Below are 57671 nucleotides of genomic sequence, written 5' to 3'. Positions count from 1 at the left end.
AGAACTGGTGTGGTTGAGCGACCCATGATACCGGGGGATGTCCGGTTCCGTGGAACAGGACACCCTCCGGCACTTCAGGATGCAGTCCTCACCAGCCGGCCGGCAGCGGGCGACCCTCCGCGAACCCGGCGGCCGACTGCACACCGAGAACGGCCCGCTCGTGCAGTTCCGCCAGCGTCCGCGCGCCCGCGTACGTGCAGGTGCTGCGCACCCCGGAACAGATGTGGTCGATCAGGTCCTCGACGCCGGGACGCTCCGGGTCCAAGCGCATCCGGGAACTCGAAATACCCTCCTCGAACAGCCCTTTCCGGGCCCGGTCGAAGGCGGTGTCGGTGGCGGTGCGCGCCGCGACCGCGCGCTTGGAGGCCATCCCGAAGCTCTCCTTGTACGCGTTGCCGGACTGGTCCACGCGCAGGTCGCCGGGCGACTCGTAGGTGCCGGCGAACCACGATCCGATCATCACGTTCGCCGCGCCCGCGGCCAGGGCGAGCGACACGTCGCGGGGGTGACGGACGCCTCCGTCCGCCCACACGTGCGCACCCATCGCGCGGGCCTGCGCGGCGCATTCCTCGACGGCGGAGAACTGCGGCCTGCCCACCCCCGTCATCATCCGGGTGGTGCACATCGCGCCCGGCCCGACCCCGACCTTCACGATGTCGGCGCCCGCGTCGATCAGGTCCCGGGTGCCGGCGGCGGACACGACGTTGCCTGCGACCAGCGGCACCCCGAGATCGGCCTTCTTCAGTGCGCCGAGGACGTCGATCATCTTCTGCTGGTGGCCGTGCGCGGTGTCGACGACCAGCAGGTCGGCCCCGGCATCGACGAGGGCGCGCGCCTTCGCGGCGACGTCGCCGTTGACGCCGACGGCCGCGGCCACCCGCAGCTTCCCGTTGCCGTCGACGGCGGGCTGGTAGATGCCGTCCCGGATGGCGCCGGTGCGGGTGAGGACACCGGCGAGGGTGCCGTCCGGGTGCACGATCACGGCGAGGGAGTCGTGCGTGCCGTCGAGGAGTTCGAACACCTCCCGCGGCGACGCGGAGTCGGGGGCGGTGACGAAGTCGGTCAGCGCCACCGCGCGCAGCCGCGCGAACCGGTCGACGTCCGCGCAGGAGGCCTCGGTGACGACACCGACGGGGCGGTCGTCCTCGACGACGACGACGGCGCCGTGCGCCCGCTTCGGCAGCAGCGCCAGCGCGTCGGACACGGCGGCGTCGGGGCCGAGGGTGACCGGGGTGTCGGCGACCAGGTGCCTGCTCTTGACGAAGGCCACGGTCTCCGCGACGGCACGGGCGGGAAGGTCCTGCGGGAGGACCACCAGACCACCACGGCGGGCGACGGTTTCGGCCATGCGGCGCCCGGACACCGCCGTCATGTTCGCGACGACGATCGGGATGGTGGTGCCCGAACCGTCGGCGGTGGCCAGGTCGACGTCGAATCGCGACGTGACCTCGGTGCGGTTGGGCACCAGGAACACGTCGTCGTACGTCAGGTCATAGGGAGGGCGATGCCCGTCGAGGAACTGCACATTTCAGGACGATACCGGGGAAATTGCGGCGATGCCGGATGTCCGCTGAGCCTGCGACCTGGACAGTCCGATCGTGGCCACCAGCATCACCGCGACCGAGCAGCCGACCACCACCAGTCCGGGTCCTGCGACCCGCAGGCGTTCGTCGAGGACGGTCATGCCGAGGAACACGGCGGCGAGCGGTTCGGCGATGGTCAGCGCGGGCAGCGACGCGGACAGCGGCCCCACCTGGAAGCCGCGTTGCTGCAGATACACCCCGGCCAGCCCGGCGGCGACCAGCGCCCACGCCTGCCAGCTGCTCAGCACCGCCCACAACCCGCGGGGGACGAGTTCGACGACGTACTTGGTGAACGCGACCGCCACCCCATACAGGATGCCGCCCGCCCCGCCGAGCAGCAGGGCCCGCCACCCGGGGTCGATCTTCGTCATCCCCGCCGYGGCCGCGGCCGCCACCACGGCGAGCAGGATGCCGAGGGGCACCACCCATTCCCGGAACGGGGCGTCGATGTTCCCCTCGGTGGGGTCGCCGATCACCAGGAAGATCGCGAGCGCCACGGCCAGCGCGACGGCGAGGGCCCACGTGGTGCGGCTGAGCCGGTACCCGGAGAACTTCGCCGACAGCGGCAACGCGAACAGCAGCGCCGTCACCAGCAGCGGCTGCACCACGAGCACCGACCCCAGCGCCAGCGCCACCGCCTGCATCACGTAGCCGCCGCCGTCCCCGACGATGCCGGCCCACCAGCGGGGACTGCGCAGCAGGGTGGCCAGGAACGCGGCGTCCTCGGGGACCTCGGACGCGGCACTCTGCTGCGCGACCGACGCGCACGCGAACAGCAGCGCCGCGATCAGCGCGCACACGACCGACGCGAACGGCAGGGACATGCCTCTCAGTGTGCCCCGCGGTTGCGGTGTCCGTGGGGAGTTGACGCAGGTCCGGGTTTCCGGCCGCGGCGCGCACCCGACCGGGCCGCTCCGCCGTCGCCGGGCCTGCCGCGGCGGGCGGCGCGACCCGCGGGGTCGTGCGCCTGCCTGCCCTTCTTCGGGGTGTCCTGCGCCTGCGCCCGGGTGTCCGGTGCGGGGACGGCCTTCCCGGTGGGACGGCGGGCCCCGGTGAGCTCGGCCAGCACCCGGTCACCCGGCCGCACCGGGGTGCCGGTGACGTCGAGACCGGCCTTGCGGGTCAGCTTCTCGACCGCGGCCCGCTCGTCCTCGGTGACAAGGGTGACCACCACCCCGGACTCGCCCGCGCGGGCGGTGCGCCCCGCCCGGTGCAGGTAGTCCTTGGCCTCGGTGGGCGGATCGACGTGCACGACGAGCGTGATGCCGTCCACGTGGATGCCGCGGGCCGCCACGTCGGTGGCCACCAGGACCGGGGTGGTGCCGTCGGCGAACGACTCCAGGGTGCGGGTGCGGTTGTTCTGCGCCTTGCCGCCGTGCAGGGCCCCGGCCGCGATGCCGGCGGCGTGCAGTTCCTGCGCCACCCGGTCCACACCGTACTTGGTGCGCACGAACATCAACGTCCGCCCCGACCGTGAACCGATATGTGCCACAACGGAATACTTGTCCTGCCGGTCGACGTACAGCAGGTGGTGCCGCATCGTCGGCACCGCCGCCGCGACCGGCGCCGTCGAATGCGTCACCGGGTCGTGCAGGTACCGGCGCACGAGGGTGTCGACCTCCCCGTCGAGGGTCGCCGAGAACAGCAGCCGCTGCCCCCCGGCCGGCGTCTTGTCGAGGATTGCCGTGACCTGCGGCAGGAACCCCAGGTCCGCCATGTGGTCGGCCTCGTCGAGGGCCAGCACCGTCACGTCGTCGAGGGACACCGAGCCCTGCGACAGGTGGTCGGCGAGGCGCCCCGGCGTCGCGATCAGCAGGTCGACACCCCGCGACAGCGTCTCGACCTGCCGTTTGATCGGAACCCCGCCGACGACGTTCGCCACCCGCAACCCCACCGACAGGGCCGGCTCGTCCAGTGCGCGTTCGATCTGCACAGCCAGCTCGCGGGTGGGCACCAGCACGACGCCGCGCGGGTACCCGCGCCTGCTGGCGGCGCCCTTGAGCCGCACGAGCATCGGCAACCCGAACGCGAGGGTCTTTCCCGACCCGGTCGGCGCCCGGCCCAGCACGTCCCGGCCCGTGAGGACGTCGGGAATGGTGGCCGCCTGGATCGGGAACGGCGCGGCGATGCCGCCGCGGTCGAGGGCGTGGGTCATCACCGCGGGGAGACCGAGCGCGAGGAACGTCTCACCCACCGGTGCGGGCGAGGAGAACTCGTCGTCGGGCATATCGAGAAGGCTACCGCCTCGAGCGCGGGGCCTCCGACGCCTCGGCCGTGACGTACACGGGGTACGTCACGGCCGGGGACGGTCGATCGGGGAGGGTCAGGCCTGCACTTCGCTGCGGTCACCGCTCCAGAGGGTGTGGAACTTGCCCTCGGCGTCGACCCGCTCGTAGGTGTGGGCGCCGAAGAAGTCCCGCTGCCCCTGCGTCAGGGCGGCGGGCAGCCGCTCGGCGCGCAGGGCGTCGTAGTAGGACAGCGAGGACGCGAACGCCGGCACCGGGATCCCCAGCAGGGTGGCGGTGGACACCACGCGGCGCCAGCTGTCGATGGCCGTCTCGATGGCGTCCCGGAAGTACGGGGCCAGGATCAGGCTCGGCAGCTTCGGGTTCTCGTCGTACGCGTCCTTGATGCGATTGAGGAACCGGGCGCGGATGATGCAGCCGCCACGCCAGATCGTCGCGAGGTCGGCGGGGTGCAGGTTCCAGTCGTATTCGGCGCTGCCTGCCGCGATCTGGTCGAATCCCTGCGCGTAGGCCACGACCTTCGACGCGTACAGGGCCTGCCGGATGTCCTCGGTGAACTGGGCGGCGTCGGCGGGCTTGTCGGCCAGCTGACCGGACGCGAGACCGACCGCGGCCTTGCGCTGCTCGCGGGCACCGGACAGGGCACGGGCGAACACGGCCTCGGCGATGCCGGTGACGGGGACACCGAGGTCGAGGGCGGACTTGACGGTCCATCGGCCGGTGCCCTTCTGCTCCGCGGCGTCGACGATCACGTCGACGAGGGCCTTGCCGGTCTTCGCGTCCTTCTGCCGCAGCACCTCGGCGGTGATCTCGACGAGGTAGCTTTCGAGGTCGCCCGCGTTCCACTCGGTGAACACGTCGGCGACCTGGTCGGCGTCGTAGCCGAGGGCGTCGCGGAACAGGTTGTACGCCTCGCCGATCAGCTGCATGTCGGCGTACTCGATGCCGTTGTGGACCATCTTCACGAAGTGCCCGGACCCGTCGGGGCCGATGTGCGTGCAGCAGGGGGTGCCGTCGACCTGCGCGGCGATCGACTCGAGCAGCGGGCCCAGGGCCTGGTAGGACTCCTTCGGTCCGCCCGGCATGATCGACGGGCCGTTCAGCGCGCCCTCCTCGCCGCCGGAGATGCCGGCACCGACGAAGTGCAGGCCACGGTCCCGGAGGGAAGCCTCGCGCCGGATCGTGTCCGTGTACAGGGCGTTGCCGCCGTCGATGATGATGTCACCGGGCTCCATCGCCGAGGCGAGTTCCTCGATGACGGCGTCGGTGGGGTCGCCGGCCTTGACCATGATCAGCACGCGGCGCGGCTTCTGCAGCGCTGCCACGAACTCCTCGATCGTCTCCGTGCGGACGAAGTCACCTTCGCTGCCGTGCTCCTCGATGAGGGCGTCGGTCTTGGCGATGCTGCGGTTGTGCAGCGCGACCGTGTGACCGTGCCGGGCGAAGTTGCGGGCGATGTTCGAGCCCATGACGGCCAGTCCCGTGACGCCGATCTGCGCGCGGGCACCCTCAGTGTTGTCGATAGTCATGGATACAGCATTCCCTCTCGCTCGGCGGTAGTGAAATCGGCGGCTACGAAAAGCTCGACCGGCTAAGCCAAACACACGAAGGCCGGCCGTCGCACATGCGACGGCCGGCCTTCGTGTCACGGCATCGTTCGATCAGCTGCGGCGCTCACGGCGCGGGCCGTCGAAGCCGTCGTAGGAGCGACGGTCGGTACGGCTGCGGAACCCGCCGCCGGTCGACGCGGGACGCCGCTCCGACGTGGCTGCGGGGCGCCGATCGTCCCGCCGATCGTCCCGGCGGAACCCGCCTGCGGCGCCGCGGTTGTCGCCGAAGTCGCGGCGCGGTGCGCTGCGGTCGAAGCTGCGCTCGCCGGAACCGCGGTGGCTGTCGCCGCGGTCCCCGTAGTCGCGCCGGGGTGCGCTGTCCCCGAAGTCGCGGCGCGGAGCCCGATCGGAGAACGTCCGGTTGTCGCGGTCACCGCGGTACCCACCGCGGTTGTCGCCGTCACGCTGGGGGCGGTCGCCCCGGTAGCCGCCGGACCGGTTGTCGGTCTGGTCGCGGCGCGGGCCGCGCCCTTCGTAACCCCGCCCCTCGTAACTCCGGCCCTCGTTGCCGCGGCCCTCGAAGCTGCGACCACCCGACGGGCGGTCACCGTAGCTGCGCTCACCGGCGTCGCGGCGGGGGCCGCCCCGGTCGGAGGAGCCGCGACCGTCGAAGCCGCGGTTGCCGCGGTACCCGCCGCCGTCGCGGCCGGCGTACCCCCCTTCGCGGCGGGGCCCGCGGTCACCGAACTTGCGGTCGCCGCCGCGCTCGCCGCGGGAGTAGGTGTCGCGCACCGGTTCTCCGCTGGGCGCCTTGGCGCCGGTGATGCTGGCCAGCTTCTCCGAGCCGGGGGTGACGGGCACGGCGGTGGCGTCGACACCCGCCATGCCGGTCAGGCGGCGGAACGTGCGCTTCTGGTTGGGGAGCACGATCGCGACGACGGTGCCCTTCTCGCCTGCGCGGGCCGTCCGGCCTGCGCGGTGCAGGTAGTCCTTGTGGTCGGCGGGCGGATCGACGTGCACGACCAGGTCGATGCCGTCGACGTGGATGCCGCGGGCGGCGACGTCGGTGGCGACGAGCACCGGGGTGCGGCCGTTCTTGAAGCGTTCGAGGACCCGGGTGCGCTGGTTCTGCGCCTTGCCGCCGTGCAGGGCCTCGGCGGCGATGCCCACCGCGCGGAGGCGGTCGGTGATGCCCTCGCAGCCGAGCTTGGTGCGGGCGAACATGATCGTGCGGCCGTCGCGGGCACCGATTTCGGCGAGAACGTTGTCCTTCTGGCCGCGATCGACGAGCAGCACGTAGTGCTCCATCGTGTCGACGCTGGCGCGACCGTCCTCGGTGGAGTGCTGCACGTGGTCGGGCAGGAAYTGGCGGACCAGCGACTGCACCTCACGGTCGAGGGTGGCGGAGAACAGGAGACGCTGGCCGTCGGCCGGGGTCTCGCCGAGGATGGCCCGGACCTCGGGCAGGAAGCCCATGTCGGCCATCTGGTCGGCCTCGTCGAGCGCGGTGATCTCGATGGAGTCGAGGATGCAGGTGCCCTGACGCAGGTGGTCGTTCAGCCGGCCGGGGGTGGCGACGAGGATGTCGACGCCGCGGCGCAGCTGGTCGACCTGCTTGGTGAACGGGGTGCCGCCGACGGCGGGGCGGACGGTCAGTCCCATGGCCCCGGCGTACGAGTTGAGGGAGTCGACCACCTGGAACGCGAGTTCACGGGTGGGGACGAGCACCAGCGCGCGGGGACGCTTGGGTGCGGGCCGGTCCTCGTGCCGGGACAGGCGGGTGAGCATCGGCAGGCCGAATGCGAGGGTCTTGCCCGATCCGGTCTGTGCGCGGCCGAGCACGTTGGTGCCGGCCAGCGCATCGGGGACGGCCAGCGCCTGGATCGGCGACGGGACCGTGATGGAGTTGCGGGCGAGGGCCTGCACCAGGGGTGCGGGCAGGCCGATCTCCGCGAACGTCACGGTGGCGTTCTGATCAGGGGTTTCGGTCTCGGTCTGCTCTAGTGGGGCAGACGTCGTCTGGACAGCGTTGGTCACGCAAATACCTCTCCGGGCATAGGGCGCGTCGCGGAGCGGGGGCTGTCATGCAGCACGCACAAAGGGACGAGCCAGGGCACATGTCACCTGGTCAATCCATTCGCGGAAGTGCGGGGAATTGGGCTGTGTGCCGTTTCAGTGTTGATGGGCCGCAGTGGCGACCGCCGACCAGTGTACGCGACGGGGCACCCGGTTATCGAACCCGGCGGACTGTGAGGTGGGCGACTATACGGCGCTGAACAACCGACTCAGCTCGGTGAGCCAGGGGACGGCGACGGCGATGGTCGGCACCACGAGGATGGCCACGGACGCCGCGTAGGCGGCGAGCGCGACCCGGGTGCCCTGTTCCGTGGACGCCAGGCGCTGCACCCGCAGCAGGGTGCTGGGACCGCCGGCGGCCATGGCACCCTTCGGGGCGACCGACCCCGAGCAGGCGACGAGTGCGCGAGCCAGTGCGGTCGGCCCGGTGGCGCGGACGGCGGAGTCGTCGGCGAGCATCTCCACCAGCAGCTGCACCGATCCAAGCGCGGACTTGCTGCGCACCACGGTGGGGAAGGCGGCGTTGACGGCGGTGAAGGCCTCGAGGACGAGGTCGTGCCGGGCCCGCAGGTGGGACCGCTCGTGGGTGAGGATCGCGGTGATCTCCGCGTCGTCGAGGCTGGTGAACGTGCCCTGGCTCAGCACCACCCTCTGCCGCAGCCCGGGCAGGCAGTAGGCGATGGGCTCGGTGACGTCGAGGACCCGCAGGTCGGGGGTGCGGGCGAGCGGGGACGACGAGTCGCAGCGGTCGAGGAGGTCGACGAGCATGCGGTGCCGGGCGCGCCGACGCCGGGTGCGGACACCGACCTGCACGATCGCGAAGATCAGTTTGGCCCYGACGAGGAGGGTCAGCGCGAACACCACCACGTACAGCAGCCACAGCGGCAGGCCGAGGGCGTCGATCTCGGCGACCGGTGCGGTGGTGGGGCGGCCGTCCGGTCCGGGGACGAGGAGCTGGCTGGCGATCGCGAGTCCCGAACTGAACGCGGACAGGACCGCGGCGAGGGCGATTGCCTGCCACAGCACGAGTGCTGCTCGGGGGGCGTGATGCGGCCATCGGGCTCGACTCAGCAGCGCAGGGACAGGCCCTGCGAGAAGAAGTGCGAGTACTCCGAATACCAGCGCGGTGGTGGCGTCCATGTCCTACTCATCATGCATGACGAACGTCAGCCGGCGCGAACGGTTCCCGACTGATTGTCTCCGGTGGTCCGTTCCTTGGCCTCGAGCGCGGCGAGGGCCTCGCGGAGCGCGTCGGCCTCGTCGGCGCCGACCTGGCCGACGAAGTGCACGAGTGCGGCGGCGCGGCTGCCGGACTTGTCGGCCTGCTGCAGGGCGTCCACCATGAGGCTCGCGACGAGTTCCTCACGCTGGTGCACCGGCAGGTACCGGTGGGCGCGGTCGTCGCGCTGCTGGATGACGAGGTGCTTCTTCGCCAGCCGCTGAAGCACTGTCATGACAGTGGTGTACGCGAGTTCACGGCGTGCCGCCAGTGCCTCGTGCACCTGYCGTACCGTCTGCGGTTCCGAAGTGGACCACAGGTGATCCATCACTGCGCGTTCGAGTTCGCCGAGTCCAGCCATAAATCGATTCTACGGATACGACGACGCAGATACGTACTACTGGTAGTAGTAAAACTGCGTCACGGCGTGTGGTATTGGCCATAGTCCGAACGGGTGGATTACGGTCGGGTTGGCTAGCGGCCGACCCGCCGGGCAAGCTTTCGTTCTCGACATCGCGGAGAGAGTGGGGACCTGGCGGATGAAGACCGACGACAGCGCGGCAACCGGACACGGTATGGCAGCGAGGGTCAAGGGTCGGACGGGGCGGGCCGCGGAACGGGTCTGGGGCGGGGTGCGGGGCGCGCCGGTCAGCATCTCGCTACTGGTTGCGATCTGGATTCTGGCGATCGCCACGTCCAGCGTGATCGGCGGGCCCTCCCACGACCTGTCCCAGCACGTCGCGATCGGGATCCGGGCGTTCCAGAACGGCTGGGTGTGGACGCTGCTCACCGCCGGGCTGTGGGGCGACGACGTCCTGGCGTACCTGTCGACGACCGTGCTGCTCCTGGTGGTGGCCGCGCCGCTGGAACGCCGGATGGGGTCGGCGCGGTTCACCCTGGCCGCGGTCGCCACCCAGGTGCTCGGCGGGTTGCTGGCGCTGTCGGTGGCCGCGGTCGCGAAGGTCGTCGACGCGAACTGGGGTTTCCGGCTGCACGTGGGGATGGCCGTCGGCCCGAGCACCTGGATCGTCGGCGCCGCGATGGTGGCCAGTTCCAACATGGGCACGCTGTGGCGGCGGCGGATCCGCGTCGGAGTCCTCGCGTTCACGATCACCCTGGCGCTGTTCAGCGGGTCGCTGCAGGACGTGGTCCGGCTGGCCGCGGCTGTGGTGGGGCTGGTGATCGGCCGCTGGATCGTCGGCCGCTCCGCCCGCGGCGAGCGGATCGCGGGCACCCAGCGGGAGGGCCGGGTGCTCGTCGCGATCGTGGTGGCGGCCAGCGCGATCGGTCCGATGATCGCCGCGCTGTCCGCGGAGGCGGTCGGGCCGCTCGCCGTGCTGCGCGACCTGTTCCGCGGCGTGCCGTACACGGCCGGCGAGGTCCGCGACCTGTGCGAGGTGTCGGCGGCGGACCCCGAATGCCGGCGCGGGCTGCTCGAACTGCGCCTGTCCGGGGTCGGGCCGACCCTGCTGAGTCTGATGCCGTCCCTGTTCCTGCTCACCCTCAGCGACGGCCTCCGACGGGGCCGTCGCTTCGCGTGGGTGGCGTCGGTGATCGCCCAGGTCGTCCTGCTGGTGCTGTCGCTGCTGAACTTCGCGGTCCGGTTCGTCGACTCCCTCGACGAGGACTCCCTGTTCTACGGTCTCGCCGACCCGAACCTGTACCGGACGCTGGTGCCGTTCCTGACCCCGCTGGCGATCCTGGTCGTGCTGCTCGCGACCCGGCGGTTCTTCGACGTCTCCGCCCCGGCCGGGACGTACCGGCGGCTGGCGGGCGTCCTGGTGGCGCTGGTCGCCGGTCTCGCCGTCCTCTACGTCCTGGGCGGATTGTGGGCGCGGCACGGGTTCGACCCCCGGCCGGGAACGACGACGCTGCTGGCCGACTTCCCGGAGCGGCTGATCCCGCCCGTGTACCTGCAATGGCTCGACCCGCGGCTGCTGCCGGAGAGCATCCCCGCGACGCTGCTGTACGAGTGGACCGGGGTGGTGTTCTGGGTCGCCCTCTGCGCGCTGGTCGCCGCGACATTCCTCAGCCCCGCCATCGGCTCGGACTCGAAGTCCACCGAACGCGCCCGGGCCCTCCTGAAGTCGGGGAGCGGGAGCCCGCTGTCCTGGATGACGACGTGGCGCGGCAACAACTACTGGTTCTCCGCCGACGGCACCAGCTACGTCGCGTACCGGGTCATCGCCGGTGTCGCCCTGACCACCGGCGACCCGGTCGGCCCACCGGACCGGTTGCGGGACACCGTCGAACACTTCGCCGAGTTCGCCGCCGCCAACGGCTGGATTCCGTGCTTCTACTCGGTGACCGGTGAGGTCCGCGACATCACCGACGCTCTCGGCTGGAGCGGCATCCAGGTCGCGGAGGAGACGGTGCTGGATCTGGGGCAGATCGCGTTCACCGGCAAACGGTTCCAGGACGTCCGCACCGCCCTGAACAAGGCGAAGAAATCGGGGATCACCGCCGAATGGGTCAGCTTCCCCAGCGCCCCCCGGGCGATCACCGATCAGATCACCGCGATCTCCGAGGAATGGGTGGCCGACAAGGGCATGCCCGAAATGGGTTTCACACTCGGCGGACTCGACGAGGTCGACGACCCGGAGGTCCGCTGCCTCATCGCCGTCGACGAGGACCGCACCGTCCACGGCATCACGTCCTGGCTGCCGGTGTACCAGGACGGGCGGGTGGTCGGCTGGACCCTCGACTTCATGCGGCGGCGGGCCGAAGGGTTCCGGCCGGCGATGGAGTTCCTCATCGCGTCCGCGGCACTGAAACTGGAGGAGGAAGGGGCCCAGTTCCTGAGCCTGTCCGGCGCCCCGCTCGCGAAGGTCGAGCAACCGGACGGCGACGCCGACGAGCGGGAACGGTCGGAGTCGTCGAGCCTGTCGGCGGTGATGGACAGCGTGCTCGATCTGCTCGGCCGCACCCTGGAACCGGTGTACGGGTTCCGTTCGCTGCTGGCGTTCAAGTCGAAGTTCCAGCCCCGGTACGTGGCCATGCACATGACGTTCGCCGACCCGGCCGCCCTCCCCAGCATCGGCAACGCCGTCGGCAGGGCGTACCTGCCGACGGTGTCGCTGGGGCAGAGTTACCGGCTGGTGCGGACGATGATCGGCGGGCGGCGCTGACGGCCGCTACTTCGCGTCCGGTCCGCCGATCGCGCCGTACACGTGGCGGGTGCCGATCGGCACCACCAGCGGGCGGTCGGACACCGGGTCGGCGATGACCGCGGCCTCCAGGCCGAACACCTCAAGCAGCAGTTCGGCGGAGATGACGTCCTTCGGCGCGCCGGACGCGACGATGGTGCCGTCCCGCATGACGATCAGCTGGTCGCTGTAGCGGATCGCGAGGTTGAGGTCGTGCAGCACCATCACCACCGTGCGGCCCAGTTCCTCGTGCATCCGGTCGACCAGGTCGAGGACCTCGACGGAATGCGCCAGGTCCAGGTAGGTGGTGGGCTCGTCGAGCAGCAGGATGTCGGTTCCCTGCGCGAGGGCCATCGAGATCCACGCCCGCTGACGCTGACCACCGGACAGCTGGTCGACGGGGCGGTCCGCGAGGTCGGACACCCCGGTCAGGGCGAGCGCCTCGGCGACCTCGCCCTCGTCGTCGGAGGACCACTGCCGCAGCCACGACTGGTGCGGGTGCCTGCCGCGGGCCACCAGGTCGGCGACGGTGAGGCCCTCGGGGGCCACCGGCGCCTGCGGGAGCATGCCGAGGGTGCGGGCGACGTCCTTGGTGCGCATCGACCCGATGGCCTTGCCGTCCAGCAGCACCGAACCGTTGCGCGGCTTCAAGAGTCGCCCCAGCGCGCGCAACAGCGTGGACTTGCCGCAGCCGTTCGGCCCGATCACGGTGGTGATCACCCCGGTCCGCACCTCGAGGTTCAGGTGGTCGACGATGACCCGGTCGCCGTACCCGAGGCTCAGGTTGTCGGCGATCAGTCGAGAGTCAGTCTGCACGGTCATGCCGAGACCTTCCGATTGTTGCGAACCAGCAGATAGAGCAGGAATGGGCCACCGAGTGCCGAGGTGACGATACCCACGGGCAGTTCGACGGGCAGGATGGTGCGGGCGACGACGTCGCTGCCCACCACGAGCACGGCGCCGGTCAGCGCCGACGCGATGAGTGGCGGACCGGCGGACCGCACCAGTCGCAGCGCCACCTGCGGCGCGGCGAGCGCGACGAATCCGACCGGGCCTGCCGCGGCGGTGGCGATGCCGGCGAGGGCGACGGACATGAGCAGCAGCCGGGCCTGCGACCACTGCAGCCGCACCCCCAGCGACACGGCGTTGTCGTCGCCGAGACGCAGCGCGCCCATCGTGAACGAGGAGATCACCGCGTAGCCGCCGACGAGGACGACGGCGATCGTGACGGGCCACACCTGACTCCAGGAGGCGCCGTTGAGGGACCCGTTGAGCCACACCTGGGCCCGCGAGGCGTCGTTGATGTCCGCCGAGATCAGCAGCCACCCGGTGACCGCGATGAGCATGGCGTTGACACCGATGCCGATCAGGATCAGCCGGTACCCCTCCACCCCGCCGCGCCACGCGAGCAGATAGATGACCAGGGCGGTGAGGAGTCCGCCGACCAAAGCGGCCAGCGGGATCCCCAGGGTGGCGAGGATGCCGACGAAGCTGCCGCCGCCGCCGAGGACGATCAGCGCGACCGCGGCGGCGCTGGCACCGGACGTGATGCCGAGGATGTCGGGGCTGGCGAGGGCGTTGCGGGCGATCGACTGGGTGATGGCGCCTGCCAGGCCGAGGGCCATGCCGATGAACACCCCGGTCAGCGACCGCGGCAGGCGGAGGTCCATGACGATGAAGTTCTGGGCCTTCGTGCCGCCGCCGAACAGCACCCGCGTGACCTCGGGGATCGACAGCGGGTAGTCGCCGCGGCCGATGTTGAGGCACAGCACCAGGAACAGGGCCGCCAGCAGCGCGACGTTGACGGCGATGCCGAGGGGGCGCAGGACCAGGGAGATCGGTCCGAGGCGGAACGCGGGGCGGGCCGGCACCCGGGCCGCAGGCACGGCGCCGAGGTCGGGGCGCACGTCGTCTCGAGTGCTCACAGGCTTGCCAACTTTCTGCGCCGAACCAACGCGATGAAGAACGGTGCCCCGAATACGGCGAGCACGATTCCCACCTGCAACTCACCGGGCCGGACCACGACCCGTCCGATGACGTCGGCGGTCACGAGCATCACGCCGCCGAGGAGCCCGGCGTAGGGGACCAGCCACCGGTAGTCGGGGCCGGTGATGGCCCGCGCGACGTGGGGGACGACGAGGCCGATGAACGCGATCGGACCGCATGCCGCGGTGGCCGCACCGGTGAGGAGGGTGATCGCGACGATGCCGAGCGCACGGCTGGCCGCGATGTTGGTGCCCAGCGACCGGGCCACGTCCTCGCCGAGGCTGAGGACGTTCAGGCCCGGCGTGCTGACGAGGGCGAGGATCAGCCCGAGGACCAGGAACGGCAGCACCTGCCACAGCACGTCGAAGCCGCGGCCGGCCACCGACCCGACCACCCAGAACCGGTAGGAGTCGAGGCTGGACTGGTCGACGATGATGATCGCGTTGGTCATCGCCTGCAGGAAGAACGCGACGGCGGCGCCGGCCAGCGCCAGACTCAGCGGGCTCGCCGCCCCGTTGCCGATCGACGAGAGCCCGAACACGATCACGCTCGCCGCGAAGGATCCGGCGAACGCGAACCACAGGTATTCGCTGGGGGCGCTGAACCCGAACAGGTACATCGACAGCACGACGAGGAACGCGGCGCCGGCGTTGAGGCCGAGGAGTCCGGCGTCGGCGAGCGGGTTGCGGGTGTGCCCCTGGATGAGGGCGCCCGCGACACCGAGCGCCATTCCGACGACGAGGCCGAGCACGGTGCGCGGGCCGCGGAGCGTCCGCACGATGATGTCGGTCTGCGAGCCGTCCGGATCGAACAGTGCGTGGAAGATCTCCGCGAACGACAGCGGCCGCGCCCCGACCGCGACGCTGGCGAGCAGGACCAGTCCGAGCAGGATCACGAGGACGCCCAGACCGATCAGCCGGCGCCGGCGGATCGCGGCGACGCTGACGTCCCTCTCGCGGACGGCGAATCCCTCGTCGGTGGCGGTGCTTTCCCGGACGACCTCGGTGCCGGTGCGCCGGAACGCCCGTTGCAGCGACCGTTTCGGGCCGATCGCGTCGCCGGTGTGGGTGTCGCGGGTCACGAGGCCGACCCAGCCCTTGCCCGAACTCTGCCCGGTGTTGCCTTCGCGGAATCCGCGGTTCCACAGGGCGAGTCCCAGCGCGATCGCGACGGCGGCGCCGCCGAACACGACCCGGTCGGCCTCCCCGCCGCCGTTGTCGTCGCGGAGGGAGTCGACGATGTACCACCCGAGAACGAGCGGGATGGCCACTATCCCGATGTCGAGCACTCCCGCGAGTGCCCGGAGGTACAGCGGGGCGGGACCGCGCGGAACGTCGCGCTTTCCGTAGGGCTCGTCGGTCGGCAGGTGCGGGATGTCGCTGCCGAACTGTCTCGTCGTCGTCACTGGCGGGGGAAGCTCCTGACGTGTGTGCCTGTGCACGGGATCTGCACTGATTCAACTACTTAGGTTACGGAACCCTATCCCCGATGCCACATCCGGCGGGGCGTCCCGGGTGCCACGGTTCGCGGGGGTGCCCCACATCACACGATGTCAACTCTTGATATTTGGTTAGGCTCACCTATGTTTGGTGGAGTTCCATCCCGACCGATTGGAGTGCACGGTGACTTCGACCCTGTCCGCCCCCGCGACCGCACTGGACGTGTCCTGCACACGACTTCGCGCGCTGAACGCCGAGTATCCGCGCATGTACGCGGTCGCGACGATGGCAGACGAGGGTAAACGCAGGTGGTGGTCGCTCGCCGGCGACCTCGACGGCGACCGGGTGCCCCGGATGTGGGCGCGTTCGCTCGAGGACGTCCCCGACCCGGACGTCGCCGCGATGCAGGTGGCCACCGCGCTGATCCACGCGGTGGTCGGGCGTGTCACGGCCCTCGTCGTGCTGGAGGGGCGGGCCTGGGACCCGGGGCTCGAGAACCTGTGGATCCACATGGACAGTGACGAGGGAATCGACTGGGCGGGCCTCGCCGACGACACCATGCGCGTGCTGCCGGACGACCCCTACGCCGGCGCGCCCCGGACGGTCACCGTGCCGTGCGAGCGGGCACTGCTGCTCTGGACGGTGCATCGCAGTCTCACGTCGCTGCACGCGGTGTTCGACGCGATCGCCCGGCTGACGCCGATCGATGCGTCCCGATTCTGGGGGCTCGTGGGGGAGTCGGTGCTCGGCGCCGCGACGTACGTGCCGATCCTCGCGTGTGGCGGTGAGGCTGCCGCGCAGCGCCGCGGTCAGGGCATCCTGGACGCCTTCGTGGCTGCCGGCGTACCGGTTCGCTCGAAGGGCCGGATCACGCGCCCGCACTGCGGTCGGCTGGGTCAGGCGCGGAAGCGCTTGCTTAATTAGGGAAGCCTTGCCTATACTCATGGCAGACGTCGAGCGGAAACGCCGGCGCCGAGAACCGAACTACCGGACCGCGCAGGCCTCACGCTGAACAAGCGTGAGGCCCGCCGATCCGTTTGCCCCACCTGCTTCCCCCGCCGCCCGTCCCGTCGTGTAGGCAGGAGTGCGGGTGCGCCGCGAGAGCGCACAGCGATCCGATGGAGAGTGCGATGGTGGATTCCGGGCAGCAGCAGGCATCGAACGGCGACGGGCACGGCGACACCGCCGCGCTGGCCGATCAACTGGGCAAGGGATTCGACGCCCTCATCGGACTCGAATACCTCGAACTCGGCCCCGACCGCGTGCGCGCGCAGTGGACGGTCACCACCGACCTGCAGCAACCGGCCGGAATCCAGCACGGCGGCGTGTACTGCTCTGTCATCGAATCGGTCGCCAGCACGGCGGGCACGGTCTGGCTCGGCGGCCGCGGCCACGTCGTCGGCGTCAACAACGTTCCGGCTCGCGAACATCACCGACACCGGACGCCTCGGCAACTGACACACCCCGGACACGGCGGAGGGGACGGACCCGATGGTCCGTCCCCTCCGCCGTGGTCAGCTCAGGTGGATGACCGTGTCACCCGGCGGCCTTGCGCTGCTCGCCGCCGGACGACTTCTCCGCGGTCTCCTTCTCCCGTTCGTGCCGCTCCAACTGCTCCATCGCGTTGCGGGCGAACACCCACTGCTCGGTGGACGCCATCTGCGCGCGTCCGCGACCGAGGAACGTCACCGTCCACGACAGCACCGTCGACAGCCGGCTGCGGAACCCGACCAGGTACATCAGGTGGATCGCCAGCCACGCCACCCAGCCGATGAATCCGCTGATCTCGAGCTTGCCGACCTTCGCCACCGCGCTGAACCGCGAGATGGTGGCCATGCTGCCCTTGTCGAAGTACTTGAACGGCGGCCGGTCCGCCGGCGTCTGCCCGCTCAGCCCCGCCTTGATCTGCTTGGCCGCGTACTTGCCGCCCTGCATCGCGACCTGCGCCAGACCCGGCAGCTTGTCCAGCGACATCATGTCGCCGATCACGAACACGTCCGGGTGCCCGGGCACCGACAGGTCCGGGTTGACCAGGACGCGTCCGGCGCGGTCGATCTCGGCGTCGGACTGGTCCGCGATCTGCTTGCCCAGCGGGCTCGCCTGCACACCGGCCGACCACACCTTGCACTGCGACTCGATCCGGCGCTGCGTGCCGTCCTTGTCCTTGACGACGAGGCCGTCCACGTCGACGTCGACGACCATCGCGCCGAGCTGGATCTCGATTCCGAGTTTCTCCAGCTGCTGGCGGGCCTTGCGGCTCAGCTTGCCGCCGTAGACGGGCAGGACGTCGTCCGCGCCGTCCAGCAGGATCACCCGGGCCTCGCGGGGGTCGATGTTGCGGAACGCCCCCGACAGGGTGCGCCGCGACAGTTCCGCGATCTGGCCGGCGAGCTCGACACCGGTCGGGCCTGCCCCGACGACGACGAACGTCAGCAGCCGGGCCCGCTCGGCGGGATCGCTCGACAACTCGGCCTGCTCGAACGCGCCGAGAATCCGGCCGCGCAACTCCAGTGCGTCGTCGATCGTCTTCATGCCGGGCGCGAACTCGGAGAAGTGATCGTTGCCGAAGTACGACTGTCCCGCGCCGGCGGCGACGATCAGGCTGTCGTACGGGGTGACGGTGGTCCGGTCCAGGAACCGGGAGGTGATCGTCTTCGCCTCGAGATCGATCTTCTCGACATCGCCGAGCAGCACCTGCGTGTTCTTCTGCTTCCGCAGCACGAGCCGGGTGGCGGGGGCGATGTCGCCGACGGAGAGAATGCCGGTCGCCACCTGGTACAGCAACGGCTGGAACAGGTGGTGAGTGGTGCGCGCGATCATGGTGATGTCGACATCGGCATTCTTCAGCGCCTGTGTGCCGAACAACCCACCGAAGCCGGATCCAATGACCACGACGCGATGGCGGCGTGACTCAACCGACTGGATACTCATTCCGTGCTCCTCGAAAAATAGGCGACTCCTGTCACGGTAGTCGCCTTGTCCTCGAGCGTCTCAGTAAGGCGTGCTTCCCTGCGCCCGCGGCCGGAATCGATCCAGAAGACCCGCCGCCCCCGCCACGTACGAAGGCGGGCAGCCCCTCCGTGAGGGACTGCCCGCCTTCCGGTGCTCGACGCGGCTATTCCGCCCGGCCGATCCGCTTCCTGCCCGAGGGGGTTCCGGTGGAGTCCGGGGGGATGAAATCCGATTTGATCGAGAACACGAACAGGGCCGTCACCCCGACCACGACGACAAGAATGGTGAGGACTACGACCACGTAGCCGAAACCGACACCAATTGCTGTCAAGTCCATCAGACCTACCTCCTCAGTCGCTGCTCACGCTACTGCGGAGGGTAGCCGCTATCGCCGCGTCGGCGGGGAAGAACGATTACAGTGCCCCCTCGAAGGCGCCGCCCGGCGCCGTGGCCGGTTCCGCGACCGTCACGTGAGGTGATCGAACTCCCCGGTCACCCAGGCGCAGTGCCGGGTCGCCGAATACTCGAGCGCCTCCCGGCCGTCGTGGTCGATGACGTTGTCGAAGTTGCCGATGATGCGGTCGAACTCCAGGTGCGACAACTGGTCCGCGATGCGCCGCACCACCGCCGCGGACAGCGGCAGCCGGTTGGGGTACGACCGCAGGAACGACACGGTGCGGCGGTCCGGGTTGGGGAACACGCCGTCGCCGGTGAGCAGCACACCCCGGCCGTCGCCGCCGCCGCGCCAGTGCGCGACGGCGCTGCCCGGGAAGTGCCCGCCGATCTGGTGCAGGGTCAGCCCCGGCGCCACCTCGTGGGTGCCGGACCAGAACACGATCGGCCCGTCGGAACGCGCCAGCCAGGAGCGGTCCGCCTCCGCCACCAGGATGGGCACCTCACCGAGCGCCGTCGACCACTGCGTCTGGACACCGAACATGTGCGGGTGACTGCCCGCGACGGCGATGACCGGGCCGTGCGCGGCGACGGCGTCGACGGCCGCAGCGTCGACGAATCCGATCGGATCCCACAGCAGCGACCCGGCGGGGGTGCTGATCACCAGGGACTGCTGACCGATCGCGGTCTTCGGGTCCACGTACAGGCCGTGCAGTCCCGGCTCGACTTCGTGTTCGACGGCGCGGTACCCCGCGCCTGCCAGCGCCTCGACGGTGGTCCACTCCTGCCCGCCGAGCGGAATGTACTGGCGTTCGTCGGCGCAGATCGCGCACTCGTCGGGGAGCGGGGTGTTCGGGTCCTGTTCGACGCCGCACGTGGCACAGAGATGAAATAACACCCCTCGATGATGCATCCTCACGGCACGCCGAGGAGCCGCAATCCGGCGGCCGCGGCGGCAGCGGACAGGACGATGACGACGAAAGGCGCCTTCCGCCAGGCGAGTAGGCCCGCGACGACGACCCCGGTGGGACGCGCCACTCCGGCGAGGTCGTGGCCCTCGGTGAGCGCCGCCGTGCCCACCAGGGCGGTGAGCAGGACCACGGCGGCCGACGCCATGGTCCGCTCCACCCAGGGCCGGGTCGCGATCCGCGGCCGCAGCACCGGCCCGGCGAATCGGAACGCGAACGTGCCCGCCGCGAGCACCCCGACCGACCCGATCAACACGAGGTGCCCGGTCACCGCAGCACCGTCCGCCGCACACCCGCGAGCAGACCCACCAGCGCTGCGAGCACCGGAAGCCCGGCGGGCAGGACCGGCGTGGCCGCCAGGGCGACGACGGAACCGATCAGCGCAGGCACCCGCACGTCCCGATCACGCAGCGCCGGCAGCACCAGGGCCAGCAGCACCGCCGGGAACATCGCGTCCAGACCGAGCGCGGCGGGGTCGCCGATCGCGTTGCCCGCCAGCGCGCCGAGCAGCGCCCCGAGCGGCCAGCACACCGCGATCCCCACACCGCACGCCCAGTACGCGGCGCGCCTGCGGTCCGGGTCCGTCTCTCCGAGCGCGAACACCACCGACTCGTCGTTCATCAGGTGACTGCCCGCGACGCGCCGGAGCCCCCGCCCGAGCACGTCACCGACCGCCAGACCGAACGGCAGGTGCCGCGCGTTCACCAGCAGTCCGGCGATCGTCGCCGCGATCGGGCTGCCGCCGGCCGCGACGATGCCGACGAACAGGAACTCCGCGGAACCGGCGAGGACCAGCACCGACAATGCGACGGGCAGCCATGCGCCGAGCCCCGAGCCGACCGCGATCGCGCCGTACGACATGCCGACCAGTCCGTCGGCCAGGCACACGAGCGCGATGTTCCGGAGGTCCCGCGAGCCGAGTGTTCGCTTCATCGAACGCATGACTTATATACTGAACAGGTGGCGTATTGTTCGTCAAGTCGAACGAGACGACCGAAATAATGAACAGCCTCGGGAAGGGAATCATGGACGGGCAATCCCCGCTGGGATACATCGGCCCCTCGCTGCGCCGCGAGCGCGAACGGTCGGGCATGTCCCTGACTGAGGTCGCCCGCCGTGCCGGGGTTGCGAAATCCACTCTGTCCCAACTGGAATCGGGAGGCGGGAACCCGAGCGTCGAAACCCTGTGGGCCCTGTGTGTGGCGCTGGATGTGCCGATGTCGCAACTCCTCGATCCGCCCCGCCCGCGCGTCCAGGTCATCCGGGCCGACGAGGGACCGGAACTGACCTCCGACCGGGCCGACTACCGCGCCACCCTCGTCGCGTCCTGCCCGCCGTCCGCGCGCCGGGACCTCTACCGCCTCGCCGTCGAACCGGGACCGGCCCGCGAATCCGAACCGCACATGCCCGGCGTGGTCGAGCACGTCATCCTCAGCGCCGGGCGCGCACTCGTCGGCCTCGCGAGCGCCCCCGTCGAGCTCGGGCCCGGTGACTACATCGCCTACCCGGGCGATGTTGCACACGTGTTCGAGGCGCTGGAGCCGGGGACCCGCGCCGTGCTGGTGTCCGAGCACAACTGACGGCACCCGGGGCAACTTCGTCGTGCACAGTGTTTCCTCGTGCACAGTGTTTTTCGTGCACAGTGTCGATTCGGGGGGCCGGCGTTCGTATAGGAGGTGGCGGCCGGCCACAGCACATCCCGAGGAGCCGACCTTCCGATCCGAGGAGGAACCCGACATGACCCAGTACCTGTTGAGCGTGTACCAGCCCGACGGTCCCGCTCCCGAACCCGACGTCCTCGCGAAGATCGCCGACGACCTCGACGCCCTCAACCAGGAGATGGTGTCCGCAGGCGCCTGGGTGTTCAGCGGGGGACTGTGCGCCCCGACGACCGCGACCGTGATGCGGGCCCGCGGCGGCGACGTGCTCGTCACCGACGGCCCCTACACCGAAGGCAAGGAGTATCTCGGCGGATTCACCATCGTCGAGGCCCCGGACCTGGACGTCGCGCTCGGGTGGGGTCGCAAGCTCACCCGGGCGACGACGCTGCCCATCGAGGTCCGGCCGTTCGCCCACCACGCCGGGGCCGGAAGCCACTGACGTGATCGGCACCGCCGACATCGAACACGTGTTCCGCACCGAACACGGTCGCGCGGTCGCCGTCCTGGTCGGCGTGTTCGGCGACATCGATCTCGCCGAAGATGCCGTCCAGGACGCCTTCGCCGAGGCGGTGCAGCGCTGGCCGTCGGCCGGGCTGCCACCGAGCCCCGCAGGGTGGATCATCACCACCGCCCGGCACCGCACGATCGACCGACTCCGGCGCGAGGCGTCCCGGCACGACCGGCACGCGCAGGCCGCGCTGCTGCTCGCCCGCGACGAACCGACGGAGGAGGGCGCCGTGCACGACGACCGGCTACGCCTGATCTTCACCTGCTGCCACCCGGCGCTGGCACCCACCGCCCAGGTCGCACTGACCCTGCGCCTCCTCGGCGGACTCGGCACCGCGGAGATCGCCCGCGCCTTCTTGGTGCCCGAGCCGACCATGGCGCAGCGCCTCGTCCGGGCCAAGCGGAAGATCCGGGACGCCCGGATCCCGTACCGGGTGCCGGACGAGACCGATCTCCCGGACCGTCTCCGCACCGTCCTGGCTGTCGTCTACCTGATATTCAACGAGGGGTACACGGCGAGTTCGGGGGACCGGCTGACGCGGGCGGATCTGTGCGCCGAGGCCCTCCGACTCGGCCGGGTCCTGGCCGCCCTGATGCCCCGCGAACCGGAGGTCACCGGGCTGCTCGCGTTGATGCTGCTGATCGAATCGCGGCGCGCCGCCCGCACCGACGCCGACGGGCGACTCGTGCTCCTGCCCGACCAGGACCGCAGTCGGTGGGATCGCGACCTCGTCACCGAGGGACAGTCTCTGGTGCGGGACTGCCTGCGACGCAACAAACCGGGCCCGTATCAGATCCAGGCCGCGATCAACGCCGTCCACAGCGACGCCGAGACGGCCGCCGACACCGACTGGTGGCAGATCCTGCAGCTGTACGACCAGCTGATGTCGCTGGCGCCGAGCCCGGTGGTGGCGTTGAACCGGGCCGTCGCCGTGGCGGAGGTACGGGGTCCGGCGGAGGGGCTGGCGCTCGTCGACCAGCTCGACCTCGACGACTATCACCTGTACCACGCGGTGCGGGCCGACCTTCTCCGCCGCCTCGGGCGCCCCGTCGAGGCCGCCCGCGCCTACGACGCGGCACACGACCGCACCGAGAACGCGGCCGAGCGGGAATTCCTTCGGACACAGCGCGATTCGATCGGATGACGCGCGCGCTCAGAGACCCAGCCCCGGCGGCAGGCACAACGATCCGAAACACGTCTGCGTTCGCACGGTGACGGGGAGCGGTTCCGCCGTCGCAGGCTTCGCGTACGCGGCCTCCGGAAGCGGCGCCGAACCCCACACCTCGTCACCGGGACCGGCGTTCTCGCTGCAGATCCAGTGGATCAGATAGTCGCCGTCGGGTACCGCCTCGAACACGAACTCCCGCGGTCCCGGCCCGATCACCACATTCGATCGGTGAAACACCGCCACGGACTCGGGGTTCACGATGTCGTCCGCCGCCCGCAGTCCGCCGAGTCCGCACACGATGTCCGCACCGGTGTCGTTGGTGAGCGTCGTCGTGACGGTGCTCCCGGCAACCGCGGCGGCCAGGGTCACGTCCGGCGGGTCCGCGGCGGCGGGCGCGGCCAGGAACAGGGCGAGTGGGCCTGCGGCGATCAGCGCGACCGCGACCCGGGGCACGAGTGTCATCAGCGGAACCTTCGTTCTCGGCGGTCTCACTCCGGACGTCACCGTATTGATACCCGCCGCGGAGGCCGGTAAACGGCGCGAAGGGACGGACATCGAATCCCGCTCGCCGGACCGGTGCCGCGGCCTACGATTGAATTTCGAGGCCCTGCGGCCGAAGCCCCCCCTCGACGTCGCCCAGCCGAACCACCCTTCGGACTCCGACAGTCGGTCTCGCCAGGAGCGAGCACGCCGGCGCGTGAAGCATCGGAGGGATGACATGAGCGGAACACCCGCACTGAAGAAGGCGCTGAGCCAGCGGCAGCTGACGATGATTGCTATCGGCGGCGTGATCGGCGCAGGCCTGTTCGTCGGCTCGGGCGTCGTCATCGGCGACACCGGGCCGGGAGCCTTCATCACCTACGCTCTTGCCGGGGTCCTGATCATCATGGTCATGCGGATGCTGGCCGAGATGGCGGTGGCCAATCCGTCGACCGGGTCGTTCGCCGACTATTCGCGCGCCGCGCTGGGTAACTGGGCCGGTTTCTCCGTCGGCTGGTTGTACTGGTACTTCTGGGTGATTGTCGTCGGCTTCGAGGCCATCGCCGGCGCGACGATCATCCAGTACTGGATCGACATCCCGCTGTGGCTGTCCGCGCTTGTTCTGATGATCCTGATGACGGCGACGAACTTGTTCTCCGTGTCGTCGTTCGGCGAGTTCGAATTCTGGTTCGCCGGCATCAAGGTCGCCGCGATCGTGGTGTTCATCGCGCTGGGCGCATTGTTCGTGCTCGGCGTGTGGCCGAACAAGGCACTCGACTTCTCCAACCTGTGGAGCCACGGCGGGTTCCTTCCCTTCGGCGCCATGGCCGTCACCGTCGGCGTCGTCACGGTGATCTTCTCCATGGTCGGCGCCGAGATCGCGACGATTGCGGCCGCGGAGTCGGCGGATCCGGAGCGGGCGGTGACCAAGGCCGCGAACTCGGTGATCGTGCGGATCGCGGTGTTCTTCGTCGGCTCCACGTTCCTGCTGGCCACCATCCTGCCGTGGAACGACGAGGATGCGGCCGCGTCCCCCTTCGTCGCCGCGTTCACCGAAATGGGGATCCCGTACGCCGACCACATCATGAACGCCGTGGTGTTGACGGCCGTGTTGAGCTGTCTCAACTCGGGCATGTACACCGCCTCCCGCATGCTGTTCGTCCTCGCTGCGCGCCGGGAGGCGCCTGCGCAGCTGGTCAGGGTGACGCGTCGAGGGGTGCCCGCTATCGCGATACTCGCGTCCTCGGTCATCGGTTTTCTGTGCGTCATCGCCGCGGCAGTGTCACCGGACACCGTCTTCGCCTTCCTGCTGAACTCCAGCGGTGCGGTCATCCTGTTCGTCTACCTGCTCATCGCCGTCTCGCAGATCGTGCTGCGGTACCGCACCCCGGACTCGGAGTTGCGGGTCAAGATGTGGCTGTTCCCGGTGGTGTCGATCATCACCGCGGCCGCGATCGTGGCGATCCTGGTGCAGATGTATCTGCAAGACGATGTGCGGTCGCAACTGGTGCTGAGCCTGCTGTCGTGGGCCGTCGTCATCGTGCTGTTCCTCGCGAACAAGTGGTTCGTGGGCCGGCGTCCCGTCGTGGAAGGGGTCGCGGCAACGGCACGACCTCACCGCGTGCTGGTGCTGGCGAACCAGACCGTCCAGTCCAAGGAAATGCTCGACGAGCTCCGTCGCATCGACGCGGATCGGGATGCCACCTACTTCGTGGTCGTGYCTGCCAGCCCGATCGAGACCGGAACCGCCGCTACCCACGGCCCGCTCGACGTCGCGGAAGCGACCCGGGAAGTCGCCCGGCAGCGACTCGACGACACGCTGTCGACGCTCCGCTCGGAGGACCTCGACGCGGACGGCGAGGTGGGGGACTACCGGCCGCTGCGCGCACTGGCCGCCGGCGTCGAGTCGTTCCATCCGGATCAGATCGTCATCTCCACGCTGCCACCCGAAGAGTCGGTGTGGCACCGGTTCGACGTCGTGGACCGCGCCCGCGCCGAGCACGATGTGCCGGTGACACACGTGGTGGTCAATCCGATCGGCGCAGGGAAATCCGCTCGATGACGATCATCGCCGGATTCAGCTCGAGCCGTCAGGGGACCGCGCCGCTGCACCTGGCGGCACGGATAGCGCGCTGGACCGGGGAGACGGTCGTCGCCGCGGCGATCGTGGAACAGCCGTGGCCGGGGAAGGACGACCCCATCGACCGCGAATACCTGCGCTACGTCACCGCGGAGGCGTCACGGGCACTCGACGGGGTGGTCGGCGGTCTGCCGGGCGACCTGGACATCCCCACCGTCGTCCACCGATCGACCTCGATTCCCACCGGGCTGATCGAACTCGTCGCCACCCACGACGCCACCCTCGTCGTCGTCGGGTCGTCGTCGTCCGGTCTGCTGGGCCGGGTGGCGCTGGGCAGCGTCACCGAACGGCTCGTGCACACCGCGGCAGTGCCCGTCGCGATCGCGCCGCGCGGCTACCCACCGGCGCCCGGACCGATCCGCAGGCTCACCGCCGCCTACGGCGGCGAAGCCGACGTCAACGGCCTCATCGCCGCCACCGCCGAGATGGCCGCACGGTGGCCGGCGACATTGCGGATCGTGTCGTTCACGGTGCGGCCGGTGTCCAGGTTCGGTGGCGCGATCGAGCAATCGACCGAGGATCTCGTCGTCCAGCAGTGGACGCGCCGGACAACCGACGACATCGCCCGGCAACTCGACGCGGTTCGCGCCCGCATCCCGGTTCCCGACGTGGACGTGGAGATCGGCAGCGGCACCGACTGGCGCGCGGCGGTCGAGGCCGTGTCCTGGGAACCCGACGACATGCTGGTGCTGGGGTCGGGAGCCGCCGGACCCGCCGCGCACGTGTTCCTCGGCTCGGCCGCCTCGAAAATTCTGCGGCACGCTCCCGTGCCCGTGATGATCGTGCCGAGACACGCACCGGCGGCATAACCGTCAGCGCTCGGCCACCACCGCCGCGGACGTGGATGCCCGGCGACGCCGGGACGCGGTGATCCGGCGACCGATCACGCCCTGCCGCGGCGCGAACAGATAGACCAGCGCGAAGGCCGCGCCCTGGGACAGCACCACCATGCCGCCGCTGGCGGTGTCGAGGTGATAGCTCAGGTACAGGCCGATGACGGCGCAGGATGCCGAGACCGCCGGGGCGATGATCAGCATCCGATGGAAACTGTCGGTCAGCAGGTACGCCGTCGCCCCGGGAATGATCAGCATGGCCACGACCAGGATGACGCCGACGGCCTGCAGAGCCACCACCGCCGTCAAGGCCAGCAGCCCCAGCAGCGCCGCCCCGAGCAGCCGCGGGTTCAGGCCGATGGCGTGCGCATGGGTGGGATCGAAGGCGTACAGCGTGAAGTCGCGGCGCTTGACGATCAGTGCGATGAACACGAACGCCCCGAGGATCGCGATCTGGACCAGGTCGGACCGGCTGACGCCCAGCAGGTTGCCGAAGATGATGTGGTTCAGATCGGTCTGGCTGGGGGTGACCGAGACCAGCACCAGTCCGAGGGCGAACAGTGTGGAGAACACGATGCCGATCGCGGCGTCCTCCTTCACCCGGCTGGTGTCGCGGACCAATCCGATCAGTGCCACGGCCAGGAATCCGAAGATCACCGCGCCGATCGCGAACGGGGCGCCGACGATGTAGGCCAGGACCACGCCGGGCAGGACGGCGTGCGAGACCGCATCACCCATCAGCGACCAGCCGATCAGCACCAGCCAGCACGACAGCACCGCACACACCACCGCCGCGATCAGGGTGGTGATCAGCGCGCGGACCATGAAGTCGTAGCGCAGGGGGTCGACGAAGAAATCGATGACGTCCATTGATTCTCAGGTCCTTGTCATCACGTCGAGGCCGAACGCGGCCGCCAGATTCTCCGGTTGCAGCACGACCGCCGGGTCGCCGTGCATCAGCACCGTGCGCAGCAGCAGGATCGCTTCGTCGGCCAGATCGGGTAGCGCATGCAGGTCGTGGGTGGAGACCAGGATCGCCGCGCCCGCGTCGGCGAGTTCACGCAGCAGCGCGGTGATGGTGGCCTCGGAGCGTTTGTCGACCCCGGCGAACGGTTCGTCGAGGAGAAGGATGGTGGCGCCCTGCGCGATTCCCCGGGCAACGAACGTGCGCTTCTTCTGGCCGCCGGACAGTTGCCCGATTTGCCGGTCCGCCAGGTCCGTGAGTTCGACGCGTTCGAGAGCGTGATCGACGGCCTCGCGGTCGGCCTTTCCGGGCCTCCGGGTCGGTCCCATGCGCCCGTACCGGCCGGTCATCACCACGTCCCGCACCGAGAGCGGGAACGTCCAGTCGACGTCCTCGCTCTGCGGGACGTACCCCAGCACCCCGGCCTTGCGCGCCGCGGCCGGCGCCGCGCCGTTGATGCGGACCGCGCCGGCGTCGGGTTTGACCGTGCCCATGATCGTCTTGAACAGGGTGGACTTTCCTGAGCCGTTCATGCCGACGAGTCCGCAGACGCGTCCGGGGCGAAGGGCGAGGGAGACTCGGTCGAGCGCGAGGACGTCGCCGTAGTGGACGGTGACGTCCTCGACCTCGACGGCCGGCTGCGCGGTCACGACCGCTGCCCGTTCAGTGCGGAGGTGAGGGTGTCGGCGTCGTGCCGGATCAGATCGAGATACGTCGGCACGGGCCCGTCCGCCTCGGACAGCGAGTCGACGTACAGGGTGCCACCGAACGCGGCGCCGGACGCTTCGACGACCCGTTGCATCGGCGCATCCGACACCGTGGACTCGCAGAACACCGCCGGAACCCGGTTCTGCTTCACGAACTCGATCGTCGACGCGATCTGCTGGGGAGTGGCCTGCTGCTCGGCATTGACCGGCCAGATGTACTTCTCCGTCAGCCCCGCGTCACGGGCCAGGTACGAGAACGCTCCCTCGCACGTGACCAGCGCCCGTTCGTTGACCGGCAGTGCGCCCAGTTCGGCGACCAACTCGTCCTGCACGGCCTGCAACTGCGCCTTGTACGCGTCGCCGTTGGAGCGGTAGTCGGCGGCATGAGCGGAATCGAGTTCGCTGAACGCGGCGACCATGTTGTCGACGTAGATCTGCACGTTCAGCGGTGACATCCAGGCATGCGGATTCGGTTTCCCCGCGTACGCGTCTTCACCGATGGCGATCGGTTCGACGCCCTCACTGACGACTACGTGCTCGACGTCCACCCCGTCGACGAACTGGCCGAACCAGGCCTCCAGGTTCATGCCGTTGTCGAGGATCAGGTCGGCCTGCGCGGCCTTCTTGATATCGCCCGGGGTGGGCTCGTATCCGTGAATTTCCGCGCCCGCCTTGGTGATCGACTCGACGGTCAGGTGCTCGCCGCCGACATTCGCGGCGATGTCGGCGAGCACGGTGAACGTGGTCAGCACCACCGGTTTGTCGTCGGCGGGCCCGTCGCCCTTGCCGCACCCGGACAGCATCAGCGTCGCGGCCAGCACTGTCAGTACCGCGGCAGCGGTCGCCGGCCGTCGTCGCGCACCCACCTTGAAGGACGTTGTTTTCACGTGGCGAATCATAATGTTTGGCTCGCCGAAACCACAAGTGCGGATCTTCGAGCTGCGTGCCCGGCGGGGCGAGATCGCGTCGTTCACGACGCGCGCCCACGGCGGACGAGACCGTCAGCTCGCCTGCGCGACAGGGGCGTCCGCATCCTCAATACGACGCTCGAGGCTGTGCAGCTGCGCGATCGCATTGCGGGCGGTGATCTGCTGATGCGTGTTGGTCAGTTGCCCGCGCCAGGTGCCGAGGAAGGTCCAGGCCCACGACAACAGGGTGGCGACACGGCTCCGGAACCCGACGACGTAGACCACGTGCACGGCCAGCCACATGATCCACGCAAGGAAGCCGGTCAGCTCGACGCCGCCGATCTGGGCGACCGCGTTGAACCGGGAAATGGTGGCCATCGAGCCCTTGTCGCGGTATCGAAACGGTGGCCGTTCCGGCGCCGGGCGTCCCTTGGCCGCCGCGGCGACCTCGGCGGCGATCCGCTTCGCGGCGTAGCGGCCCCCTTGAATCGCGACCTGGGCGACGCCGGGCAGGCGATCACGCGACATCATGTCGCCGACGACGAACACGTCGGGATGGCCCGGCAGGGTGAGGTCTTCGTCGACGGCGACTCGGCCGGCGCGGTCGAGGGCGGCACCCGACTGGGCGGCGAGCTGCGCGCCGAGTGGGCTCGCCGCCACCCCCGCGGACCAGACCTTGCAGACGGACGCGATGCGGTGCTCGGTGCCCTCCGCATCCCGGACGGTCAGTCCGCCGGCGTCGACGTCGGTCACCGACGCACCCAGTCGCACCTCGACACCGAGCTTTTCGAGGGTTTCCGCCGCCTCCGAACCCAGGTTGTCACCGAATGGCGGCAGTACCGCGGAGGCCGCGTCGAGCAGGATGATCCGCGCGTCGCGGGGGTCGAAGTTGGTGTAGGCCCCGACGAGGGTTCGGTGGGCGAGTTCGGCGATCTGACCGGCCATCTCGACGCCGGTGGGCCCGGCACCGACCACCACGAACGTGAGCAGGCGTGCCCGCTCCTGCGGGTCGGCGGTCACTTCCGCCTGCTCGAACGCGCCGAGGATGCGGCCGCGGAGTTCGAGGGCGTCGTCGATGGACTTCATCCCCGGGGCGTGTTCGGCGAAGTGGTCGTTGCCGAAGTACGACTGCTGTGCCCCGGCGGACACGATGAGGCTGTCGTACCCGGTGACGGTGGCCTGCCCGAGGTGTTCGGACGTCACCGTGCGTTCGGTCAGGTCGATGCCGGTGACCTCACCGAGACGGACGGCGGCGTTCGCTTGGTCCTTGAGGATCATCCGCGTCGACGGGGCGATCTCGCCCTCGGAGAGGATACCGGTCGCCACCTGATACAGGAGAGGCTGGAACAGGTGGTGGGTGGTGCGGTCGATCACCGTGACGTCCACGTCCGCGCGGCGGAGGGCCTTGATCGCGAACAACCCACCGAAGCCGGATCCGATCACCACGACGCGGTGGCGTGCGGGCGGGGACTGGGGGTTGCTCATCATGAGCCTTTCCGATCACGCTGGGAAGCGACGATCTCGGTGTCGGGGCATTTGCAGCCGTGGACCAGGGGAGTGGGACGGTGGTGCGGGCGGTGCTTGTGGTTCGTGAAGGTCTGCCGGAAAATTCGGCTGACAGGCACCAATGGTGAACAATCGGCGCACCGAATCCAAGGTGAAAGAAGAAAATTCTCTAGACTGGGCCGATGAAGAAGAATGTTCCGGGCACGCCGTATGCCGAAGGCCCGCGATCGAATGATGTTCGAGCGGGGGCGCCGATCGACGACATCGACAGGATCCTCCTCGATCAACTCTCGCGGGACGCCCGTACGCCCAACAACGCCCTCGCCGCGCTCGCGGGCATCGCCCCGTCGACCTGCCTGGGTCGGGTGCGCTCCCTGATCGACCGTGGAGTGATCCGCGGCTTCCACGCCGACATTGACCCCGCCACCCTCGGCAGGGATCTGCAGGCGATGATCGCAGTTCGCGTGCAGGCCAATGCAAGACAGCACCTCGGGCAGCTCGCCGAGCAACTCGCCACCCTCGAGGACGTGCTGAACGTGTACTTCATCGCGGGCGCCGACGACTACCTCATCCACGTCGCCACCGGCAGCAGTGAGGAGTTGAGGCGTTTCGTCCTCGACCACCTCAGCGCGCACCCTGCGGTCGCCTCGACCGAGACCATCCTGATCTTCGAACATGTGCGCCCGCGGCTCCGGGCGCCTCAGGTCGAGCAATCTTCAGGCCGCTGAGGGGTGGGCGCGCCTCGGTCAGGCCGCGGTGAGGGCCTTGATGCGGTCGGGCCGGAAACCGGCCCAATGGTCGTCACCGGCCACGACGACGGGCGCCTGCAGGTAACCGAGAGCCCGCACGTAGTCGTGGGCGTCGAGGTCGCGGGTGATGTCGACGACCGTGTAGTCGAGGCCTTCCTTGTCCAGGGCGCGGTAAGTGGCGGTGCATTGCACGCAGGCCGGTTTGGCGTAGATCGTGATGGTCATCGTGCGCTCCGCTCTGTCTGATGTGTGCCGGCGGGGGACCGGAAGCATATGCGTTCCGGTCCCGGTTCGCCCGGCGAGCGGCGACGGCGGAGCCTCGTGGGCGATTCCCAGCGAGGTCGAGACCGGTCAGCTGGCGGGGTCGTACCCGAACGCGCGCACCTCCTGCGCGCACCGGCAGGCAACTGCGAGCTTCGCGGCCCATTCCAGTGCCGCCTCACGGGACGGCAGTTCCAGTACCGCGTAGCCGCCTTCGAGCTGAGTCGTCTGCGGGTACGTGCCCGCGGTCACCGTTCCGTCCCCGTCGACCATGACCGGTGGAACACTTTCGTCGATGCCACCGCCGAACACCCAGACGCCGGCGTCCTTCGCCTCTTGAACCACCGCGTGCGACGCATCGGACACTGCCTGCAGATCCCCGTCGGGAATGACCATGGCACCACTCGGGAACGAGATCAGGTACTTCGTCATCGGGTCGACTCCTTCTTCGCGTCGGAATGGCGGACTCAGGATAGACACGACATTAGGGGACCACGCCGACAAGCGATTTCAGTCGAACGCAAGTTCGATCATCTGCCACGGTGACGGTTCGGCGGTCGGGCGCAGTGGATGACATCCGATGTTGCGATGCCCGCGTGCACCCAGAATGTCGTGACCGCATCATCGACACCGTCCAGGTTCGTCGGCGACGTCGCGACCGGTCTCGGCCAGGTGGAAGAGCTGTTCGGCTCGGTCCATCTGGTGACCTCGGCCATCAGTTCCGCCACCTGCTCATCCCACTGCTCATCCGAGGCGTGATCCGGCCGGACCAGGAAGAGGTCGATGTCACTGTCGATCGTCATCGTTCCGTTTGCCGCCGACCCGAACACGGCGGCATACCGTGCCCTGCTTGCTCAATCGTTGCAGCACCTTCTGTATCCCCTCTTTCGAATGGCGGTGCAGCACCCGGTGCAACTGGCCGGTCGTGAACCTCGCCTCGGATGCGGCGCCCAGTGCAGCGAGCACGTCACCGTCGAGCGTGGGCCTCACTGTTTCAGGTACTCTCCGCCGCCCCGACTGTCGTTGTCTCGGAATCGGTGGATTCTGTAATCGAAAAGTCATACCCAACAGCGTATTTGGTGCTTTGTTCGATCTTCCGGCTGCGGGGTGATGTCGTGGTGCTCGGGTTCGGCGGGGACGTCGTGCATGCCGTTTGCGTGCGGAGTGACCGCCTGGTGGCCGGCGCCGTACGGATCGAGTACCGGCCGGCGGGGCCGCGTCACCGGTGAGCTGCCATTCGGCGAGTCCGGTGTGACGGTCGGCAGGTCGGTCGAAGAAACTCGTGTACCAGGTAACGGCGGCCTCGACGTCGACGACAGAGGCTACTGCGCTGACGTGGCTGGGCTTGATGGTCATTTTCTCCAGTGGACCTGAGTAGTGATCGATCGACCGTCGATTCAACGCCCGGTCCATCCATGTTGTGCGGGCAGTGAGATCGATGTGACGCTCCGTCGGTCCGGGGTGTTCGGCGTGAGGCACGGTGATGCGCGATAGTGGCAGGGGTTCGGACTCGGGCCGCCCACTTCGAGGAGGACTTTGCGGTGTCACTGTCGCTGGCCGTGATGGCGGACCTGGCCGAGGAGCAGGGTCGGGGCACCGTTGAGTTGGTGTCGCCGCGGGTCCTGATGCGGAGTGTGCGCAGAGTGCCGCGCTCGACGGTGTCATCGGACGGCTGTCGGACCGCTGTGGGCGGTGTGGGTTGACACCGGTCGAGTCGGCGCCGTGGCCGCCTGGGGATGTCGACTGCCTTCGAGGCGTGTGGGGTGGCACGGTCCCGGCTCGGTGGGGTCCGCGCGACCACGGTGTCGTTGTCGCTCGGTCAGCTTCGGGCCGCTTCCCCGCCCCCGGTGCCGGACGAGTAACCGAACCCACGCCATATCATCCGCCCGATATCCAGGAGAATGCCGATGCGCAGCTTCGTCCATGTGGTCCTGTTCGCGTGCGCCATTGCAGTCGCGATCGGTGCCTTTCTTCCCGTGGTCGGCGGCATTTCCCCGGGCGACGTCGCGGTGATCGATCTGCGCGACGGCTTCCCTGCCGGAATCACCGTCGAGCAGATCGAGAATCAGGCCGTGACCTTCTACCGGTCGATGACGGTATTGCTGTTGGGGGCTGCGGCCTTGCTGCTGGTCGCCGCGTGGGTGGGTTCATGTGCGGCCGAGTGGGTGGGGGTGATCGGGGGGATCGGCACCCTCGCGGTGTTCGGGTGGCGGCTCAATGACCGTGTCGGCGACTACCTCCGGGACAACTCCGACACCGTGTTCACCGATCGCTGGGGGTTGTATCTCGCTGGTGGTGGCCTGATCGTCGCGCTGGTGGCGTTACTGGTGCCGAAGGAACGACCGGCGGCGGCGTGATCCGGGTGTCTGCCTCGGTTCACAGGGACTGCACCTGGACCGGCGACATCGCCCACTCCACCCGGGTCGGCGGCCGCACACACCGCTCGGATCGGCCTGCCGCGGGGCGAATCCAAGAAGATCCGCGCCTGGCGATCGAGCGGGGCTACGAGCTGTCTTCCCGTGGCCGGATTCCCGCCGAGATCGAGCAGGGGTTCCACCACGCGCACTGACAGGCCTCGCCCGCCTCGTCGGTCGGTCGGTCGGTCGGTCGTGGCACGTTATCGGTAGGTGCGGTCGCTACGCATCGACGACGAGTCGGAACACGCTGCTCGAGACCTTCGAGATCGACCCGGACCGGGCCTTCTCGCGGCAGCATTGGCGCACCGCGGCGATCTGCGTGTCGGTATCGCGGCCCAGACCCGCGAACAGGCAGTGGAGATTGCGCGGCGGCTGCGAACCCTCACCGATCGCGCTGCACTGATGTGGAAAGTGAAACCGCCGAAACCCGACAGCAGGCAGACGCCAGCGGTGTCAGGGCAGAAGGTGCGGTGGCCCGGTGCGTGGCGGCAGGCGCGTCGCAATGCGTGCCGACACACGAGTAAAGCTGCGTGTGATTCAGCGACCACTTCTCTGGCTGGAGTTCGGACCTACGCGGCCGAAGCAGGGTTGGTCAGTGGCCGTCCCGGAGTGCAGCGGACCAGTTCTGATTCATTTCGTCCACATCGACTCCGTCCACATCGACTGGATCTGACAGTCCTTCACCTCGCCGAGCACCGAAGCATGTGCACCGGGTGCTGGTCCGGACGCTGTGTCCTTCACCTCGTCGTGGGCGCGGCCGACTGGGATGGGCGCTACCCCTGCCCGCCTCAGAGACCACGACTGTCGATCTGTCTGAGGGACGGGTGGTGGGGGCTATCGCATCGGGTGCGCTGATAGTCGTGGTCCCCGTGGGCGCGGCCCGGGGGGACCACACGAGGACTGCGAGGGGGCGCCGCTCGTCGTCCGGCAGTGCGTTGGCTCACCACTTTTTCGCTGCCTGGTAGCGCCACTTGCCCACCTGTTCACCGTCGGCGGTGACAGAGTTTGCGGGGACGAGTGCGTCGCCGTGTTCTTCGCGGTAGGCGGCGATTTCGGTGAGCATCCGTCGCCGCTTACCCTCGGCCGGCGGCACGTCAGGTAGCGGCGCGCTGTCCTCGGTCCACACGAAGCCGATCGCATCGAGTTGCGCAATGCGTTGCGGCGGCAGGGTGCCGAGCATGCGGGCCACTCGCTGGCGGTCCTGTCATCGTCCCAGTCGGAAGCCGCATTCGGTAACGTAGTCGGCGGGCATCACGAGTGCGGGGTGACGGCGGCGAAACTCGGCGTAGAGCTGCAGAGGTGAGGCCGCCGACCGGTGTGCTCGCATCGAGATCACATCCCTGGGAAAGCCGTCCCGTGTTGCCCGGTAGTCGTGAAGTCAAAGTATGTCCACCTCTGTGACGATCTGTCACGGAAGTCGACGCGTCTTGGATGGCACCTTGTGCACAGGTCGTGACAACTGGTGGAACCCAGAAGCTGATCGGCAGCGCGAAGGATCATTCCGCGCACGCGCACCGGCCCGCCGGGATCGGTGGCTGCCCCCGGTGCAGGGAAGCGCCCGCCCCGTTCTGGCGTTGGCCTGATCACTCCAGCCTGTGCCCGCGGCGATCTCGGTGCGCCGTCGCCGTCGCCGGTCATGTCGTAGGCACGGGGTCGAGCCGGGAATCGTGCGGATCGGGTCACAGGTTCCAGAGTCGAAGCAGCGCGGCCCGCAGGCTGGCGGAGACGATGCGGTGGTCGGTGCGCAGCCGGGGGCCCGGGTGCCCGAGGTCGGCGAGCAGTACTTCCGCGTCGGTCACCGCGATCGGCTCCAGGTCGATCCGGGTACGCAGGTGGTGTGCCACCGCTGTGCGGGTGTGGGGGATCGCGATCGGGTCGGAGTCCACGACCGCGGGCGGGTAGAGCCATTCGTTGTCGGCTGTGACCTGGAGCAGGACGTCGCCACGCTGGAGCCGGCCGCGGCCGCGGCCGGCGGGGGTGTCGATGCGGAACCATTCGAGCTGGTATTTCGCCGCCGGACCCGCGGACGTACTGTGGAGGCTGGTGTGGGCTGCGCGCTCGTGTTGTTCCGCGGCGCCGGGCTGGTAGTGGGTGATGTGCCACAGGAACATCCGAGTTACCGGGGTGGGGAGGAAGTCGGGTTCGGCGCGGTTGCGGCCGCCGATCCCGGGCAGGGGTACGGCCCGGCCGATCTGCCAGATGGCGGTGGCGTTGTCGAGGAACAGCTGGTCGACCTCGGTGATCTCGTCGATACCGTTGATGAATGTCCGGACGGCGGCCACGATCTCGGGATCATCGGTGATGACCACGGCCTCATCCGAGATCGTGGAGCTGTGGGAGGCGCCTGCGGAGCCGATGACAGCCCACCTACCGGTGGCGATCACGCCTGTGTGCAGGTTAGGCGACGACAGCACCCGCACCCCGGCGGCCACGTAGTGCGCGAGCGCGGCCGGGGAGGTGGCGTGGGCGCGCACCGCGGCCCGCGAGGCGTTCACGACGAGGACGTCTCCGGCGCGCAGCGGCAGCAGGGTGGGGGCGTCCTGGCCGAGGTAGGCGATCGCGGCGTGCCGAGGTCCGCGCGTGCGGATGGCGCGGGTGATGTGCGGCCAAGGGCTCGGCCCGTGGAAGGTGGTCCCCATACCCGGAAAGAGTAGCGGGATGATCACGGTTAGCGTCTTTGCAGCAGTGTCGGCGGCCTTCCTCCCTCACAAGGTCCGAGGCTCCCGTAGTTCTTCGGCGGAGACGGGGCGCGGCGCGGGTCGGGATCTCGGAATTCGCTCGAGGAGTGACATAGAGCGTGTGGGACTGGGCTGTAGATGATGCCGACGTTTGAGCTCGTATACGTTCGACGTGATCACCCGGGTGTCGCCCGTCGCGCCTCTGCATGTCCCCAGCGCCTTGATGCACAAGTCGAGGCGTTTCGTAGCCGGCCGCTCGACGCCGGCCCATACATGTTCGTCGCCGCCGACGCCCCCGCCCTCGAGGTTCACGAGAACGGGCGGGTGGTCAACATGCACACCCTGGTCGCGGTCGGCGTCAACGCCGAGGGCTACCGGGAGATACTCGGTGTGGATGTGACCTCGTCCGAGGACGGTGCCGGCTGGCTGGCGTTCTTCCGCCCGCTCGTGGCACGCGGCCTGTCCGGGGTCGGGTTGGTGACCTCCGACGCCCACGCCGGGCAGGTGGCGGCGATCGGCGCGACCCTGCCCGGTGCCTCGTGGCAGAGGTGCCGAACGCATGCTCGACGAACCTCATGGCGGTGACCGGAGAAGGCGTCGTGGCCGTGGGGGTACCGCCCGCTTGCGGGGGGAGGGTGAAGACACTGCTGCATTCGGTCTACGACCAACTCGACGCCGATTCCGTTCATGCTCAACATGATCGGATCATCAACGCACTGCCGAGAAGCTGCCGAAGGTTGCCGACCACCTCGATGCCGCGCGATCGGACCTGTTGGCGTTCACCGCATTTCCCATGCAGATCTGGAAACAGATCTGGAGCAACAATCCACAGGAGCGTCTCAATAAGGAAATCCGCCGKAGAACCGATGTGGTCGGGACCTTCCCCGGCCGCACCGCGTTGATCCGCCTCGTCGGAGCCGTCCTCGCCGAGCAACACGATGAGTGGATCGAGGGGCTCCGCTATCTCGGTCTCGACGTGCTCGCCCGTTCTCGTGGCGACAACACCACGACCGAACCTGACCAGGAGGTGACACCCGCGGAGCTAACCGCATACCCCCCACGAGGAGTCACGCGATGAACTCGTACACCACGCCTCGGGACTCGACCCGATTCAGCGTGATCCCGCTTGTGTGGAGCGTCCCGATGCGTAGCTGTACCGATCCGCCTCCGGCGGGCGATACACAGCGCAGGAGGTGGTTGCCGTGGATCTTTACTTCTGGTCTCCGTTCTGGCCTGCGGTGCCCAACTTCCTTGCGTGGTGAAACGCCCTTCTTTTCACCAACCGGAGGTGATGACGGTGATTCCGATCCCGCCGTATGGGTTAGACCGATCGGCAAATAGGACTGCTCTCAATAGCATCGCGGGGGCTTCGGCAGCCTCTGCCAGACGCGCGACCAGCAACGGATCCGTCCGGCTACGCGCAGCTCGACGCCTGACAGGGGGTGGACCATGTTTCGAACCGCTTCGATGCCCCGCAGCATGACTACTCTCGCCGGGATCGCACTCGCGGCACTGCTGCTCGCGGCTCCGCCGGCGAGCGCAGCCCCGACCGACACGGTCCTGCCGATCCCCTTCGCGGGACTGACCAATGGACCGACTGGATTCACCAACCCGCCGTCCAGTACGTTCATCTCTGTCCTAACTGACCCAGACGAGCCGGGAATCACTCGATTCCGCTGCGGCGCATACCCCTACTGCGATCTAGTCGTCCACTGGCGGAACCTATCGACCGGCGCGAGTGGCGCTGCGGACCTCTTGTACGGACCTTCTCGGGGGGTCGCCCAGACTGGATCCGGGACGGTGGTTGCTGCCTTCACAGCGGGCGGTATGCCCGGTTACCTGGGCACGCCCACCACGCTGCTACCGGGCGCCGGCGTTTGGCCAGTTCCTTAACCTGGATCCGCTGCTCGAGCGATCTGGACCAGGCATCCGCGGCGATCATTGCCGCTCCATTGACCGGATTCTGAGAATGGGCGTGTCTCACAACGTGTGGAGTCGGGCAGTTTTCTGCATCAAACATGCGTGCACATCTGCGCGTAATAAAGCGTGCGAACTTGCGTGTATCGACTAGGATGGGTTGCAGTGGCGGCCGGCAACACGCGCGGCGGCCAAGGCCAGTGGGGCAAAGGAGTGGGCATGGCGCAGGCCGGAAAACGTGGAGGCCACTCGTCGCGACCGAGTGAGAGAGGCCGAACCTCGAAGCTGCACAACGATGCCCGTGTGTCGGGAGGTAGCCCCGAGGTGGAGCCGTCCATTGCAGGTTTGACGTCGAAGCTCGAGTCCCGCAGGGGTCCGGTGAAGGTGCAGCTGAACACCTGGGTGCTGGCGTCGACGGAGGCCCGGCTGAAGTGGCTGGTGAAGAACCGACAGTTCACGGTCACCAGCGTCGTGGACGTGGCCCTGCAGGAGTTGCTGGACCGCTACGACGTATCGCCGGCCGATCCTGATGGTCGGATCGGGGAGCAGTAGAGCGATGAGCCGTCCGTGGGAGCAGATTGCCCTGTTCGACCTGCACCAGCCCTCCGCCCCGGATCCTGCTACCGACGATACCGACGAGATCGACGCGGAGGAGGCCGCTGTGGCGGAACCGCCGGCACCGACCGTTGCCGTGGAACCGCCGACTGCACCGGCACCCGAGCCGACACCACCGAGCCGGCCGGTGTGGGAGTCGCTGCCGGTGGGTGCGGAGGCGGATGAGCACGCGCTGATCGTGACCGCCGACGGAACGTACACGCCGTCGGGGCGGGAGTTGACCGGTCCGGTCGATTCGGTGGAGAAGCTGGACAAGCTGGTGCGCTGGGCCGCCCTGACGCCGTTGGGTTCGCCGCCGCAGGTGTGGATCGTGGGCCAGGGCGCGTGTGAATCGTTGGGGTGGGTGATCGACCCGGGCAGTGAGGACGACTTCGACGACATGGAGGCACTGCGCACCCGCGCCGCCGCCGACCTGACCGCGGTGCTGCAGGCGACGTTGACGCCGATGCTGAGCGCGGGGTGGGAGTTGCGGGGAGATCCGGGGCATGTGGTGCACCTGTCCCGCAGCATCGGCAAGTTCACCTCGATGGTCGATGTGGTGATTGAGCCGTACGTGTGGACGTACTGGAACAAGGACTTCGGCTGGAACAACCGGGTCGGGGAGATGGGGATCCTCGGCTCACCGACGGCCGGCACGTATCTCCCGGACGATGACCTGCCGGCGGCGCGGGAGTTGGGTCGCCGGTTGGCCTGGTCCGCGAAACACCTCGGCGTGCTTCCGGGGCCGACCCCGGCGCGGACCGGTGCGGCGATCGTCGACAAGATCAAGCGTGAACGCACCCGGTCGGGCAATGGTCTGGTGGTGGCGACGGCGGGCCCGGTGCCGCCGCTGGACGGGGCCCCGCGCGGGGACCTCGAACCCGCGGTGGGGTGGACACGCGTCCCGGAGGCCGATGAACTCGACAACGTCCACCGGTTGGTGTCCATCGACCAGCGGGCCGCCTATCTGGCGTCGGCGGGGATGCTGGAATTCGGGTACGGGCAGCCCGCCCATTTGACCGGCGGGGCGGCGGCCGCTGCGGCGGTGGGGGAGAAGGGGGCCCCGTTCGGGTTGTGGCGGGTCACCCTCCCGGCGGCGCAGACGTTGTCGCTGCCGGAGAGGCTGCCGCCCCCGCACCCGCACATGCTCGCCGATCAGCCGGTGCAGACCTGGGTCACTACGGTCAGCCTGGACGGGTTGTGCGCACCGGTGGCGGATGGGGGGATCGGCGCCGACATCGATGATCTGGATGTCACCGAGGCCTGGGTGTATCCGCAGCAGGGCCGGGTGCTGGACAAGTGGGCGAAGATTTTGCGGGAGGCGCGGAAGGTGTCGGTGGACACCGAGGATGCGGCGACGAAACGATTCCTCGGGTCCTGCTACAAGGGGTATATCGGGCGGATGGTGAACCCGGACATGTGGACCGCGACCCGGATGGCCCATCACCACCAACCTTTGTGGCGGGCGGCGATCATCGCGCATTGCCGGTGGCGGGGCCGGCGGGTGGCGATGCGGATCGGCCGCGAGCGGGGTCGTTGGCCGATCCGGACGGTCACCGATTCCTGGGTGTATCTCCTCGCCGAGGGGGAGGATATCGCCGATCCGAGTGCGGCGTTGGGGAAGATGTCGGTGGAGAAGGACACCCCCCTCACCGACCCACTGCTGGCCGCGTTGGTGTCGGCTCAGGATGTGCACGAGGTGAATCTGGCGATCCGGGCGGCGTTCGCCGACGAGGAGTTCGCCTTCGACGAGGGGGAGGGGGTGCTCTGATGGCCCTGCACTTGCCGAAGCCGCGCACCACGAAACCGGCGCAGCAGGCGGTCGGTCTGGACGGCCTCAAGGTGTCCGTCGCCAACGCCGCGACCAGCGGTGTCGAGAAATCCAAGCAGGTCAAGAGCGGGGGTTTGGCCGGGCTGACCAGCAAGGTCTCGGTCACGCAGCTGCGGAAGGAGCTCGGCAACGAGGGTTTGCGGCAGGCGGCGATCGATGCCGGCCGCACACCCCCATCCGCGCGCACACTGCGCCGGTGGGCGCAACAGGGCCGCATCCCGCACCCGGACATCCTCGAGCGTGCCCAGCGCCGTGCGGCGATCGAACGATTGGGTGGCGTCGATGCGGTGGCCGCGAAGATCGGCCGGTCTCGCTCCGCCGTCTCTCGGTATCGGTCGGGGGAGACGAACGAGTTGCGGGCCGATGCCAGCAAGAAACTCAAAACCGTGAAGGCGCAGGACATCATGAAACGGGCCGGGGTGTTGCGGCCCGACGGAACCCCGAAACGGGCAGTCATCCGGGTCAGGGGCGGTGTCATGGTCCGCAACGGCGCCGACGAGGGCTACGACTACCGGGTCCGCACCCTGGACTTCGCGAACTCCGACACACCCTTCACCAGTGACGAGTCCCGCGAACTCGCCGCCGCGCTGGCCAACGACGATCACGCCCGGGTCGTCGCCTTGCTGGAGCGGCACGCCACCCTCGATTACCCGGAGAACAAGGGCTTCGACAAATACAGCGACCAGTTCGGGTTCCACTTCGACCACATCGATTCCGTCCACATCGACTGGATCTGACCACCGGACGGACCCAATCGCCAGCGGAGAAGTCGTTTCCGCAGGTCAGGTTACGGAAGGCGCTGCTATTGCGGCTAGCGTTTCCTGTGTTCCGCGCAATACGCGCGAACGGCAATATCAGTGCGGCACCGCTGTCCGGTTCAGCGATTCACGCTGCGATAGGCGACGCGCAGCCCTCGCGGGCTATTCGGATGAGGTGGTCAGCAGGGTCGGGGGTCAGTCGTTGAGGGCCGGCGCTGCTGCAGAGCGTCTACTCGACAGTTCGCATTTGTCGTGATCCACTGGCACTTTGCGGGCTGGGGTCACGCCTGGTGTTGCGCAAGCAAGTGAACCAGCTTTTGCCCGAGGGTAGTCTTCATGGCGACACAGACCCTCCGAGGCGTGATTGGCGGCCGCGGATTGCCTAACCTTGAGCAGTGACCAACGGCCAGACGGAATTCACAGGCGGGCAGAATGTTTCCGCCCTGTTCGGCGATAAGGATCAGGGTTCGGGCCATCGATACGACTGGGCGTTGTTCGCTGATTGGTGCGCAGCGTTCCAGGCATCTGCATTGCCCGCAGATCCTCTCGCTCTTGCGAGCTTCCTCGACGAAAATCCTGTACGTGGGCGAGGGTAGACCTCGGCTAGCCTCCGCACGGATTGCGCGGCGCACTTCATGTCCGAGACTGCCTTCCAGAGTCGGACAGAGAATTGGGAAGCCGACATGCCGAAATGCAGAAATATCTCGGCGTTTGGTGCCCCACCGTATGGGATCCACATCTGGGCGAAGCCGACAATTTCCTCGGTTTCCCGCGGGACACGACGACGAGTTCTCTCAGCTGTGACGGCCTGGAGCCTTCGGCGGCGCGCTTGCTTGTACGCGCGAATCTGAGTCGCGAGCGCGGGACCTCTGTCTGTTGGACGCCCATTATCGCCGTTGGATTGATGTAGGGGAGGGATGGTGGTCATCAGTCGTCCTCATGAATGGGATCCGAGAAGTGAACCGCTCACCGGTGTACACGATGCACAAGCGCGGACTGCGAGAGTAGGGACAGCGGGGTGCGCACCAAATTCCTGGCGAACGGCGTGACCGTTTGCCGGCCGTTCATCGACACCTGCGGGCCTGACGAAGCGATCCATCGTCCGTCGGAGCTGTTCGGCCTCGAGTGGCCGTCGTCTATTCCTACCACCGGTCGATGCAGAATGCATTTAGCATTGACTGGGTGACTTGAGGCACTTACGCTTCTATCTGTCCGGGCTGTCTCAGTCCGCTGGCACTTCAAAACCCCACGTCATGGGTTATGCACAAGGAGCTTTGCATGACAGCGATAACCAACTCAGAGTCCGGGCACGTCGGGCGCAGGGTCGATCCCTCGAAGCGCCGGAAGGCAATCGTCGGCGCCTATCAGGGGTTACTGGTCGACTTCATCGACATATACCTCCCCGTGATCGCCCTGGTTCCCGCGATCATCTACTTTCAGCCGGCCGACTTGTCACCGGCGATGAAGTCGACGATCTACTTCGTGACGTTCGCGGCCACACTCCTCGGCCGCCCGATCGGCGCACTCCTTTTCGGTTCGATGGCCGACCGAATCGGACGTCGTCGGATCACGATGATCTCGGTCGCGGGCTTCTCGGTGTGCACTCTCCTGATCGCTTTTCTGCCGGGGTACCAGACAGTGGGCATGTGGTCGATCGTTCTGTTGGTGGGGCTCCGGTTCATCGATGGCATTTTTCTCGGTGGTGAGTACACCGCGGCCGTTCCGCTTGCCTACGAATATTGCGACCGCGAGAAGCGAGGCCTGGTGGGAGGGATTTTGGCCGGTGCCTATTGCGCAGCGTTCGTGATCATTTCGCTCGTCACACTCGTGATGCTGAGGGTTGCACCTGCTGGTGGGCTGGACTCTCCGTACRTGCAGTGGGGCTGGAGAATCGCGTTCTTGTTCGGTGCTGCATGCGGATTCGCGTTCCTGGTGTACCGGAGGAAGCATCTTCCCGAGTCGGACCTTTGGGAAGAGTCCGCCAAGGCTAAGTCACCGCTACGGCAGGTGATGTTCGGGTCGGAGAAGCGCTCGTTTTGGCAGGTGTTCGTGCTGATGACAGGACTGTGGCTGACGTCGTCGATGGTGGCCTCCGTGGTGCCCGACAAGCTGAAGAACTTTCACAAGATCGATGCGACGACGGTGACGTGGGCGCTGCTGGTCACGAATGTTGTGTTGTACGCAGGATTCGTGGCGGCAGGCGTGACGAGCCAGCGGGTCGGTCGACGCAAGTTTCTCACCGTGATGGGGTTCGTTATCGCCGTTGTCGGAAGTGCGGCGTACTACATCTTCATGTCGGACTTGATCGAAGGAACGCTCGGTATCATCGCTGCTTCCATCGTGGTTCAGGTTGTGATCAGTTCGGTGTTCGGTGTTGCGACCGTGTATGTCAACGAGCGGTTCGGTACCAGTGTTCGCTCGTCGGGTTTCGCGATGGGATACAGTCTTTCCCTGTTGATTCCGAGTTTTTACAGCTTCTATCTGTTGGGGTTGGCTACATTCCTGCCCGAAACGGTGACGGCGATTCCGCTGATTGTCGTCGGAGGGGCTCTCATTGTCATCGGGGCGCTGTGGGGTCCGGAGACGAAGGATCTCGAGTTTCGGCCGACGGGTCGGGTCGAGTACGCAGCTGAGTGAGCGGCATCGGCTCTGTTGCGGCATTTGTCGGCAGGGCCTCAATTTCCAAGCACAGAATGCATCCTGCATTATAGGAGGTGAGATGGCACTCGATACGGCGACGCAGAAGTTGCTCGCGACAATCGCAGCTCTCGGAGAGAAGCCACTGCACTGCATGACCCTCGACGAGGCACGTGCGTTTCCGACCCGCCTGGCCCGTGGAAAGGGCACCTTGCCTGCTGATCGGCGGCAAATGTCGTCGGTATCCGACCACATGATCGTGGTGCCGGGCGGCGGCGTGCGTGTGCGAATGCTGGTTCCGCGCGGGGTGGTTCGCGCCGTGGTGGTGTACTACCACGGCGGCGGCTGGGTGCTCGGAGGAATTGAACAGTCGGAGCTTCTCGGCCGCTTCCTGGCGGATACGACCGGTTGTGTTGTCGCGCTCGTCGACTACCGGCTTGCTCCCGAGCACCGCTTCCCGACCGCGGTAAACGATGCGTGGGCGGCGCTACTGTGGGTGCACGAGCACATCGAACAGTTCGCGGGATCGTCTGTGCCCCTGATAGTGGGTGGCGACAGCGCCGGCGGGACCCTCGCTGCCGTCGTCACACATCGTGCCCGGAACGCAGGATTCCCACGCATAGCTCTTCAAATATTGGTCTACCCTGCAACCGATTCCGACTTCGACCGGGATTCGTACCTGAAGAGCGAGAACCAACTTCTCGTCACCCGCGAAACCCTGATGTGGTTCTGGAATAACTACGACCCAACCCAATCGGCCCGGTCCGACACCGAGGCCGTCCCCCTGCATGAGCCGAATCTCGCCGAGCTTCCACCCGCGATCGTGGTCACCGCCGAACACGATCCGCTCCGCGACGAGGCGATCGAGTATGCCGACCGACTGAGGAGGGCAGGTGTGCCGGTGGTATCTCGACATTTCGAGGACCAGATGCACGGCTTCTTCACCCTTTTCGGGGCTCTCCCCGCCAGCAGGATCGCGCTCGAATTCGTTGCAGACGAAATAGCTCACTTCCTCACCACTACCGCGAAAGAGATCTCCCGATGACTCTCCTCGACACTTCGACGTCACCCACGAACCATTACGCCCCGAAAGCGTTCGATGCAGTGATTGTGGGTGCCGGGTTCTCCGGCATGTACATGCTGCATCGGCTGCGTGGAATGGGCTTGACTGTGCGCGTGTACGAACGCGGTGCGGACGTGGGCGGCACCTGGTATTGGAACCGGTACCCGGGCGCGCGGTGCGACATCGAGAGCGTCGACTATTCCTACTCTTTCTCGACCGAGTTGGAGCAGGAGTGGCGGTGGTCCGAGCGCTTCGCAACTCAGCCGGAGATCCTTCGATACGCCAACCACGTCGCGGACCGATTTGGTTTGCGTACCGATGTCGAATTCGACACGCAGGTGCTGTCGGCCGTCTTCGACGAACACGACGAAACATGGAGGATCACCACCGATTCCGAGGAGGAAGTGACGGCGACATATTTTGTTCTCGCGACAGGATGCCTGTCGGTCGGGAACGTCCCGGCAATCCCCGGGATCGACGCCTTCTCGGGGCCGACGTACCACACCGGGGCCTGGCCGCACGGCGGGGTCGATTTCACCGGGCAGCATGTGGCGGTCATCGGCACGGGATCGTCCGGTATTCAGTCCATCCCTCTCATAGCGGAACAGGCCTCCCGAACCACTGTCTTTCAGCGAACTCCGAACTTCAGCCTCCCGGCGCGCAACCGACTGCTCGACGACGACTTCGTGCGCGACGTGAAGGCGAACTACCCAGATCGCCGACGTGTCGCCCGCTACAACTCCGGCGGGGTATTCCGGATCGACAACACAGAGAACGCGATCGACGTCCCCGGGGATCGTCGACGCGCGCGGTACGAACTACTGTGGGAGGAGGGCGGTCTGAACTTCGCCAACGCCTACTCGGACTTGAAGACGAACCTCGAGTCGAACGAGACAGCAGCAGATTTCATCCGCGAGAAGATCCGTGCGATCGTGTCGGACTCGGCCGTCGCTGCGGCCCTGACGCCCACAAGCTACCCTTTCGCGACGAAGCGGCCGTGTGTGGACACCGGGTATTACGCAACGTTCAACCGCGATGACGTCGAACTCGTGGACATTCGAACCGATCCCATCGACACCATCACCGAGCGTGGGGTGCGTACCGCCACCACTGAGTTCGAGGTCGATGCGATCGTCTTCGCCACCGGTTTCGACGCGATGACCGGAGCGATCAACAACATCGGCGTCGTCGGGCGAGGTGGTGAGGTCTTGCGTCAGACGTGGGCGGCGGGCCCGCGAAGCTACCTCGGTGTCGCGTGCGCGGGGTTCCCGAACATGTTCACCATCGCGACCGCCGGTAGTCCGTCGGTCATGAGCAACATGATGACGTCGATCGAGCAGCACGTGGAGTGGATATCCGACCTGGTCGAGCGCTCGATTGCGGACGGTGTGGGAATGATCGAGCCCACCCGAGAGGCTCAGGACGGCTGGGTCGACCATCTGCGCGAACTTGCAGACGACACCCTGTTCCCCATGGCGGCGTCGTGGTACATGGGCGCGAACATTCCGGGCAAACCGCGCGTCTTTCTGCCGTACGTGGGMGGCGTCGGTACCTACCGCGAATTGTGCGACTCGGTGGCTACCGAGGGGTACCGCGGGTTCAGCCGTGTGAGGCAGTCCGTTGCGCACTGAACGAGCGACTGGCCGGACCCCGGTCGTAGCAGCGTCAAGGGTTTGCCGGGGAGTTGGAGCTGGGTGCACCCAGGATGTACCCGTGGGCTTCGGGCCCCAGCGTCGTCTCCCGGATCGTGGTGGCCATTTCACGCACCCGTCGTCCGGCCAGGTCCGCGTCACGCTTCTGGACGGCGGCGAAGACTTCGGTGAATCCGTCGAGCCAGAGCTGCCACAGGTTGCTCGTCGCGGTCAGTCCCATGAAGCGCCGGCCCCGGCCGAAGACGAGATTCCACACGCCCGACAGTTCGGCGTTTCCGGCGCGGGCGATGGTGAGTTCGAAGAACTGGGCGACCGCCTTCGCGGTGCTGGCGGGTTCGCCGTCAGCAATTGCGCGGCGCATCTCGGCCACGTTCGCTTCGAGTTGTACGACGTCTTCGTCGGTGAACTGGGGGACCGCACGTTCGACGGCGCCGCCGAAGAGGATGAATTGAATGTCGATCGTGGCGACGGCCTGTTCGAGGGTCATCTCCGCAACTCGCCGCCATCGGTTGGGCGAGACCTCGACGAGTCCTTCTCTGGCGAGTTCTGCGATCGCCTCCCGTACCGGGGTGATGCTCACGCCCAGGCGGGTGGCCAGTTCGGCGTCTTTGAGTATCTCCCCGGGGGCGAGTACGCCACCGACGATTTCGGCTCGCAGCTGGTCGAGGACTGCGGCGGCACGTGTCGGGGGTGGGGCGAAAGACATAGCCCGATGCTACAGACCGCAGGATGCATTCTGTCCGGGCAGGTCGATGCATTTCGGAACATTCTTCGGAGCCACGCATGACCTACAGAAGTGAATACGAACTCAGCACCACCGACCCCATCGCATTCTGGTCGGGAGCTGCCCGTGCGATCGAGTGGGCCCGCCCGCCCGCAGTGACACTCGACGACCGCACCGCTCCGCTCTATCGCTGGTTCCCGGACGGTGTGCTCAACACCTGTTTCAACGCTCTCGATCGGCACGTGCGTGCTGGGTATGGCCCACGAGATGCCCTGATCTACGACTCGCCGGTCACCGGATCGAAGAGGTCGTTCACCTATGCAGAGCTGACGACCCTGACCGCGAAGTTTGCGGGAGTCCTTCGGCACCTGGGTGTGGGCCAGGGCGATCGCGTTCTGCTGTACATGCCGATGATCCCTGAGACTGTCGTGGCGATGCTGGCTTGCGCGCGTATCGGTGCAGTGCACTCGGTCGTCTTCGGCGGATTCGCCGCCCCCGAGCTTGCGGCGCGGATCGACGACGCGGAACCACATGTGATCGTGACGGCGTCGTGCGGCATCGAGCCCAATCGGATTGTCGAATACAAGCCACTGCTCGATGCCGCCCTCGACCTGGCCGGGCACGCGCCTGCACGGAGTGTGGTGGTGCAGCGCCCGCTGTGCGAGGCGCGGATGAGTGATCGTGACGTCGACTACACCGAGTTGATGAACTCGCAGATCGAGCCTGCGGCGTGTGTCCCCGTCGCAGCGACCGATCCGTTGTACATCCTCTACACGTCGGGCACCACGGGAAAACCCAAGGGCGTCGTCCGCGACAACGGGGGCCATGCCGTCGCCCTCGCCTGGTCGATGGCGAATGTGTACGACATCGGGCCCGGAGATGTGATGCTCACGGCGAGTGACGTCGGGTGGATAGTCGGACACTCCTACATTGTGTATGGGCCCTTGCTGGTCGGTGCGACAACGATTCTGTACGAGGGGAAACCGGTTGGAACACCGGACGCGGGGGCGTTCTGGCGGGTCGTCGAGGAACATCGCGTCCGGGCTGTGTTCACCGCCCCCACCGCGATCAGGGCACTGAAGCGGACCGACCCGAGCGGTGAGTATTTTCAGAGGTACGACACCTCCAGCCTGAATAACCTGTTCCTCGCTGGCGAACGGCTCGATCCCGACACGTACAACTGGGCGACAACAATATTCGATGTCGACGTGACCGACCATTGGTGGCAGACCGAGACCGGGTGGCCGATCGCTGCCAATCCTCGCGGGCTCGAGTCCCTCCCGAGCAAACCCGGGTCGGCCGCTGTGCCGCTACCCGGCTATGCAGTGCACATACTCGATGACAGCGGTGACAGGCTCGGTGCTGACCACGAGGGAGCGATCTGCTTGCGTTTGCCGTTGCCCCCGGGAACGCTGACCGGCATTTGGGGTGACGAGGCCCGATACATCGATGGCTACCTCAACCGGTTTCCGGGCTACTACCTCACCGGCGACGGGGGTTACCTCGATCGCGACGGTTACCTGTTCGTGCTCGGCCGCACCGACGACGTGATGAACGTTGCCGGTCATCGACTCTCCTCGGGGCAGATCGAAGCCGCGATCGCCTCCCATCCGGCAGTTGCCGAATGCGCCGTCATCGGCGAGCGCGATCCGCTCAAAGGACAAGTGCCACGGGCGTTGGTGGTGACGAAGGTCGGCCACGACACCACCGGGCTGTCGGAGGAAATTTTGCACCTTGTCCGCACCAGGGTGGGTGCGATCGCGTCGCTGTCACGGGTCGATGTGGTCGGCGGCCTGCCGAAAACACGGTCCGGAAAAATCCTGCGCCGCACACTGCGGCAACTCGTCGATGGGGAGTCGGCCTCCATTCCGTCGACCATCGAAGATGCCGGCGTCCTCGACGAACTCGGCACGATCCTCGCCGACCGATCTCCACACGAATCCGCATGCCCTGACCAAGGAGTAGTACGACCGTGACCTCAACCGTTGCCATCGACAATCAGCTTCTTCCTTCCGTCCGCAACTTTCTGGGCCAGCCGAAAAGGCTACTGATCGGAGGGGACTGGGTAGATCCCGCCGCCGGAGAAACGTTCCCCACTGTCGACCCCGCGACTGGCGGTGTGCTGTGTCAGGTACCTCGTGGACGTGCGATCGACATCGACCGCGCCGTGCACGCGGCACGAGTGGCATTCGAGACCGGACCGTGGACGACGATGCGCCCGAACGAGCGCGAACGTCTGCTGTGGCGCATTGCCGACGCAATCACCGCCCGTGCCGACGAGTTCGCCCAGATCGAATCCCTCGATAACGGCAAACCGGCCTCGATCGCCAAGGTCTCGGACGTCGCTCGCACCGCGGATCTGTTCCGCTATTACGCGGGATGGGCCACGAAACTCGAGGGCAGCACCGTCAATGTGTCGATGACCAGAGTCCCGGATGGCGAGTTCCACGCATACACGCTGCGCGAGGCGATCGGTGTCTGCGGACAGATCATTCCCTGGAATTTCCCCATGCTGATGGCCGCGTTCAAACTGGCGCCTGCCCTCGCCGCCGGTAATACCGTAGTGCTCAAGCCTGCTGAGCAGACCCCCCTGACGGCGCTGCTGCTCGGGGAGGTGTTCCTCGACGCCGGTCTGCCACCCGGCGTGGTCAACATCATCACCGGGTTCGGTGATGCGGGTGCGGCACTGGCCGCCCACGACGATGTCGACAAGATTGCCTTCACAGGTTCTACCGAGGTTGGAAGGAAGATCGTCGACGCGGCCAAGGGCAACCTGAAAAAGGTCTCCCTCGAACTCGGCGGCAAGAGTCCCAATATTGTGTTCGCGGACGCTGATCTCGACAAAGCGGTGCCCGGATCGGTCAACGCGTGGCTCAGCAACCAGGGCCAGGCATGTGTCGCCGGCACCCGGCTGTTCGTCGAGGACTCCATTTTCGACGAGTTCACCCGAGCGGTTGCCGAGCACGTCGCGAGGACGAAGATCGGGCCTGGGCTCGACCCGGACACACAGATGGGCCCGCTCGTCTCGCAGGAACAGTTGGACCGGGTCACGGGGTACATCGACCAGGGAATCGCGGATGGCGCCCGCGTCCTCACCGGTGGGAAGCGTTGGGGCACCGAAGGGTACTTCGTCGAACCCACAGTCCTCGTCGACGTGCATCCCGACTTCAGCGTGGTGCGTGAGGAAATCTTCGGCCCGGTCGTCGCAGCTATGCCCTTCTCTGCGGCCGATGGCGTGGACGAAGTCATTGCACACGCCAACGACACGATCTACGGGCTCGCGGCGGGTGTCTGGACGACCGATCTATCCAACGCGCATCGTGTCGCCAAGCGCATCAAGGCTGGATCGGTCTGGGTCAACCAATACAACGCCAGCGACCTGGCGCTGCCCTTCGGGGGCTACAAGCAGTCAGGTTGGGGCCGGGAGCTGGGAGCAGACGGCATAGCCCTCTACACCCAGGTCAAGGCCGTCAACATCGCATTGTGAACCGAATCGAGACGACGAGATGAAGACCAAAGCAGCCGTCCTCACGGCATTGAACACACCATTCGAGATCATGGAACTCGACCTGGACGGGCCACGAGAGGGTGAGGTGCTCATCCGATACGAGGCATCGGGAATGTGCCACTCGGATCTGCACCTGACCGACGGCACCATCGGCACCCGATTTCCGATCGTTCCCGGACACGAAGGTGCCGGCGTGGTCGAGGACATCGGACCAGGAGTCACACGGGTGCGTCCCGGGGACCACGTCGTGTGCAGCTTCACCCCGAGTTGCGGCCGTTGTCGCTACTGCGCGACCGGGCACCAGAATCTCTGCGATTCCGGGGCACGCGCAACCGAGGGCTGTATGCCCGATGGCACCTTCCGCCTCCACCGCTCGGGAACGGACGTCGGCGCGATGTGCGCCCTGGGCACCTTCGCCGAATACGGAGTAGTACGCGAGAACTCCGTCGTCAAGATCGATGAGTACCTCCCACTCGACAGTGCCGTGCTCGTCAGCTGCGGTGTACCGACCGGATGGGGAGCGGCGGTCTACGCCGGGAACGTCCGCCCGGGCGACACCGTCGTTGTGTATGGAGCCGGCGGAATCGGCATCAACGCCGTCCAAGGCGCCGCCCTCACTGGTGCCAAGAACATCGTCGTGGTCGATCCGGTGTCGTTCAAACGGAACACCGCACTCAAGCTCGGCGCTACTCACGTCTTCGAAGCTGCCGACCAGGCACACGCCGCGGTCATCGACATGACCTGGGGGCAGGGAGCAGATCAGGCATTGGTCGCCGTCGGTGTGGTGGACGAGGACACGGTTGCGCATGCCTTCGACGCGATCGGCAAGGGAGGCAMGGTCGTCCTCGTCGGCCTGTCGGGTCGCGAGGACCTCAACGTCAAGATTCCCGGCGCCATGATGGTGGTCCTGGAGAAGACCATCAAGGGCACCATGTTCGGTTCGGCCAATCCCCAGTACGACATCCCCCGCCTACTGGGCCTCTACCAGTCCGGCGACCTCAAGCTGGACGAGCTCATCACCACGCGTTACACCCTCGAGCAGATCAATCAGGGATATCACGACCTGCTGGAAGGGAAGAACATTCGAGGAATTGTCCTGCCTCACGGGTCATGACTGCACTGGTTTCACGGAACGAGGAACACATGGAAGATCAACACATACCGGACAGCAGCCTCGAGGTTCGACTCGCCTCACGCCCGGCGGGGTGGCCGCTGCCGGAGAACTTCGACATCGTCGAAACGCCGATCGTGCAGCCGTCCGACGGCCAGATCCTGGTCCGCAACCAGATCATGAGCGTCGACCCCTACATGCGGGGTCGGATGAACGACACGAAGTCCTACGTACCCCCATACGAGATCGGGCGGGCACTCGACGGTGCCGTCGTCGGAGAAGTCGTCGCCAGCCGCGCGCAGGGGATCCCCGTAGGCACGACAGTCCAGCACCGGTTGGGTTGGCGCGAGTACGCCGTGCTCGACCACGCTGCGGCTACGATCATCCGCGACACCGAGGTACCGATCAGCACCCACCTCGGGGTGCTGGGAATGACGGGATTGAGTGCCTACGTCGGGCTCTTCGACAAGGCGTCGTTCACGCCGCGAGACACCGTGTTCGTCTCAGGTGCGGCAGGTGCCGTCGGCTCACTGGTTGGTCAGATGGCGAAGTTGCGTGGCGCTCCGCGGGTCATCGGCAGCGCCGGCTCAGCGGAAAAGGTTCGCTACCTCATCGACGACCTCGGATTCGACGCAGCATTCAACTACAAGGACGGGTCGGTGCTCGAGCAACTGCGAGACGCTGCACCGCATGGCATCGATGTCTATTTCGACAACGTGGGCGCAGAACACCTCGAAGCCGCGATCGCGGTCCTCAACGTCGGTGGACGCATCGCGGCATGCGGAGCCGTCGCTCAGTACAACTCCGAGGGGCCGGTAACGGGACCGAGCAACCTGTTCCAGGTGGTCACCAAGCGCCTCATCATGCGGGGATTCATCGTCAGTGACAGCCTCGACCGCCGTCCCGACTTCCACCGCGAGGTCGGCAAGTGGGTCCGGGAAGGGCGACTGCGCTACGACGAGACCGTTGTCCACGGCATCACGAACGCACCTGTCGCCTTCCTGGACATGCTGCGCGGCAGGAACACCGGGAAGATGCTCGTCACTCTCGACAACAAGAACGGAACCGAAAATGGTTGAGGACACTGTCTCCTACGAGTCGGTCGACAACATCGCAATCATCACGATCAATCGGCCGGGCAAGAAGAACGCCGTGAACAGCGTGGCCGCGGTCGGGCTGGAGGACGCGTGGCTGCGTTTCGACCGGAGTGAGGACCGCGTCGCTGTCCTGACCGGTTCGGAGGGCAACTTCACGGTCGGCGTCGATGTCACCGACCCGCCGACCACATCGGCGTGGGCGCCGCACCTGGGTCCGTCAACGAACAAGCCGATCATCGCGGCGATCGATGGTTGGTGTGTCGGCGCAGGAATGATCTTGCTTCAGCAGGCCGATCTGAGTGTGGCAACGACGAACGCGAAGTTCAGGTATCCCGAAGCGCGACTGGGTCTGTCCCGCGGTCTGGCCGCTGGGTTGGCCACGAAGATCCCGCACAAGCTGGCGATGGAGATTCTCCTTCTCGGGCATGTACTCGGACCCGACACCCTGTTTCGGGCAGGGTTGGTAAACAAGGTCGTCGGCCCGGGTGAGGTCCTCGACGTTGCACTGGGGTGGGCAGGGGAGATCGCAGCAGCAGATGCGGACGCGGTGCGGTTCATCAAGGAGGGAGTTCTCGCCACGGTGCCGAGAGGAGCCGGCGAACACGGGGAGCATGCTCGGTGGCTGGCCGCGCAGTTGCCCGGCAACCAACGGTTGATGGGCGGCGGACTGTCGCTCGCCGAGCTGAAGGGACTGTGAGCGATGGCAATCCATGACCCCGCCCATGCGGCGTCGCAGCAGCTACCGTTGACCGGCTTGAAAGTCTTGGACCTGTCGCATTTCCTCGCGGGACCATACGCGACGATGCTGCTCGGCGACCTCGGTGCCGAGATCATCAAAATCGAGCCCCCGACAGGCGATCCCGTTCGGGGCATCCCTCCTCACGAGATCGACGGCGCCAGCACCTTCTTCTTCAGCGTCAACCGCAACAAGCAGAGCGTCGTCCTCGATTTGAAAGCACCGGAGGGCAGAGAAGCGTTTCTCGGTCTCGTCGAATCGGCGGACGTCGTATGTCACAACTTCCGGCCGGGCGTCCTCGAACGACTCGGTATCGACTTCACATCGCTGCACGCCCGAAACCCGGCCATTGTGTTGTGTTCGATCTACGGATTCGACAACGAGGGGCGGTTCGCGGACTACCCAGCGGTGGACAGCTTGGTACAAGCACTCAGCGGGGTCATGGCCCTGACCGGCGAGGCCGACGGCCCGCCGGCGCGGGTCGGATATCAAATCGGCGACACCGCCGGAGGTCTGTTCGCGGCCGTCGCGATCCTCGCCGGAGTCCACGGACGACGCATCGATGGGCAGGGCCGCCACGTCGAGATCTCCCTGCTCGATGCCCAACTGAGCCTGCTCGTGTGGCAAGCGCAGGACTACCTCACCCACGACATCGTCTACGAAAGAATGGGGACCCGGCACGCGACCTTGCCGCCGAGCCAGGCATTCGAGTGCGGCGACGGCCGCTACGTATACGCCACCCCCAGCGCCATCCCACGATGGTGGACCGGCTATTGCCGAGCGATCGGGGAACCGTGGCTCGAAACAGACCCACGATTCGCGGATCTCGCTTCCCGCCAGACAAACAGGAAACAACTCGAGGAGATTCTCGGTAAGAAGTTCCTCTCCGAAACGTCCGAGCATTGGGTGACTGAATTCCACAGTCAGGGTGTGCCGGTCGCGCTGGTGCAGTCGATCGCAGAAGCCTTCGACTTCCCAACTGTGAGGCGGCGGGACATGGTTRTCGAGGTCGACCTCGCCGATGGATCCACCGCCAGAATGGTCGGCAACCCCATCAAGACAGGTGCCGCGGGCATCTTCCGGGCACCCCCTCGTCTCGGGGAGCACACCGCTGACGTACTCGGTGCCACCACGTCCACAACTGAAGAGGCAATCGGATGACACACATCGATCACACTGACCTCGTCCACTATGAACGAGCGGGCAAGGTCGTGACCATCACGCTCAATCGGCCCGAAGTACGCAACGCACAGAACGGAAAACTCCTCTACGCACTGGATGAGGCATTCCAGCGATTCGCCTATGACGACGAGGCCGCCGTCGCGATCCTGGCCGGCAACGGACCGCACTTTTCCTCCGGCCACGACCTCGGACCGACCGGCGACCGTGATACGAGTTTCGACAGGCGCACCCTGTGGTGGGATCACGTCGGACAGGCAGGAGTAGAGAATCGATTCGCACGGGAGTCGGAACTGTATGTGGGACTGTGCCGTCGCTGGCGAGAACTGCCCAAGCCGACGATCGCTGCCGTTCAAGGCGCTTGCATCATGGGCGGGCTGATGGTGGCGTGGTCGTGCGACTTGATCGTCGCCAGCAGCGACGCGTATTTCGCCGACGCTGCCGTCGACTTCGGAATTCCCGGTGTGGAGATGTTCGGACATCCGTGGGAGCTCGGTCCCCGGCGGGCGAAGGAATTTCTCTTCACCGCCGAGCGATTGACCGCGGTCGAGGCCCACAAACTCGGTATGGTCAGTCGTGTCGTCGAACGAGACGACTTGATGGATACCGCTATGACCTTGGCGCACCGGATTGCGCAGCGACCCCGCCTCGGCCTCGCGCTCGCGAAGCAAGCGGTCAACCAGTGTGAAGACCTGATGGGCTACCGCAGCGGAACCGACTCGGTCTTCGGACTGCACCAACTCGCCCATGCGCACAATGCCGAGACCAGCGGAGATTTCAACGGTGGCGGCTCCCCCCAGATCGTCAAACGAGCTCTTGCGGGCGAGACCGCGGGGACCGCATCGTGACGACAGGTACGCGGTACATCCAGAATCGATCACATCACCGGAAGATTGCACTCATGACAGGACGACCTACGCCGTGACCACCTTGCACCAGATCGCGGTGATACCGGGTGACGGTATCGGCCGCGAAGTCATCGAGCCGGCAATGGAAGTACTCGAGCAAGCAGCTCGGCAGTGGGACTTCAGCTTGGCTTGGACCACATACCCGTGGAGCTGCGCGTACTACACCGAGCACGGGCACATGATGCCCGGTGACGGGCTCGATCGACTTGCCGAAAGCGACGCCATCTTCCTGGGCGCCGTCGGCGATCCCTCCGTCGCCGACGACGTCTCGCTGTGGGGACTGCTCATCCCGATCCGGCGAGCGTTCGATCAATACGTGAACTTGCGGCCCCTGCGCCTGCTCCGAGGTATCGACAGTCCCCTCGAGAGCCTCGGCGGTGCCGTCGACCTCCTTGTCGTGCGCGAGAACAGCGAGGGGGAGTACTCCGAAGCCGGCGGTCGACTCTTCGCCGGCACGTCGATGGAAACCGCGATCCAGGAATCGGTGTTTACCCGCCGCGGCATCGAACGCATCATGCGCTATGCGTTCGATCGAGCCGAGGAGAGAACGGGGCGGCTCGTTTCGGCGACGAAATCGAACGGCATCATTCACACGATGCCGCTGTGGGATCAGATCTGTGGCGAAATTGGTTCCGAGCGCCCTCGCATCACGGTCGACAGCTACCACATCGACGCCCTCGCCGCGTACTTCGTGCAGCGGCCTGAGACACTCGATGTTGTGGTCGCGTCCAATCTTTTCGGCGATATCCTGAGCGATTTGGGAGCGGCGATCGTCGGAGGAATCGGCTTGGCCCCCTCCGCGAACGTGAACCCCGACCGCACGTACCCCTCGATGTTCGAACCAGTGCACGGTTCCGCGCCTGACATCGCGAATCTCGGTGTAGCGAATCCCATCGGCCAAATTTGGACCGGAGCATTGATGCTCGAACACCTCGGGCATCCTGAAGCCGGTGCCGCCGTGGTAGCGGCGCTCGAGGATGTTCTTGCGGACAGCGATATCCGTACGCAGGACCTTGGCGGATCGGCCAGCACTGCTGAGTTCACAAGAGCCGTGCTGGATGCATTGCGGAGCAAGCGGCCGGCGTTTGTGAACCACGCCGACGAGGCCGGCCCATTCGCCTAGGGAATGCACGAACCGCTGTTCATTGCATTGCAGCGCAGGATGTCTCATGTGGTCCCGCCCCGGCACCGCCGTGCGTCGCACGTGGTAGCGGAGGTCGGTGCTGTGACAAGGGAGATTGACAAACACTCGAGGTCGAGGTGATCGACCTCGAGTGTTTACCCAATGGACGATGGCGCGCAGATGGGCGGCAGTATGCGGACAGCATCCTCTTGGTAGCGCCGAAGTGTCACGAACTCTGCTGCAGTAGTGAGGGGGTGGAAATTTGTTCGCGGAGGATGTCTCCATGACCTGCGTG

At 67.3% G+C, this 57671-nt stretch carries 48 protein-coding genes and 6 pseudogenes (1 of these 54 running past the window's edge); 28 read left to right on the top strand and 26 right to left on the bottom strand.

All coding sequences use genetic code 11. The features are described from left to right. Positions 1-17 carry the end of a hypothetical protein gene (locus AC1DWT_RS28695; RefSeq protein WP_241031567.1) on the top strand. It extends 226 nt beyond the left edge of the window, so 17 of the gene's 243 nt are visible here — the last part of the coding sequence; its start codon lies off the left edge, out of view; the stop codon is at positions 15-17. A gap of 71 nt (positions 18-88) precedes the next feature. Here AC1DWT_RS28695 and AC1DWT_RS28690 read toward each other — a convergent pair whose 3' ends face one another. From AC1DWT_RS28690 to AC1DWT_RS28660, 7 genes are all read right to left on the bottom strand, one after another. Then, complete coding sequence (locus AC1DWT_RS28690; RefSeq protein WP_206015448.1) at positions 89-1525, bottom strand: GuaB1 family IMP dehydrogenase-related protein; 1437 nt, start codon at positions 1523-1525, stop codon at positions 89-91. Between the two features lie 3 nt (positions 1526-1528). Further along, positions 1529-2407: a DMT family transporter gene (locus AC1DWT_RS28685; RefSeq protein WP_477923230.1), complete on the bottom strand. Its 879-nt coding sequence runs from the start codon at positions 2405-2407 to the stop codon at positions 1529-1531. Positions 2408-2412: 5 nt separating this feature from the next. Next, positions 2413-3810 carry a DEAD/DEAH box helicase gene (locus AC1DWT_RS28680; protein ID WP_095860581.1) on the bottom strand — a complete coding sequence of 466 codons (1398 nt, stop codon included), beginning with the start codon at positions 3808-3810 and terminating at the stop codon, positions 2413-2415. Positions 3811-3906: 96 nt separating this feature from the next. Further along, complete coding sequence (gene gndA, locus AC1DWT_RS28675) at positions 3907-5358, bottom strand: NADP-dependent phosphogluconate dehydrogenase (RefSeq protein ID WP_072942016.1); 1452 nt, start codon at positions 5356-5358, stop codon at positions 3907-3909. A gap of 132 nt (positions 5359-5490) precedes the next feature. Then, positions 5491-7416: a DEAD/DEAH box helicase gene (locus tag AC1DWT_RS28670; protein ID WP_095860580.1), complete on the bottom strand. Its 1926-nt coding sequence runs from the start codon at positions 7414-7416 to the stop codon at positions 5491-5493. 225 nt (positions 7417-7641) lie between these two features. Then, a complete protein-coding gene (locus AC1DWT_RS28665) occupies positions 7642-8595 on the bottom strand; it encodes a M56 family metallopeptidase (protein WP_477923229.1) in 954 nt (317 codons plus the stop codon). Positions 8596-8621: 26 nt separating this feature from the next. After that, a complete protein-coding gene (locus AC1DWT_RS28660) occupies positions 8622-9035 on the bottom strand; it encodes a BlaI/MecI/CopY family transcriptional regulator (protein WP_015890703.1) in 414 nt (137 codons plus the stop codon). A gap of 178 nt (positions 9036-9213) precedes the next feature. On the opposite strand from AC1DWT_RS28660, the gene AC1DWT_RS28655 reads away from it, so the two are divergent. Further along, positions 9214-11802, top strand: coding sequence for a rhomboid family intramembrane serine protease (locus AC1DWT_RS28655; protein ID WP_206015450.1), 2589 nt, complete (start codon positions 9214-9216; stop codon positions 11800-11802). 6 nt (positions 11803-11808) lie between these two features. Here the strand turns inward: AC1DWT_RS28655 and AC1DWT_RS28650 are convergent, their stop codons facing one another. From AC1DWT_RS28650 to AC1DWT_RS28640, 3 genes are read right to left on the bottom strand one after another with little or no spacing between them, the layout of a single operon-like run. Next, a complete protein-coding gene (locus tag AC1DWT_RS28650) occupies positions 11809-12642 on the bottom strand; it encodes an ABC transporter ATP-binding protein (RefSeq protein WP_206015451.1) in 834 nt (277 codons plus the stop codon). Next, the gene (locus AC1DWT_RS28645; RefSeq protein WP_206015452.1) at positions 12639-13745 is read right to left on the bottom strand and encodes a FecCD family ABC transporter permease; all 1107 of its coding nucleotides are present in this window, start codon (positions 13743-13745) and stop codon (positions 12639-12641) included. The genes AC1DWT_RS28650 and AC1DWT_RS28645 overlap by 4 nt, the downstream gene beginning before the upstream one ends. Beyond that, positions 13742-15211, bottom strand: coding sequence for a FecCD family ABC transporter permease (locus tag AC1DWT_RS28640; protein WP_206015453.1), 1470 nt, complete (start codon positions 15209-15211; stop codon positions 13742-13744). Before AC1DWT_RS28640 ends, AC1DWT_RS28645 begins: the two co-directional genes overlap by 4 nt. A gap of 184 nt (positions 15212-15395) precedes the next feature. On the opposite strand from AC1DWT_RS28640, the gene AC1DWT_RS28635 reads away from it, so the two are divergent. After that, entirely contained in the window at positions 15396-16169 is a 774-nt protein-coding gene (locus tag AC1DWT_RS28635; protein WP_206015454.1) for a hypothetical protein, read from the top strand. Between the two features lie 206 nt (positions 16170-16375). Then, positions 16376-16657 (top strand): annotated as a pseudogene (locus AC1DWT_RS28630) (PaaI family thioesterase); the annotation flags it as partial. A gap of 124 nt (positions 16658-16781) precedes the next feature. Here AC1DWT_RS28630 and AC1DWT_RS28625 read toward each other — a convergent pair. The 5 genes from AC1DWT_RS28625 to AC1DWT_RS28605 form a co-directional block, all read right to left on the bottom strand. Continuing rightward, positions 16782-18176, bottom strand: a complete 1395-nt coding sequence (locus tag AC1DWT_RS28625; protein ID WP_072942006.1) for an NAD(P)/FAD-dependent oxidoreductase — start codon at positions 18174-18176, stop codon at positions 16782-16784. Positions 18177-18360: 184 nt separating this feature from the next. Next, the gene (locus AC1DWT_RS28620; protein WP_072942004.1) at positions 18361-18534 is read right to left on the bottom strand and encodes an adenylate cyclase; all 174 of its coding nucleotides are present in this window, start codon (positions 18532-18534) and stop codon (positions 18361-18363) included. 129 nt (positions 18535-18663) lie between these two features. Continuing rightward, positions 18664-19488, bottom strand: a complete 825-nt coding sequence (locus AC1DWT_RS28615; protein WP_072942002.1) for an MBL fold metallo-hydrolase — start codon at positions 19486-19488, stop codon at positions 18664-18666. 17 nt (positions 19489-19505) lie between these two features. Beyond that, a complete protein-coding gene (locus AC1DWT_RS28610; RefSeq protein ID WP_072942000.1) occupies positions 19506-19829 on the bottom strand; it encodes an AzlD domain-containing protein in 324 nt (107 codons plus the stop codon). Continuing rightward, entirely contained in the window at positions 19826-20500 is a 675-nt protein-coding gene (locus AC1DWT_RS28605) for an AzlC family ABC transporter permease (protein ID WP_072941998.1), read from the bottom strand. Before AC1DWT_RS28605 ends, AC1DWT_RS28610 begins: the two co-directional genes overlap by 4 nt. Before the next feature lie 83 nt (positions 20501-20583). On the opposite strand from AC1DWT_RS28605, the gene AC1DWT_RS28600 reads away from it, so the two are divergent. The 3 genes from AC1DWT_RS28600 (at position 20584) to AC1DWT_RS28590 (ending at position 22871) form a co-directional block, all read left to right on the top strand. Next, a complete protein-coding gene (locus AC1DWT_RS28600) occupies positions 20584-21138 on the top strand; it encodes a helix-turn-helix domain-containing protein (protein ID WP_072942439.1) in 555 nt (184 codons plus the stop codon). Between the two features lie 157 nt (positions 21139-21295). Then, positions 21296-21658 (top strand): YciI family protein, encoded by a 363-nt coding sequence (locus tag AC1DWT_RS28595; RefSeq protein ID WP_206015455.1) that lies wholly within the window; start codon positions 21296-21298, stop codon positions 21656-21658. 1 nt (position 21659) lies between these two features. Next, positions 21660-22871 carry an RNA polymerase sigma factor gene (locus tag AC1DWT_RS28590; RefSeq protein ID WP_206015456.1) on the top strand — a complete coding sequence of 404 codons (1212 nt, stop codon included), beginning with the start codon at positions 21660-21662 and terminating at the stop codon, positions 22869-22871. Between the two features lie 9 nt (positions 22872-22880). Here AC1DWT_RS28590 and AC1DWT_RS28585 read toward each other — a convergent pair whose 3' ends face one another. Next, the gene (locus AC1DWT_RS28585; protein WP_095860572.1) at positions 22881-23357 is read right to left on the bottom strand and encodes a hypothetical protein; all 477 of its coding nucleotides are present in this window, start codon (positions 23355-23357) and stop codon (positions 22881-22883) included. Between the two features lie 256 nt (positions 23358-23613). On the opposite strand from AC1DWT_RS28585, the gene AC1DWT_RS28580 reads away from it, so the two are divergent. Next, positions 23614-25437, top strand: coding sequence for an amino acid permease (locus AC1DWT_RS28580; protein WP_477923226.1), 1824 nt, complete (start codon positions 23614-23616; stop codon positions 25435-25437). Then, on the top strand, positions 25434-26324 hold the full coding sequence (locus AC1DWT_RS28575) for a universal stress protein (RefSeq protein ID WP_206015458.1): 891 nt from the start codon (positions 25434-25436) through the stop codon (positions 26322-26324). The genes AC1DWT_RS28580 and AC1DWT_RS28575 overlap by 4 nt, the downstream gene beginning before the upstream one ends. A 3-nt stretch (positions 26325-26327) precedes the next feature. On the opposite strand, the gene AC1DWT_RS28570 is transcribed toward AC1DWT_RS28575, so the two are convergent. The 4 genes from AC1DWT_RS28570 to AC1DWT_RS28555 form a co-directional block, all read right to left on the bottom strand. Next, positions 26328-27218, bottom strand: a complete 891-nt coding sequence (locus AC1DWT_RS28570; RefSeq protein ID WP_095860569.1) for a metal ABC transporter permease — start codon at positions 27216-27218, stop codon at positions 26328-26330. 6 nt (positions 27219-27224) lie between these two features. After that, positions 27225-27962, bottom strand: coding sequence for a metal ABC transporter ATP-binding protein (locus AC1DWT_RS28565; protein WP_387489432.1), 738 nt, complete (start codon positions 27960-27962; stop codon positions 27225-27227). Beyond that, positions 27959-28885 (bottom strand): metal ABC transporter substrate-binding protein, encoded by a 927-nt coding sequence (locus AC1DWT_RS28560; protein WP_338051575.1) that lies wholly within the window; start codon positions 28883-28885, stop codon positions 27959-27961. Before AC1DWT_RS28560 ends, AC1DWT_RS28565 begins: the two co-directional genes overlap by 4 nt. A 135-nt stretch (positions 28886-29020) precedes the next feature. Continuing rightward, the gene (locus AC1DWT_RS28555; RefSeq protein WP_206016263.1) at positions 29021-30412 is read right to left on the bottom strand and encodes an NAD(P)/FAD-dependent oxidoreductase; all 1392 of its coding nucleotides are present in this window, start codon (positions 30410-30412) and stop codon (positions 29021-29023) included. A gap of 203 nt (positions 30413-30615) precedes the next feature. Between AC1DWT_RS28555 and AC1DWT_RS28550 the strand changes: the two genes are divergently transcribed. Further along, on the top strand, positions 30616-31161 hold the full coding sequence (locus tag AC1DWT_RS28550) for an Lrp/AsnC family transcriptional regulator (protein ID WP_206015460.1): 546 nt from the start codon (positions 30616-30618) through the stop codon (positions 31159-31161). Between the two features lie 18 nt (positions 31162-31179). Here AC1DWT_RS28550 and nrdH read toward each other — a convergent pair whose 3' ends face one another. The 3 genes and pseudogenes from nrdH to AC1DWT_RS28535 form a co-directional block, all read right to left on the bottom strand. Continuing rightward, on the bottom strand, positions 31180-31407 hold the full coding sequence (gene nrdH / locus AC1DWT_RS28545; RefSeq protein WP_095860565.1) for a glutaredoxin-like protein NrdH: 228 nt from the start codon (positions 31405-31407) through the stop codon (positions 31180-31182). 126 nt (positions 31408-31533) lie between these two features. Beyond that, complete coding sequence (locus AC1DWT_RS28540; protein ID WP_072941977.1) at positions 31534-31875, bottom strand: YciI family protein; 342 nt, start codon at positions 31873-31875, stop codon at positions 31534-31536. 260 nt (positions 31876-32135) lie between these two features. Further along, a pseudogene (locus AC1DWT_RS28535) lies at positions 32136-32409 on the bottom strand (nucleotidyltransferase domain-containing protein); the annotation flags it as partial. 941 nt (positions 32410-33350) lie between these two features. Here AC1DWT_RS28535 and AC1DWT_RS28530 point away from each other — a divergent pair. From AC1DWT_RS28530 to AC1DWT_RS28520, 3 genes and pseudogenes are all read left to right on the top strand, one after another. Further along, positions 33351-33800, top strand: coding sequence for a hypothetical protein (locus AC1DWT_RS28530; protein ID WP_206015461.1), 450 nt, complete (start codon positions 33351-33353; stop codon positions 33798-33800). 47 nt (positions 33801-33847) lie between these two features. Beyond that, positions 33848-34012 (top strand): annotated as a pseudogene (locus tag AC1DWT_RS28525) (histone-like nucleoid-structuring protein Lsr2); the annotation flags it as partial. 130 nt (positions 34013-34142) lie between these two features. Continuing rightward, positions 34143-34340, top strand: a pseudogene (locus tag AC1DWT_RS28520) (AAA family ATPase); the annotation flags it as partial. Between the two features lie 354 nt (positions 34341-34694). On the opposite strand, the pseudogene AC1DWT_RS28515 reads toward AC1DWT_RS28520, so the two are convergent. Further along, positions 34695-35187, bottom strand: a pseudogene (locus AC1DWT_RS28515) (helicase associated domain-containing protein). A 352-nt stretch (positions 35188-35539) separates the two neighbouring features. After that, positions 35540-36499 (bottom strand): phospholipase D-like domain-containing protein, encoded by a 960-nt coding sequence (locus tag AC1DWT_RS28510; protein ID WP_072941971.1) that lies wholly within the window; start codon positions 36497-36499, stop codon positions 35540-35542. Positions 36500-36733: 234 nt separating this feature from the next. On the opposite strand from AC1DWT_RS28510, the pseudogene AC1DWT_RS28505 reads away from it, so the two are divergent. The 7 genes and pseudogenes from AC1DWT_RS28505 to AC1DWT_RS28475 form a co-directional block, all read left to right on the top strand. After that, positions 36734-37616, top strand: a pseudogene (locus AC1DWT_RS28505) (IS256 family transposase); the annotation flags it as partial. 1142 nt (positions 37617-38758) lie between these two features. After that, complete coding sequence (locus AC1DWT_RS28500; protein ID WP_241031568.1) at positions 38759-39007, top strand: hypothetical protein; 249 nt, start codon at positions 38759-38761, stop codon at positions 39005-39007. Between the two features lie 4 nt (positions 39008-39011). Then, positions 39012-40820: a hypothetical protein gene (locus tag AC1DWT_RS28495; protein ID WP_477923223.1), complete on the top strand. Its 1809-nt coding sequence runs from the start codon at positions 39012-39014 to the stop codon at positions 40818-40820. Beyond that, positions 40820-41617: a hypothetical protein gene (locus tag AC1DWT_RS28490; RefSeq protein ID WP_206015464.1), complete on the top strand. Its 798-nt coding sequence runs from the start codon at positions 40820-40822 to the stop codon at positions 41615-41617. The genes AC1DWT_RS28495 and AC1DWT_RS28490 overlap by 1 nt, the downstream gene beginning before the upstream one ends. Before the next feature lie 1281 nt (positions 41618-42898). Continuing rightward, positions 42899-44275: an MFS transporter gene (locus AC1DWT_RS28485; RefSeq protein WP_477923221.1), complete on the top strand. Its 1377-nt coding sequence runs from the start codon at positions 42899-42901 to the stop codon at positions 44273-44275. An 82-nt stretch (positions 44276-44357) separates the two neighbouring features. Then, entirely contained in the window at positions 44358-45320 is a 963-nt protein-coding gene (locus AC1DWT_RS28480; protein WP_206015465.1) for an alpha/beta hydrolase, read from the top strand. After that, complete coding sequence (locus AC1DWT_RS28475; RefSeq protein WP_206015466.1) at positions 45317-46969, top strand: flavin-containing monooxygenase; 1653 nt, start codon at positions 45317-45319, stop codon at positions 46967-46969. The genes AC1DWT_RS28480 and AC1DWT_RS28475 overlap by 4 nt, the downstream gene beginning before the upstream one ends. Before the next feature lie 34 nt (positions 46970-47003). On the opposite strand, the gene AC1DWT_RS28470 is transcribed toward AC1DWT_RS28475, so the two are convergent. After that, positions 47004-47696: a GntR family transcriptional regulator gene (locus tag AC1DWT_RS28470; RefSeq protein ID WP_072948661.1), complete on the bottom strand. Its 693-nt coding sequence runs from the start codon at positions 47694-47696 to the stop codon at positions 47004-47006. A 77-nt stretch (positions 47697-47773) separates the two neighbouring features. On the opposite strand from AC1DWT_RS28470, the gene AC1DWT_RS28465 reads away from it, so the two are divergent. The 8 genes from AC1DWT_RS28465 (at position 47774) to AC1DWT_RS28430 (ending at position 57376) form a co-directional block, all read left to right on the top strand. Continuing rightward, positions 47774-49690, top strand: coding sequence for an AMP-binding protein (locus tag AC1DWT_RS28465; protein ID WP_206015467.1), 1917 nt, complete (start codon positions 47774-47776; stop codon positions 49688-49690). 14 nt (positions 49691-49704) lie between these two features. Further along, on the top strand, positions 49705-51201 hold the full coding sequence (locus AC1DWT_RS28460) for an aldehyde dehydrogenase family protein (protein WP_241031708.1): 1497 nt from the start codon (positions 49705-49707) through the stop codon (positions 51199-51201). A 19-nt stretch (positions 51202-51220) separates the two neighbouring features. After that, the gene (locus AC1DWT_RS28455; protein ID WP_477923220.1) at positions 51221-52336 is read left to right on the top strand and encodes an NDMA-dependent alcohol dehydrogenase; all 1116 of its coding nucleotides are present in this window, start codon (positions 51221-51223) and stop codon (positions 52334-52336) included. A gap of 29 nt (positions 52337-52365) precedes the next feature. Beyond that, positions 52366-53412: an NADP-dependent oxidoreductase gene (locus tag AC1DWT_RS28450; protein ID WP_072948669.1), complete on the top strand. Its 1047-nt coding sequence runs from the start codon at positions 52366-52368 to the stop codon at positions 53410-53412. Next, entirely contained in the window at positions 53405-54127 is a 723-nt protein-coding gene (locus AC1DWT_RS28445) for an enoyl-CoA hydratase/isomerase family protein (protein ID WP_206015468.1), read from the top strand. Before AC1DWT_RS28450 ends, AC1DWT_RS28445 begins: the two co-directional genes overlap by 8 nt. A gap of 3 nt (positions 54128-54130) precedes the next feature. Then, positions 54131-55327 (top strand): CaiB/BaiF CoA transferase family protein, encoded by a 1197-nt coding sequence (locus AC1DWT_RS28440; RefSeq protein WP_477923219.1) that lies wholly within the window; start codon positions 54131-54133, stop codon positions 55325-55327. Beyond that, positions 55324-56193: an enoyl-CoA hydratase gene (locus AC1DWT_RS28435; RefSeq protein WP_206015470.1), complete on the top strand. Its 870-nt coding sequence runs from the start codon at positions 55324-55326 to the stop codon at positions 56191-56193. The genes AC1DWT_RS28440 and AC1DWT_RS28435 overlap by 4 nt, the downstream gene beginning before the upstream one ends. 73 nt (positions 56194-56266) lie before the next feature. Beyond that, on the top strand, positions 56267-57376 hold the full coding sequence (locus AC1DWT_RS28430; RefSeq protein ID WP_241031569.1) for a tartrate dehydrogenase: 1110 nt from the start codon (positions 56267-56269) through the stop codon (positions 57374-57376). The last annotated feature ends 295 nt before the right edge of the window (positions 57377-57671 follow it).

The sequence above is a fragment of the Rhodococcus sp. P4_B6 genome (assembly GCF_056402215.1).
Note: the sequence above shows the minus strand (reverse complement) of the source record. Positions and strands in the feature narration are given on the sequence as shown.

Excerpts from the sequence above, each read along its gene's own strand:
- AC1DWT_RS28680 (WP_095860581.1), bottom strand. The coding sequence starts at position 3,810 with ATGCCCGACGACGAGTTCTCCTCGCCCGCACCGGTGGGTGAGACGTTC.
- gndA (WP_072942016.1), bottom strand. The coding sequence starts at position 5,358 with ATGACTATCGACAACACTGAGGGTGCCCGCGCGCAGATCGGCGTCACG.
- AC1DWT_RS28655 (WP_206015450.1), top strand. The coding sequence starts at position 9,214 with ATGAAGACCGACGACAGCGCGGCAACCGGACACGGTATGGCAGCGAGG.
- AC1DWT_RS28650 (WP_206015451.1), bottom strand. The coding sequence starts at position 12,642 with ATGACCGTGCAGACTGACTCTCGACTGATCGCCGACAACCTGAGCCTC.
- AC1DWT_RS28625 (WP_072942006.1), bottom strand. The coding sequence starts at position 18,176 with ATGAGTATCCAGTCGGTTGAGTCACGCCGCCATCGCGTCGTGGTCATT.
- AC1DWT_RS28620 (WP_072942004.1), bottom strand. The coding sequence starts at position 18,534 with ATGGACTTGACAGCAATTGGTGTCGGTTTCGGCTACGTGGTCGTAGTC.
- AC1DWT_RS28605 (WP_072941998.1), bottom strand. The coding sequence starts at position 20,500 with ATGCGTTCGATGAAGCGAACACTCGGCTCGCGGGACCTCCGGAACATC.
- AC1DWT_RS28600 (WP_072942439.1), top strand. The coding sequence starts at position 20,584 with ATGGACGGGCAATCCCCGCTGGGATACATCGGCCCCTCGCTGCGCCGC.
- AC1DWT_RS28595 (WP_206015455.1), top strand. The coding sequence starts at position 21,296 with ATGACCCAGTACCTGTTGAGCGTGTACCAGCCCGACGGTCCCGCTCCC.
- AC1DWT_RS28585 (WP_095860572.1), bottom strand. The coding sequence starts at position 23,357 with ATGACACTCGTGCCCCGGGTCGCGGTCGCGCTGATCGCCGCAGGCCCA.
- AC1DWT_RS28575 (WP_206015458.1), top strand. The coding sequence starts at position 25,434 with ATGACGATCATCGCCGGATTCAGCTCGAGCCGTCAGGGGACCGCGCCG.
- AC1DWT_RS28570 (WP_095860569.1), bottom strand. The coding sequence starts at position 27,218 with ATGGACGTCATCGATTTCTTCGTCGACCCCCTGCGCTACGACTTCATG.
- AC1DWT_RS28555 (WP_206016263.1), bottom strand. The coding sequence starts at position 30,412 with ATGAGCAACCCCCAGTCCCCGCCCGCACGCCACCGCGTCGTGGTGATC.
- AC1DWT_RS28550 (WP_206015460.1), top strand. The coding sequence starts at position 30,616 with ATGAAGAAGAATGTTCCGGGCACGCCGTATGCCGAAGGCCCGCGATCG.
- nrdH (WP_095860565.1), bottom strand. The coding sequence starts at position 31,407 with ATGACCATCACGATCTACGCCAAACCGGCCTGCGTGCAATGCACCGCC.
- AC1DWT_RS28540 (WP_072941977.1), bottom strand. The coding sequence starts at position 31,875 with ATGACGAAGTACCTGATCTCGTTCCCGAGTGGTGCCATGGTCATTCCC.
- AC1DWT_RS28530 (WP_206015461.1), top strand. The coding sequence starts at position 33,351 with ATGCGCAGCTTCGTCCATGTGGTCCTGTTCGCGTGCGCCATTGCAGTC.
- AC1DWT_RS28510 (WP_072941971.1), bottom strand. The coding sequence starts at position 36,499 with ATGGGGACCACCTTCCACGGGCCGAGCCCTTGGCCGCACATCACCCGC.
- AC1DWT_RS28495 (WP_477923223.1), top strand. The coding sequence starts at position 39,012 with ATGAGCCGTCCGTGGGAGCAGATTGCCCTGTTCGACCTGCACCAGCCC.
- AC1DWT_RS28490 (WP_206015464.1), top strand. The coding sequence starts at position 40,820 with ATGGCCCTGCACTTGCCGAAGCCGCGCACCACGAAACCGGCGCAGCAG.
- AC1DWT_RS28480 (WP_206015465.1), top strand. The coding sequence starts at position 44,358 with ATGGCACTCGATACGGCGACGCAGAAGTTGCTCGCGACAATCGCAGCT.
- AC1DWT_RS28470 (WP_072948661.1), bottom strand. The coding sequence starts at position 47,696 with ATGTCTTTCGCCCCACCCCCGACACGTGCCGCCGCAGTCCTCGACCAG.
- AC1DWT_RS28465 (WP_206015467.1), top strand. The coding sequence starts at position 47,774 with ATGACCTACAGAAGTGAATACGAACTCAGCACCACCGACCCCATCGCA.
- AC1DWT_RS28450 (WP_072948669.1), top strand. The coding sequence starts at position 52,366 with ATGGAAGATCAACACATACCGGACAGCAGCCTCGAGGTTCGACTCGCC.
- AC1DWT_RS28445 (WP_206015468.1), top strand. The coding sequence starts at position 53,405 with ATGGTTGAGGACACTGTCTCCTACGAGTCGGTCGACAACATCGCAATC.
- AC1DWT_RS28435 (WP_206015470.1), top strand. The coding sequence starts at position 55,324 with ATGACACACATCGATCACACTGACCTCGTCCACTATGAACGAGCGGGC.